Origin of the sequence: Micromonospora andamanensis (assembly GCF_016863495.1) — a bacterium.
Taxonomy (GTDB): Bacteria; Actinomycetota; Actinomycetes; order Mycobacteriales; family Micromonosporaceae; genus Micromonospora; species Micromonospora andamanensis.
On sequence record NZ_BOOZ01000007.1, the window covers coordinates 172765 to 229156 of the forward strand.

A 56392-nucleotide genomic window follows, 5' to 3' on the forward strand; every position below is an offset into this window, starting at 1 on the left:
CCGCGCCGTGGGCCGAACTGGGCCGCGGTACGGCCGGGATAGCGACCCGGCACACCGCACGCGGTTAGGCCCTGTGTCGAAGTCCTCGGTCGAGCCGAGGCGGAGTCCAGGCGGCGGTCCGGCAAGGCGGGGATTGGTCCGGATACCGGTGTTGTATCCGGACCAATCCCTAACGCGGCCGGTCGTCGCCTGGGCCCGCCGCAGGCCGGCCAGGGACTTCGACACAGGGCCTATACCGGCGTGCGGTGTGGGCGCTTCGCTCAGCTCGGTGGCGCGGTCGGCGGCGGTGGATCGGGGGGTGGCGGCATCATCGCGGTCGGGTGCGAGAGCCGGTTCTCCTCCACGATCAGGGTCCGGGCCCGCTTCCGGCGGTCCTGCCAGAACCAGAGCGTGGTGAGCAGCACGGCCAGCCCGGCCAGGATGAAGACCCAACCGACCGCCCGCAAGTCGATCCACCACACGTTGGCCCGGATGGCGAAGGTCAGGATCGCGCCGATCGCGATCAGGAAGATCCCACTACCAATGCCCATGTGCGCGGCACTCCCCCGTGCGGTTGCTCTGGGCGTACTCGGACTGGTCCGCACCGCATACCCACCCACCCCCCACTTACCCCACCCACCCCCGCACCCCCCACAGACAGGTGTTGATCATGAGGTTAGCGGCGATGTTGATCTCTTAACCGCCGCTAACCTCATGATCAACGAGGCGGGGTGGGGGGTGGGGGTGGGGGTGGGGTTTAGAAGGCCTCTTCTGGGAGGTCCATGATGTCCAGGTCGGTGCCTTCGATGATGCGGCGGTCGGCGCCGATGCGGGGCAGCACCTCGCGGGCGAAGAACCGGGCAGCGGCCACCTTTCCGGTGTAGAACGCCTTGTCCGTCGCCGTCACCTCACCGGCGAGCGCCTTCAGCGCCACGTCGGCCTGCTTCTGCAGCAGCCAGCCGACGACCAGGTCGCCGAGCGCCAGCAGGAACCGCCGGCTGCCGAGCCCGACCTTGTACAGCGCCCGGGTGTCCCCACCCTGCGCCTCACCCAACCAGCCGGTCATCACGCCGAGGATGTTCTGGATCTCGGCAAGCGCCTTGCCGAGCGCCTGACGCTCCTCCTTGAGCTGGCCGTTGCCCGCCTCGGTGGCGATGAACTCCTGGATCTCGCCGGCCACGGCCATCAGTGCCTTGCCGTTGTCGCGGACGATCTTCCGGAAGATCAGGTCGAGGCTCTGGATCGCGGTGGTGCCCTCGTACAGCGTGTCGATCTTGGCGTCCCGGACGTACTGCTCCAGCGGGTAGTCCTGGAGGAAGCCGGAGCCACCGAAGATCTGCAACGACTCGTGCCCGAGCAGCTCGTACGCCCGCTCCGAGCCGACGCCCTTCACCAGCGGCAGCAGCAGATCGTTCACCCGCTTGGCCAGCTTGATGGCCTTCTCGTCACCGGCCGCCTCGGCGATGGCGACCTTGTCCTGCCAGCTGGCGGTGTAGCAGACCAGCGCCCGCAGGCCCTCGGCGTACGACTTCTGGAGCAGCAGCGAACGCCGGACGTCCGGGTGGTGGGTGATGGTGACCCGCGGGGCGGTCTTGTCGGTCGACTGGACCAGGTCGGCGCCCTGCACCCGGTTCTTGGCGTACTCCAGCGCGTTGAGGTAGCCGGTGGACAGGGTGGCGATGGCCTTGGTACCGACAAGCATCCGGGCATACTCAATGATCATGAACATCTGGCGGATGCCGTCGTGCTTGTCGCCCATCAGCCAACCCCTGGCCGGTACGCCGTGCTCGCCGAAGGTCAGCTCGCAGGTGTTGGAGACCTTGAGGCCCATCTTGTGCTCGACGTTTGTGGCGTACACGCCGTTGCGCTCGCCCAGTTCGCCGGTGGTCTCGTCGAAGTGGTACTTCGGGACGACGAACAGCGACAGGCCCTTGGTGCCGGGGCCACCCACACCCTCCACACCGACCGGACGGGCCAGGACGTAGTGGACGATGTTGTCGCTCAGGTCGTGCTCACCGGAGGTGATGAAACGCTTGACGCCCTCGATGTGCCACGAGCCGTCCGGCTGGGGGATGGCACGGGCCCGGCCGGCGCCCACGTCCGAGCCGGCGTCCGGCTCGGTGAGCACCATTGTGGAGCCCCACTGCTTGTCGATGAAGAGCTTGGCCCACTTCTTCTGCTGCTCGGTGCCCTCGACGTGCAGCACGTGCGCGAAGGAGGGGCCGGAGGCGTACATCCAGATCGGCGCGTTCGAGCCGAGCACCAGCTCGGCGAGCGCCCACCACAGCGCCCGGGGGGCGTTGGTGCCGTCCAGGTCCGACGGCAGGTCCAGGCGCCAGAACTCGGACTCCATGAAGGCCCGGTACGACTTCTTGAACGACTCCGGCAGCGGCGCGGCGTGCGTGGTCGGGTCGAAGACCGGCGGGTTGCGGTCGCTGTCCTGGTAACTGGCGGCCAGGTCCTGCCGAGCCAGCCGGTCGACCTCGGCGAGGAAGCTCCGCGCGGTGTCGACGTCGAGGTCGGAGTACGGCTCCTGGCCGAACGCCCGGTCCGCTCCGAACACCTCGAACAGGTTGAATTCGAGGTCCCGAAGGTTGCTCTTGTAGTGGGTCATGTCGCTGGCCCCGCTTCCGGACAGGTGTTACCGATCAGTAACCCCGACTCTATTACTCGCGGGTAGGCAGCGACAACCCGGTTCCGACAGTGACAGGCATTACACACCTGCCGTTCAGGTTCCCGCCACCCCGTGACCGCCGGTCCCGACCCGCCACGCAGGGCCTTTCACCCCTCGGCCGCGCCGACCTCCCAGCTCGGCACCGCCGCCGACGCGTCGCCAGGTGAGCCCGTGTACTCCATCAGCACCAGCGCGATGTCGTCGTCGAGGCGGCCGTGCACCCACTCGACGAGGGCGGTCTCCAACGAGGCGAGGCCATCACCTACCGTGCCGTGGCCGAGCAACCGCCAGGCCCGGTCCGCGGTGGGGAAGAACTCACCGTCCCGACGCGCCTCGCCCAGCCCGTCGGTGAACAGCAGTAACCGGTCGCCCGGCTCCAGCCGTTCCACCCGTGGCCTGACCACGGGCATGAAGCCCAGCGGAGGCGCCGGTGCCGGCGGTTCAAGCGAGATCACCGCGCCACGACGCAGCAGCAGCGGCGCGGGATGCCCGCAGTTGACGATGGTCAGCGTGCCACCGCGTTCCTCGACCAGCGCGGCGGTGACGAAGTCCTCGTCGCCCACGTTGCGCGCCACCGCCCGGTCCAGATCCGTCACCACGGCCCGCAGATCGGCCCGCTCGTACGCCACGTGCCGGTACGAGCCGAGCACGATGCTCGCCAGCCGCACCGCCTCCAGGCCCTTCCCGCGTACGTCACCGATGATCATCCGGACGCCGTACGGAGTCTCGATCGCCTCGTAGAGGTCGCCGCCGATCTCTGCCGTGGCTGTCGACGATATGTACCTGCCGGCCACCGAGAGGGCGCCCAACCGAGGGCCGAGCGGACGCAGCACCGCCTGCTGAGCCACCGTGGCCAGCTTCGACAACTCGGCGATCTGCTCCGCCTGCCGCTGCCGTACCGCCGCCACCGCACCCGCGATGCCGGTGCCCAACGCGATGCCCGCCACGGCGAGGGCCGTGGACAGCGAGACCGTCCGTTCGGCCAGGGCGAAGGTCGCCCCCAGCACGGTGGCGGCAGCACCGACGCCGAGCACGATCCGCCACGAGGCGAGGGCGGCGGCCAGGAACGGTGCGGCAACCATCAGCGCGATGTAGTTCGCCGTACGCCCGTCCGCCAGCTCGACCGCCGAGACGATTGCGAGCAGGACGAAGGCCGCGCCGAGGCCGGCGCGGGATCCGGGGCTCAGCGGGCCGCGGCCCGGCTGGAGGAGTTGCGTACGTACATCCGACAGCATGCCCGATGTACGTGAGCGAAAGAATGAGCCTGGCCCCTCAAACGAGATGGTTCTGGCCGTGAGGATCCAGCGCCGGAGCCGATCGCGGCGGTCCACCGCCTCAGCCGAGCACCTCGTAGCGGACCTCGATGTGACCGAGGTCGAGCGACGCGATCTCGGCGAACGCGCCCCGCGCCAGGTCCAGGCAACGGCCCTCGATGAACGGACCACGGTCGTTGATCCGGACGGTCACCGACTTGCCGTTGGCCGGGTTGGTCACCCGCACCTTGGTGTCGAAGGGCAGGGTCTTGTGGGCGGCCGTCAACCCCTCGGGGTTGAACGTCTCGCCGTTGGCGGTCATCTGGCCCTGCCAGTAGAAGGAGGCACCGCAGGAGCCGGTGTCGACCACCGGACGGGCCGTCGTCTTCTTTGCCGTCGGCTTCGGCGTCGGGCGGGCCGTACGCTGCTTGCTCCGCGACGGCGCCTGCGCGGTGCGGCTCGGCGTCGGACTCGCCGTCGGACTCGGTGCGGCACTGGCGCTGGCGCTCGGCGACGCGCTCGGCGAGCTGGTCTCGGGGGCGCTCGTCTCGGTGGAGGGCGACAGGTCGATCGCGGCCGGTCGGACCGGCTCCGCCTCGGCAGTCAACCGGACAGCGCCGACGGTGCCGCCGACGGCCAGCGCGACAGCCAGCACGGCGCTGGCCGTGAGACCGGCCGGCGAGGTGATCCTGCGGGTACGGGAGTGCTTACCAGTCACCGGCCCGGTCCTTTCTCAGCGGGTCAAACCGGGTCGGACCATAACGAGAGAAGCACTTCCGAAGTCAACGTGATCATGTTGCTATGCCCGTAATTGCGGTGATACGTGAAGCCGATCATCCGATCCGTGGTGGGCCGGGCGGGCCGGTGCCCGGCAACCGCCTGGCGCAGGATGGTGACATGCCCGCTGAGCTGAAAGAACGCCTTGTCGAGCTGTTCGGCTGGGTCGACCCCGGACCGGGTGCCAGCCACCTGGTCAGCGACACCTCCGGGTGGTGGCGGGATCCGGCCACGCTCGCCGCACTGGGGCCCGCGCTTGTCGCGCCGTTCCGGGCGGCCCGGCCCACGGTGGTGGTGTCTCCGGCGGTCACCGGGTTCCTCCTCGGTCCCCTGGCGGCCACCGCCCTCGGCGTGGGATTCGTGGCAGCGCACAAGCCGGGTGACGGGCGGCTGCCCGCTGGCTCGCTGACCTGGGCACAGAGCCCTCCCGACTTCCGCGGCCGACGGGTCGACCTCGCGGTGCGGGACCGGCACCTGGGTCCAGGTGACCGGGTGCTGGTGGTGGACGACTGGGTGGACACCGCCGCCCAGGTACGCGCCCTCTACGAGATCTGCGCCGCCCGAGGAGCCGAACCGGTAGGCACCGCCGCCGTGATCTCCACCTGCCCGCCACCGGCGGCCACCGACCTACGCATCACAGCCCTCCTCACCAACCCCGACCTCCCCGACTCACCCCGTTGATCATGGAGTTGTTGTCGCGCACATCGGCGGGTCGCGACTACAACTTCATGGTCAACGGGGAGGAAGGGGGTTGGGGGTCAGCGGACGAAGTCTTCGACGACGGTGCAGACCTGGCCGAGTGCCTCGGCGGAGCGGGCCAGCGGGCCGGGGACCATCAGCGCGTGGTCGGCGCCGGGGATCTCCAACACGTGCGGGGTGAGCCGCCGGGCGACTCCGCCGTCCCAGGACGAGTCGGCCGTACCACCGACCAGGATGAACGGCGCGGTGGCCCCGCGCAGCGCGTCCACCACGTCGCCCCGGTGCAGCAGCGGGGTGAGCCAGACGGCAGGCAGTCCCCGGCCGGCCGCGAGCGGTGCGGCGAGGGTGCCGAGCGACTTGCCGACCAGCAGATCCGTCCGCTCGTTCAGGGTCGGGGCGACCTGGTCACACACCCACCTGCCGATGGTGTCGATGTCGAAGTGTTCCGGCACCTGCCAGGAGATCCCGTGCAGCCCGAAGCCGACCCGGCGCAGCGCCTCGCCCAGGTAGAGAAAGAGGGGGTACCGGGTGTCGTACCCGCGTCCCGGGATGAGCACCGCACGTCGGTCCGCCATGGACATCTCCTTGTCGTCGGCCATCGACCGTACCCCCATTCAGTCCCCGCCGGGACGGCTGAAGCCTCGCCTCATGCCCGCGAGCGGGCGGTAGCCTCGGCAGAATGTGGCCACGGATCGGCGGACTCCGCGCGCTAGCCCTCGGCACTCCCGGTGAGCTACGCACACGCCTGAACACCCTCGTGCTGGCCGGCGTGAAGACCGCCACCGCCGGCCTGCTCACCGAGTACGCCGAGGAGGGCGAGGAATTTGAGCACGTCGGCGAGCGGCTGGCCCTCGTCGACGACGCGGACGCGCTGGTGGGCGTCGTTGAGGTGACCGGCATCGAGGTGACCCGGTTCGCCGAGGTGCCGTGGGACTTCGCCCGTGCCGAGGGCGAGGGCGACCGCTCGATCGAGGAGTGGCGGGCCGGCCACGCCGCCTATTGGGCTCGCGTCGGCACCCCGGTCACCGACGACAGCGAGATCGCCTGCGTACGCTTCCGCCTGGTGTCCGCCGGGGTCGGCGGCGTCATCACCGGCGACCTGGGCACCTGAGCCGATCCGGCCGGCCGGCGGCCCCGACAGACCGTGGGCCGGCTGGCTGTCGCAGGGTCAGCCGCGCAACTCGGGCAGCAGACGGGTGGCAACCTCCGCCAGGACCGCCTCGTCACCGGCGTACCAGCTGCTCTCCCGCGGCCAGTGCGTGATCACGTCGGTGAATCCGAGCTTCGCCGCCCGCTCCACCTGATCGGCGAAGAACTGCGCGCTGCTCAACGAGAAGACGGGAGCCGAGTCCAGCGAAAGGTAGCGGTCCAGGCTGGCCGGGTCACGCCCCTGCGCTGCCAGCGTCGCGTCGAGCCGGGTGGTCAGCTCGGCCACCCCGGTCCACCAGTCGTTCAGCTCATCGACGGCGGGCCCGGTGGTCACCCAGCCCTGCCCGAAGCGGGCCGCGATCCCCATCGACCGGGGTCCGTTGGCGGCCACCACGAACGGCACCCGAGGTTCCTGCACGCAGCCCGGATTGTTCCGTGCGTCGACCGCCGCGAACCATTCGCCGCGCCAGGTGGTGCCGTCCTGCCGCAGGATGGCGTCGAGTAACTCGGTGAACTCGGCGAACCGGTCCACCCGCTGCCGTGGCGGCAGTGTCTCACCGCCGAGGACCGTGGCGTCGAACCCGATGCCGCCCGCGCCGAGGCCGAGCAGCGCCCGCCCGTCGGAGATGTCATCCAGCGCGGTCACCTGCCGGGCGAAGGCTGCCGGATGCCGGAAGTTGGGCGAGGCGACGAGGGTGCCGAGGCGGATCCGGGAGGTCACCGTCGCGGCGGCGGTCAACGTCGTCATCGAGTCGAACCAGGGGCCGTCCACGAGATCACGCCAGCCCAGATGGTCATACGTCCAGGCGTGGTCGAAACCCCACCCGTCGACCCGCTGCCACCGGTGCTGTGCCACCGACCAACGCTGGTCAGGCAGGACCACGATGCCAATCCTCATGATCACCAGCGTACGGGGGCCGCGGTCGACAGGGAGCCCGGCCCGAGGTGTCGTCCCTCGGACCGGGCCCGTGGTGCATCAGCGGGCGTGTCACGCCCGACGCGCTCACATGAGGGCTTCGACCGCCGCCGGTGCCCGGGTCAGCTGCACAGTGGTCGCCGGGATCTCCACCTGCACGGTCTCACCCGGGTAGTTCGGGTCGTTCGCCCAGGCGTTGCCGGTGACCTCGACCTTCCCCCGCTGGAACGGGGTGGTGCCGGTCGGGTCCGCCGTGGCGGACCACTGCGCCGTCTCACCGCTTACGCAGTCGACCCGGCCACTGAACGGGCCACGGATGATGACCTTGTTCTTGACCTGCGTCACCAGACCGCTGAGCTGCACAGTCGTGTCCGCGTTGCAGACCACCGTGCCGCTCACCGTGGCCTTGCCGTTCAACTTGCTGAAGACCCCGTCCGCAGCCGGCGTGACGGTGAACTCCAGCGGGGCCGGCGGCGGCGGATTGCCGATCACCACCCGCCCGCGCAGGGCCGGGGTGCCGCCCTCGCAGTGCTGCTCGAAGGTGGCGTCGAGGCGCTCCACGTAGCCGTGCGGGCCGAAGGCCACATCGGCGACCACGAACGATCCCGTGATCGTGTTGCAGCCCCGGCCGTTGCCGCTGATGTCGATGCCGGCACCCGCGCCGCTGAACGGCGCGCGGGTGGCGTCGGGGTAACTGCCGACGGCGAGCTGCTGCCCGGCCGGTGCCTTCAGGTCCATCGACCACCAGTCACCGTTCCTGCCGTTGATCGACAGGTAGACGCCGCGAAGCTGGTCGTCGGCGCGGATCGACAGCTGGTCGCCGGCGCCGGCGTCGTAGCTGTAGGTGGCGCCTCCGGTGATGTAATCGCCAGGATCACCGGTCATCGTGAAGGTGCCGGCGGTCACCGGCTCCGCCTGGGCTGCGGTCGCCCCCGTGAGCAGGCCGGTCGCGGTGACGACGCCCGCGAGGAGCGTCGCCGCGATGGTCCTGCTTGTCCGCATGGTCATGGATGCCTCTTTCTCCAGGGAATAGGCGTTCCTCGCTGGAGAGCCTAGAAACGGCGGGCCCGGCACATGACCCCAAGGGTCAAAGTGGACAGTTGGTTCTCTTCGCCGGTTCGGCGCCAATCCGACGCCAGACCACCGGCCGACGTGGGCCAGGAGAACGGGATGCCGGTGGGCAACATGACCGCCGATCATGAACGGCACCGGCGGCGCCTCCGAATGGGCCGCGCGGCGCTCGGGGCGGCCGAACGTCGAAGGCCCCGGTGGACATGTGTCCTGACCAGGGCCTTCGGATCCGAGCGGGTGACGGGAATCGAACCCGCACTGTCAGCTTGGGAAGCTGATGTTCTGCCATTGAACTACACCCGCAGGCGAAATCACTCTACCCGAGCCACCCACGCTGATGCATCCAGGGCTCCACCCCCGCGCGCTGCGCGTCGCGGTCGGTCCGAGACAGCAGGATCCCCGAAGTTGCTGCGTCGCGCCGGGCCGGAGGCAGCAACATCCCCGAAACTGCGCGGATCTTGGGCTCCGGGCGAGGGCGGGCGGACCGGCAAGAAGTTTCATCGCCGCAACATATGGCCATGTTCAAATCTGTCTATGGGTTGTAACGTCTGCCCCACGTTTTCCGCACGGCGCGACACAACCCCCGGTCGCGTCGCCAGAAAGAGGTGGGCTTATGGGACTGCGTCCCGTCCTGCTGAACCGGCGCATGGCCGGCATCGCATCGACGTCATTCGCCCTGGTGCTCGGCGTGGCCACGGTCGGCCTACTGCCGGCCGCCACCACGACCGCGAGCCCCGTGGCGGCCGCCGTCACCGCCGACGAGGTGTGTGCGGATCCGACGGGCACCCTGGCCCGGGCCAAGGGTGGCAGTGCCGTCGAGCACGATCCGAACCAGCTGACCCTCGCCCAGGTGCACCAGCGTGAGGCGGAGTTCGCCGACATCCTGCAGGAGCGAGCCAAGCGAGTCGGTCAGCGTACGCTGACCACCCAGGCAGCGGCGGCCTCGGTCACCATCCCGGTGGTGGTGCACGTGATCCGCCGGGACACGACCCGGGCCGGCGGGAACATCCCCGACTCGATGATCCAGTCGCAGATCAACGTGCTGAACCAGTCGTTCAGCGGCGCGACGGGTGGCGCCGCCACCGCCTTCGCGTTCCAGTTGCAGAGCATCAACCGGGTGACGAACTCGTCGTGGTACCCGATCCGGCAGGGCTCGACGGCCGAGCGGCAGATGAAGACCCAGCTGCGACAGGGCAACAAGTCGACGCTGAACATCTACCTCGGCGCGCTCAGCAACAACCTGCTCGGCTGGGCGACCTTCCCGCAGAACAGCCTGAACGTGATGGACGGCGTGGTCGTGCTCAGCGAATCGCTGCCCGGCGGCACCGCCACCAACTACAACCAGGGCGACACCGGTACCCACGAGGTCGGCCACTGGCTGAACCTGTACCACACCTTCCAGGGCGGCTGCTCGGGCAGCGGCGACCAGGTCGGGGACACCCCCGCCGAGGCCTCACCGGCCAGCGGCTGCCCGACCGGCCGGGACACCTGCTCCAGCTCGGGCCTGGACCCGATCACCAACTTCATGGACTACTCGTACGACGGCTGCATGTACCAGTTCACCGCAGGCCAGGCCACCCGCATGATCAACGCCTGGAACGCCTACCGCGCGGCATAGTGCGTTCGCGCTGACGCGTACCGCCGGTGCCGGCTCCGTGGGACGGAGCCGGCACCTGTGCGTCCGAGCTCAGGCGGCGCGGCGGTGATGCCGCCCGGCGCGGGCCGGCAGCGGGCGGGTGGCCTGAGGTGTCGCGGCGGCCGGATCGAGCCAGACCTGCACGGCCGGCCGGGACGCCAGCTCGCTCGGCCCGGCGACCGACTGCTCGCGTCGGGCCAGCATCGCGACGTCGACGGTGAACTCGAAGAGACACCAGTCGGCGTGCGGCGCGGCCCGGGCCGCCAACGCCAGCCGGGCGACTGTGGCGTCGTCCGTCACGGGGCGGGCCCGCCCGGCGACGTAGGCCTCGTCGTCAGTCTCCTCCGGCGGGAAGGAGTGCAGCGCGTAACGGCCGTCGCGTTCCAGGTCGCGCCGCTTCGGTGAGTCGATCACGAAGCAGTAGAGACCGTCGTCGGTGATCACCGGGGAGACCGGGTGCACCCGGGGCCCGCCGTCGGCGCGGACCGTGGCCAGGTAGCCGAAGCCCGGGCCGTACTGCTGCATGAGAAGGCGGATCCCGTCGGCGAGTCGAGGCTCGTCAGCGGCGAATTCGGACCAGGAAGCCATGCTGACATCCTATCGAACACACGTTCGAAGCGGGTAGCCCGACACGCCTGTCACAAACCGGCAGCTATGGTGTGGCGATGCTGCTCTCCGACCGCGACCTGGTCTCCGAGATCAAGGCGGGCACCCTGGCGCTCGATCCCTTCGAGCCCACCCTGGTGCAGCCCTCCAGCATCGACGTACGTCTGGACAAACTGTTCCGGGTCTTCAACAACCACCTTTACACCCACATCGACCCGGCCACCCGGCAGGACGACCTCACGTCGGCCGTGGAGGTGCCCGACGGCCAGGCCTTCGTGCTGCACCCGGGCGAGTTCGTGCTCGCCTCCACGCTTGAGGTCATCTCGCTGGGCGACCAACTCGCCGGCCGGCTGGAAGGCAAGTCCAGCCTGGGACGACTCGGCCTGCTCACCCACTCCACCGCCGGGTTCATCGACCCCGGCTTCTCCGGTCACGTCACCCTGGAGCTGTCCAACGTGGCCAACCTGCCGATCACCCTCTGGCCGGGCATGAAGATCGGCCAGCTCTGCATCTTCCGGCTCTCCTCGCCGGCCGAGCACCCGTACGGATCGGCCGTCTACGGCTCCCGCTACCAGGGTCAGCGCGGCCCGACGCCGAGCCGCGCCTGGCAGAGCTGGCGCACCTGGCCCACCCGCTGACATCGCGGAGGGCAACGGAGATCGGGCTCGGTGCGGTGGCCGAACAGCCACCGCACCTGACACAGCGCTAGCCGGGCCGGCCGAAGCTGTGCACCGGGCTGCTGTCGATCCGCTTCATCTTGACCGGCTGACCCGCCCGGGAGGCGTGCACCACCCAGCCGCCGCCGACGTACATGCCGACGTGGTGCAGATCCCGGTAGTAGAAGACGAGGTCACCTGGGCGCAGCGCGCTGCGGCTCACCGACGCGGTGACCCGACGCTGCCGCGCCGCGTTGTGCGGTAGCGAGACACCCGCCCGCGACCACGCGGCCAGCATCAGCCCGGAACAGTCGTACGCGTTCGGCCCCTCGGCGCCCCAGGAGTACGGCTTGCCGATCTGGGCGCAGGCAAAGGTGACAGCCTCACCGGCCGGTCCGCCGGGATAGCTGGCCGGGCAGGGGGCCGGCCGCAGCGACCCACCACCCCCGCTGCCGTACGCCCGGAGCCGGAGCCGCTGCAACCTGTCTATCTCGGCGTCGATCTGACGGCGCTTCTCCGCGAGCTCGGCCTCGGTGCGGGTGAGCTGGCCGATGGTGCGGTCCAGCCCGGCCTTGGCGGCGAAGAGTTCGTCGCGCAGGTCGCTCGCGTGCCGTACGTCCCGCTGCTGGAACCGGGCGTAACGGTCGAGCAGGCCGAGTTGCTCGACGACCTCGCTCGGCGACCGGCTGCCGAGCAGCGTGTTGACCGCCCGCACCTGCTCACCCTTGTACGCGCTGGCCGCGAGCTTGCCCACCCGGTCCAACGCCTCGTCCACCTGGCGTTGCAACGGGGTGATCCGGGCGGCCAGCGCATCCGCCTCCCGCCGCTTGCCGGCCAGATCCTGCCGAGTGGCGTTGTGCTGTTCGATGACGGGTTCGAGCCGGTTCCAGTCCTCGTCGATGCGGCGCTCGATGTCGGCGACCGTCGGGTCGGCCCAGGCCGCCGCCACGCTGCCGGTGAGCAGCACGGCGGTCGCGGTCAGGGCGGCAGGTATGCAGCGGTACCAGCGGAAGCGCGGCGCGCCCGTCGGTCGGCCGGGCATCCCCGGCCGCGGTGACGGTGGCCGCGGGGCATGGTGTGCCACCGGGCTCAGTACTCCCTCTCTCCGGACCGCCTACCGGGCTGGAGGGACGGGCAACAGGAGTGGTGTGTGCGGTGTGGCCCGCTCCACCTGCCTGTTGCCGGTCTCTCTCGGCTGACGGGTTCGGGCGGGAGGGGACGCCCTACCGCGACGACTCGCGGATTCACCCCGGGCACCTGGGCACCCGGCTCGCTCGTGAGCGACTCGGCGGTGTCGGACCGTTACCGCCCGGGTGGGCGGAGCTGTCAGCGGGCCGACGATTGCCCAGCGTAGGGACGATCGGCGTCGATACGCAACACAACCGCACCATCACTGTGGGTGCTGACATCCGACAATGGCGAAGGCCCCCGTCAACTTGACCGGGGGCCTTCGGGCGTTCCTGCGCGTCCGCTCAGCGGACGCTTGTGGTGACTCAGCCGGGTCGGCGGAAGCCGGCGACCGGCATTGTCGTGATCGGCGAGACGTTCACCGGCTTACCGGCCCGAGCCGCGTGCACCATCTGGTTGTTACCCAGGTAGATGCCGACGTGACTCACGTCGCTGCGGAAGAAGACCAGGTCACCTGGGCGGGCATCGGACCGGGAGACGGCCTTGCCCTCGTTCCACTGGGCGCCCGTGAAGTGGGTCAGGTAGATGCCGGCGGCCTTGTAGGCGTACTGGGTCAGCCCGGAGCAGTCGAACGAGTTCGGCCCGGTGGCACCCCAGACGTACGGCTTGCCGACCTGTGCGCAGGCCGTCTTGATGGCGGTGCGGGCAGCCGCGCTTACCACGTCCTTGATGGTCGGGCAGTTGGTCGTCTTCACCACGGTCACCGGCAGCGACTTCTCCAGCCGCTTGATCTCGGCGTCGATCTGCTTCTTCTTCGCCGCCAGCTGCTTTTCCTTCGCCTCCTGGTCGGCGATCAGACCGTCGAGCTTGGCCTTCTGGTCGTCGTACTTCTTGCGGATCTTCATGACGCCCTCGAGCTCGCGGCGCTCCTGCGAAGCGAGCCGGTCGAGCAGGGCCATCTGCTCACCGATCTCGTCGGGCTTCGAGTTGAGCAGCACGACGCCGATCTCCTGGGAGGGGCCGGTGATGTAGTAGCGGGAGGCGAGGTCGGCCACCCGGTTCATCGCCAGCTCGGTCTCCAGAGCCAGCGGCTGGATCTTCTTCTCCAGGCTCTTCGCCTTCTGCCGGTTGACCTTCAGCTGAGCGCGCACCTTGTTGTACTGCTCGATTGTGGGTTCCAGCTTCTGCCACTGCTTGTCGATCTGCGCCTCGATCTCCTCGACCGAGGGAGCGGCGTACGCGGGGGCGGCGAGCAGGCCGGCACCGACGGCAGCGGCAGCGACGAGGACGACCAACCCACGCGCGGCCCTGCGTAGGCCGCCCGCACGGGATCGTCCCGGTGCGTGACGATGGAGGGGCATGGTTGCCACCGGGGGCGTCTCCTTTGCAACCGACCACCGGGCGTCCCGCGAGCGGGTTAGAGGCGGGATCAGACGACCCACGGCGGTCGGTGCCTCACATTAGGGAAGGCACGGTGGGGAAATCAAGGCGACCAACGGCTCATTCACCTTTGCGCGACGGTACGCACACAAAGGGTGTCGATCAATTCGTTACAGTTATCTACGTCAATAAGGAAACAGGGCGGGGCGACACCTGTGAAGGTGCCGCCCCGCCCGGTGCGTACGCGCCGGTCAGCCGACCACGGACGGGCTCTCCTCGGCGCCACCGACCCGCTCGGGCTTGACCGACCGGAGCAGCACACTTGCCACGTCGATGACCTCGACCTGCTCTCCGGCGCCCTTACCGTTCACCCCGTCGGTGAGCATCGTCGAACAGAACGGACAGCCGACGGCGACCGTCCTGGCCCCGGTGGACATGGCCTCCTCGACCCGGTCCACATTGATCCGCTTGCCGATCCGCTCCTCCATCCACATCCGGGCGCCACCGGCACCGCAGCAGAAGGAGCGCTCGCTGTTACGCGGCATCTCGGTCAGCTCACCCTCGATCGCGCTGCCGAGCACCTCACGTGGCGGGGCGAAGACCCGGTTGTGCCGCCCGAGGTAACACGGGTCGTGGTAGGTCACGCCGCCGTCGACCGGCTGCACCGGGGTGAGCTTGCCGGTGGCGACCAGATGGGCCAGCAACTGGGTGTGGTGCACCACCTCGAACTCACCGCCAAGCTGGCCGTACTCGTTGCCCAGCGTGTTGAAGCAGTGCGGGCAGGTCGCGACGATCTTCCGCTTGGCCTTCTCCCGACCCTCGAACGCCTCGTTCAGGGTCTCGACGTTCTGCTGGGCGAGCATCTGGAAGACGAACTCGTTGCCGATCCGCCGGGCCGGGTCGCCGGAGCAGGTCTCCCCCTCGCCGAGGATGGCGAAGGAGACACCCGCCTCGTTGAGCAGGGTCGCGACGGCCCGGGTGGTCTTCTTCGCCCGGTCCTCGAACGCACCGGCGCAGCCCACCCAGAAGAGGTACTCGAAGTCCTCCACCTCACCGACCCGGGGCACCTCGAAGTCGAGGCCCTTGGTCCAATCCTCCCGGGTGTTCTGCGGCGCCCCCCACGGGTTGCCCTTGTTCTCCAGGTTGCGCAGCATCACGCCGGCCTCGGAGGGGAAGCTGGACTCGATGAGCACCTGGTAGCGGCGCATGTCGACGATGTGGTCGACGTGCTCGATGTCCACCGGGCACTGCTCCACGCAGGCGCCGCAGGTGGTGCAGGACCAGAGCACGTCGGGGTCGATGACGCCGCCGGCCTCGGCGTCGCCGATCAGCGGTTTCTCCGCCTCGGCGAGGGCCAGCACGTCGACGTGCGCGAGTTGCGCGGCGGTGGCCTTCTCCTCACCGGTGAGATCCTTGCCACCACCGGCCAGCAGGTAGGGCGCCTTGGCGTACGCGTGGTCGCGCAGGCTGAGCACCAGCAGCTTCGGCGACAGCGGCTTTCCGGTGTTCCACGCCGGGCACTGCGACTGGCAGCGACCGCACTCGGTGCAGGTGCTGAAGTCCAGCAGCCCCTTCCAGGTGAACTGCTCGACCTGGGCGACGCCGAACTGGTCCTTCTCCGGGTCGGCCTCCTCGAAGTCGAGCGGCTTACCGTCGCTCATCATCGGCCGCAGCGCGCCGAGGCCGGAGCCGGCGGCACCCGGCTGGCGCTTGAAGAAGATGTTGGGGAAGGCGAGGAAGCGGTGCCAGGCGACGCCCATCGTCACGTTCAACGAGATCACGATGACCCAGGCCATCGAAATCGAGATCTTGATGAGCGCGGCGACGCTGACGCCGGACTCCCAGCCCGGCAGCAGGGCACCGACCGCGTGACTGAGCGGGGTGGCCCAGGTGGGGTACTCGAAGTGGTCGGTGGCCACCTTGAAGCCACGGATCACGAAGCCCATGACCAGTACCGCGAGGACGACGGCCTCGACGAAGTAGCCCTGCCACATGGTGGAGCCGGTGAACCGCGACCGGCGTCCCGCCCGGTTCGGCCGGTTCGCCAGCCGGATCGCGATCAGGACGGCGATGCCGATGACGCCCAGAATTCCGATCCACTCGGTGACCAGCCCGTAGAGCGTCCAGGAACCGATGATCGGCAGCCCGCCGGTCGGCGACACCACCTCGAAGTACGCCTCAAGCACCAGCAGCGACAGCACGACGAAACCGACCATCACGAACCAGTGCGCCGCGCCCACCACGCTCCAGCGGAGCATCCGGGTGTGCCCGGCGGTCTCCGCCAGCATTGTCCTGGTGCGGCTGGCCTTGTCGCCGGAGCGGGTCGGATCGGGCTGACCCAACCGGATCACGGCCACCATCTTCGAGACCGCGCGTACCGCTAGCCACACCGCAACGGCGGTGATGGCGGCCGCGAGGATCGTGGTGACGATCTGGACGCTGCCCATCGAGTTGGCCTCCCGGTCTGCTGCCTGTCGAGCGGCTCGGCGACCGGGGCGTCGGTGCGATCGCGGACCCGACGCCGCCGCACCTCAACCTGATCGGTCGATGACCTCGCTCCGCTCGGTCATGCAGTGCAGCCTACGCGCAAGGTTACCCAGCAGTAACGTGAGTCATCTCGCACTCGGGGCCACGCTGCCCTGCGCACACCATAGGAGGCCGGCGGCTCCGCCGCGCGGGCGGGCGGGCCGCCGGGTGGAGCCGGACAGTCACCGGGCAAACGGGCTGCGGATCAGCGCCAGCGGGAGAGCACGATCAACGAGGCGACCATCGCGCCGAAACCGACAGCCAGGTTCCAGTACCCCAGCTCCATGACCGGGTACTCCTGCTCGGAGAGGTAGTAGACCACCAGCCAGCCGATCCCGAAGACGATCAGCGACACCGCCAGAACCGGCAGCCACATCGGGCTGGGCTTGTTGGTGGCCGCGGTCGTCGCCGTGGGGCGGACGTCCGTAGGCGGGGTGTACACCTTCTTCTTGCGGACCTGAGACTTGGGCACGGCGCTCTCCAGAGGGGTTACGACCTCGTCCGGCCTGACAACCGGGCGCGAGGGCGACGGTCCATGGCCAATAATGTTCGACAGCTAGCGTAGTCCGGAAGACCCGTCCGATCCACGAATGAGGCGAGACCGGTACCGGGCAGCACCGGAAAACAGATCAGGACGGCTGCCGCTCCGGCCCGCACCGGGCGGCGTCGGAGCACAACGATGAGGGGGTTGTCGGTGGAGTACACGTCCGGCGCGGCGTCGTGGCAGAAGGCGCTGCGACGACTCGTCGCCGGGCTGCTGCCCGGACGGCCACGTCAACGCCGACCGTTCTGGTCGGTCGGCGTACCGCTTATCGCCCTCGCGGCGGGTCTGCTCTTCACCACCACTGCCACCACGGCGGGCGGCACCGCCCTGCGCGAGGACCGTCGGCCCCAGCTGACCGAGCTGATCGAGGATCGCCGCGCGCAGGTGGCGGCGAACGAGGACCGGGCCGCCGCCCTCCGCGGGGAGCTGGAGAGCCGGACGGCAGTCCTCGCCAACTCCGACGGCCCGATCCGGGAACAGCAGCAACGGGCCGACGCCAGCCGGGCCGACGCCGGCTTCACCGCGCTCGCCGGTCCCGGCCTGACCGTCGAGCTCAACGACGCGCCACAGCTCAGGAATCTGCCCGAAGGGGCCACCAACGACGACCTGGTCGTCCACCAGGGCGACGTACAGGCGGTGGTCAACGCGCTCTGGGCCGGCGGCGCCGAGGCGATGTCAATCATGAACGTGCGCGTGCTGGCCACCAGCGCGGTACGCTGCGTGGGTAACACCCTGCTGCTGCATGGGCGGGTGTACTCCCCGCCTTTCAAGATCGTCGCAATTGGCGACCCCGCCGCACTCCGGCAGGCCCTCGCCGTTTCCGAGGGAGTCCGGTGGTTCAGGGACGCGGTCGACAACTACCAGCTCGGCTACTCAGAGACCCCCGGCACCGTCACGGTGCCCGCCTTCGAGGACTCCACCACCCTGCGTTCGGCGACGGTACCGGCGGTGCCACAGTGAGCCCACGGTGAGCCCGCACTCCGACGGTCGGCACCGCGACCAGACCGACGAGCCGACCGCCTTCCTGCCCAAGGTCGATAGGCCAGAATCCACGAGCGCCCGGACCGCAGGGGCCTGGCCCGACCCGGTGCTGCCCACACGGTCCGGGCCCTCCCAGGCACCGCACGATCCGCCGCAGGCCGCAGCTCCGCGCCCGACCGACCAGGCACCTGCCGGTGGTCGGGCACCGGACGGCCAGCGGCCGACCAACTCCGGCCGCTTCGACGGCGCCGCCGAGGCCAGCTCGCCCGCCGGTTCCGGCCGGTGGGACACGCCACCGGCAGCGGATCCGACTCCTCGGACCACTGCCGCGCCCGCCGCACCGAGCGGCTGGAACGCGGCCCCGGGACCGGAGCGGGCCGGCACTCCGCCGGTCGACCGCCGGGCTGCCAGCGGCCAGGAGCAGCCGATCGCACCCGCCGGGCGGTGGGACACCGCGTCGCCCACGGACCACCGGGCGAACCAGTGGGACGCTCCGGCGAGCACCGGTCGTACCGCCAACCAGTGGGACCCGGCACCCGGCACGCCGCGCGCGGCGGACCTCAGCCGCCAGGCGAACCAGTGGGATGCCGCGCCCGAGCCGGGTCGTGGCGCCGCCGGCCAGCAGCAGAGCGCGGGGAACAACGACCAGTGGCACGGCGTACCCCTGCCGTCGGGTCAGCCGGACATTCCGGTGGGGCCCACGCCGTGGCGTGGCGCATTCCAGCCTTCCCGGGGCGCGGGCGACACCGCACAGCCGGGCAACGCTCAGCCCGGCAGCGCGGACGCCGGTCACGCCGGACCCGGTGACCCGGGCGTCACAAGGGCCCCGGGTCAGCCCGGGCGGACCGCCCCGGCCGACCCCGCCGCCCGGCTGGGCACCGGCGCGGCGAACGGCACTCCGCCGCCCTGGCCCGGTGCCCAGCCGTCCGGTCCGACCGGCGCTGCGCCGGCGAGCAGCGGCACGACCTGGCCCAACGGTCAGCCCACGAAGCCACCCGCCGGGGCCGCCCAACCCGCCGCCCTGCGGCCGGCGATGCCGCCGCCCGGTCAGTCGGCGCAGCCCTCGCAACCGCCACCGCAGTTCGGGGCACCCTACGGCGAGCCCGCGCCACGTCCCGGCTCCGGGTCGGCCGGCCCCGCCGCGCCGACACCGCAGGCACCACGTACCGGGTCCGGGCAGCCTGCTACCGCGGCGCCGGCACCGCACCCGCCGCGTCCCGATTCCGGGCAGGTCGGCCCCGCAGCGGCGGGGCCGTACGCACCGCACCTCGGGCCGGCGAGCACCAGCGGCCCGGCAGCGCAGCCGGCACCTCCCGGAAGGTCGGGCCCGAACGGTCCGGCAGCCCAGCCGCCACATCTCGGCCAAGCGGGCCAGGACGGGCGGACGTTGCCCGCGAAACCCGCACCCGGCCAGGGCGACTGGGCCGGTGAGGGGCCGACCGCGTTGATTCCAAAGGTCGGTGACCTGGCCGGCCCGGCGGCCGGCAGCCGTGGGACGGAGCCGGCCAGGGCGAGCCAGGCCACGAACGGGCAGCCCGGGACCGGCCCGGCCACGGACCGTCCGGTCACCCCGGCCGGTCCCGCCCCGGGGCAGCAGGCCCGCCCGACAGCCGTCGACCAGCCGACGGCACCGGGGCAGCCGGCTGCGCCGAGCCGAGCGGCCGACCCGGGTGCCACAGCGGTCATTCCGGCGGTCACCGGGGCCCGATCGAGTGGTTCGCCGGTGCTTGACTCGACCGCCCTGATGGGTGCCGTACCTCGGCCGCCAAAGGTCGACGAGCCGTCCGACGGCGCCGACCAGCCCGCCGAGGCACCGAAGCCGCGGCGCGGCGACCGGGTGGTGCAGTTGCGCCCGCACCAGACGGGTGAGGGCTACAAGAGCGTCTACTCGGAGCTGACCCGTCCGTCGTTGTGGTCCCGGGTACGCACGGGTCTCCGGTTCAGCGGCGAGCTGCTGATCACGTTCGGTCTGGTCGTGCTGCTCTTCGCCGGCTACGAGATCTGGGGCAAGTCGGCGATCGTGGACGCGCACCAGGGCGAGCTGAGCGAGCAACTGGCCCAGGCGTGGGCACCCGAACCGGCGACGGACCCGACGGTTTCGGCGTCAGCCAGCCCGTCCGCCAAGCCGAAGCCTGCGGTACAGGGCACGCCGATCGCCGGCCTCTACATTCCGAAGTTCGACAAGGAATGGATCGTGGTCGAGGGCGTCGGCCAGAAGGACATCCGGTACGCGCCGGGCCACTACCCGGACAGCGCCGGGCCGGGCCAGGTGGGCAACTTCTCCGTGGCCGGGCACCGTAACCGGGCGACCTTCTGGCGGCTGGACGAACTCCGCGAGGGTGACCCGATCCTGGTCGAGGGCCGCAACGACTGGTACGTCTACCAGGTCACCGAGAGCCTGATCGTCAAGCCGACGCAGGTCGAGGTGGTGGCCCCGGTGCCGGGCCGGCCGGGCGAGAAACCGACGAAGCGGATGCTGACCCTGACCACCTGCAACCCGAAGTTCGACAACTACGAACGGTTGATCATTCACGCCGAGTTGACGCGTACCCAGCCGAAGGCCGAGGGACGCCCGGCGGAACTGGGGACCTGACGATGTACGCCTGGATCTGGCGCAAGCTGCCCTTCGGGCTGCCCGGCAAGCTCGCCGGCAGCCTGCTGCTGGCCACCACGATGGTGGCGCTGCTGTGGTACGTGGTCTTCCCCTGGGCGGAACCACTGCTCCCCTTCGACGACGTGCAGGTGACCCAGGAGGACTCCGGCGTGCCGGGCGCGCCGGACGGTGACCTCGGCCCCGGGGACGAGGGCGCGGTCGACGACGCCCCACCGGGCGACGAGCACGAGCTGCCGTACGACACCGACCGGAACAACACCCCGCCGCCCGACGAGGACGAGTGAGCCCGATGCGCGTCCTGGTGATCGACAACTACGACTCGTTCGTCTTCAACCTGGTGCAGTACCTCGGCCAGCTCGGCGTGGAGTGCGAGGTACGACGCAACGACGAGATCGAGGTGGCCGAGGTCGGTCGGGTCGGCGCGGCAGGCGTCCTGCTCTCGCCGGGGCCGGGCACGCCCGACCGGGCCGGCATCTGCCTCGACGTGATCCGCGAGTACGCCGGCAGACTGCCGATCTTCGGGGTCTGCCTGGGTCACCAGGCCATCGGTGAGGCGTTCGGGGCGACTGTCACCCGCGCCCCGGAGCTGCTGCACGGCAAGACCTCGGAGGTCCGCCACGACGGCACCGGCGTCCTCGCCGGGCTGCCCGACCCCTTCACGGCGACCCGCTACCACTCCCTCGCCGTGCTGCGGGAAACCCTGCCGGCCGAGCTGGAGGTGACCGGCTGGACCGCCTCCGGGATCGTGATGGCGATGCGGCACCGCACCCTGCCGATCGAGGGCGTCCAGTTCCACCCCGAGTCGGTGCTAACCGAGGGCGGTCACCTGATGCTGGCCAACTGGCTCGCCGCCTGCGGCCACCCCGAAGCGCTGGAGCGCGCCCCGGAACTGGCCGCCGAGGTCGACGCCCGCCGCCGCGCCGCCTTCGCCACCACCTGAGGTCAGGGTCTCGACGTCGGCACGTCGGTCCCCGAGCCGTCAGGAGCGTCACCGTCGCCGGCGGCACGCCGACAGCCGTGGGGCGCTGCGGCGGCCCCCGGCGAGGAGGTCACCGACCCGAGCGTCGGGCCGGACCGAAGCCCTGGGTGGTCAGCGGGCCAGCGCGTCGGAGATGGCGGGGTCGGCAGGTGAGCTGACGGCCGGTGGCCTGTCGCGGACGGCGTCCCAGGCCGCCTTGCCGCTGGCCAGGTAGTCCCGAGCGGCCTTGCGTACCAGCAGGCCGGTGCCGCAGCCCGAGCAGCGGGCGGTCACCCCGTCGGCGTCGATCCCGACGTGCCGGCAGAGCGTCACCGCCCGGGACAGGTGGTAGGACTGGGTGACGATCAGGGCACGCTCGATCCCGTACACCTGGCGGGCCCGTAGGCAGCTGTCGTACGTGTCCAGCCCGTGCGGATCGGCGACCACGCGCTGCGGCTCGACGCCGAGCTGCTCGGTCAGGTGAGCGGCCATGATCGCCGGTTCGTCGCCGGACTCGCCCGCACCGTCACCCGAGACGAGCACCACCCGGGCCCGCCCGCTGCGGACCAGCTCGGCGGCGGTCTCCAGCCGGCCGGACAGCCGGACGCCCGGCTGCCGACCGTCCTCGGTCACGGCGGTGCCCAGGACGATCACGACGTCGGCGGCCGGTGCCTCGGCTGCCGCGTGGACATGGCCGCGCGCACCAGTTGTCGTCCAGACCCAGGGCAGGCTGGCGAGCAGCAGTGCGACGAGCGCCGGCACGGCCAGCCGGAGCAGGCGTCGCCGCCGACGCCGTGCCAGGTCGATCGGCGGGGTCGGCCGCGTCACTCCTCGCCGATGCGGAACGGGCTGAAGGACGGCAGGATCCCGCCACCGTCGCCGCCCCCGCCGTCGTCGTCACCATCCGGCGGCGGGGTGGTCGGCGGCGCGCTTGTCGGCGGCGACTGGGACGGCGGGTCCGGGTCCTCCGGCTCCTCGACCGACACAATGATCTTCACCGTGCTGCCCTTGGTGCGCTCGGTGTTGGCGTTCGGACTCTGGTCGACCACCCGCCCGGCCTGGTCAGCGGGGACCTCCGGACCCAGATCGGTGTCGACCTCGAAGCCGGCGCGCTCCAACGTCCGCTTCGCCTCGGCCTGGGGAAGGCCGACCACCGATGGCACCGCCACGACGTTGCCCCGGGAGACGGTGAGGATGACCTCAGTGCCCTCCGCGACCTTCTCACCCGATGGCGGGTCGACCTTCAACACCTGACCCTTGGGGGCCGAATTGTTGGCTTCCTCGGTCTTGACGGTGAGGTTGAGTTCCTTGAGCCGTTCCTCGGCGGCTTCCCGAGTGCCGCCGATGAGATTGTTCGGAATGGTCACCTCGGGCTTGCCGCCGCAGATCCGTACGGTCACTGTGCTGTTCGGCGCCACCCGCTCGCCGGGGGCTGGGGACTGGCTGGTGACCGTCCCCTCCTTGCAGTCCGAGGTGAACTCCGGCTCACCGCGTGCCGGGACGAAGCCGTCCCGCTCGATCTGGGCGAACGCGTCGGCCTGGCTCAACCCGGTGACAGTCGGCACCGGAGCGTCCTGCGGGTCGTCCCGCTGGTTCAGCAGCAGCGCGGCGACCAGGGCGATCACCGCGAGCACGCCGAGCGCGGCGAACGTCGCGATCAGCCAGGACGACGCCTTGCGCTGGCGCGGGTCGCCCACCCGGGCGGGGATCTGCCGGGTCTGCGTCGCACCCCCCGACGGGTATCCCGGACGACCAGCCGCGGCCATCGCCACGGTCTCGTCCTCGCGCATCACCGGGGTCGCCATCACCGGCCGGCCGGCAGCCGCGCGGAGCAGGTCCGCCCGCATCTCCCCGGCGCTCTGGTAGCGGTTCAGCGGGTTCTTCGACAGTGCCTTGAGCACTATCGCGTCGACAGCCGGGTTGACGTCCGGGTTCAGGTCGCTCGGGGTCGGCGGCGCTTCCCGCACGTGCTGGTACGCGACACTCACCGGGCTGTCGCCGACGAACGGCGGATGCCCGCAGACCAGCTCGAAGAGCACACATCCGGCGGCGTAGACATCGGAGCGGGCGTCGACCGCCTCGCCACGGGCCTGTTCCGGGGAAAGGTACTGCGCGGTGCCGATGACCGCGCTCGTCTGCGTCATCGTGGTGGCACCGCTGGCCAACGCCCGGGCGATGCCGAAGTCCATCACCTTGACCTGGCCGGTCTGGGTGAGCATCACGTTGCCCGGCTTGATGTCGCGGTGGATGATGCCGTGCCGGTGGCTGAAGTCGAGAGCGGCGCAGATGTCGGCGGAGATCTCCAGCGCCCGCCGGGGTTGCAGCCGTCCCTCGGCGCCGAGCACCTCCTTCAGCGTGCGCCCGTTCACGAACTCCATCACGATGAACGGCAGCGTCTCGCCGGTCGGCGCCTGCTCCTCGCCGGTGTCGTAGACGGCGACGATGGCGGGGTGGTTGAGGGAGGCCGCGTTCTGCGCCTCCCGCCGGAAACGCATCTGGAAGGTGGCGTCCCGGGCCAGGTCGGTGCGGAGCATCTTGATCGCGACGTCCCGACCAAGCCGCAGGTCACGACCGCGATGCACCTCGGCCATGCCGCCGTACCCGAGCAGCTCGCCGACCTGGTACCTGCCACCGAGCAGGCGGGCCTGCGCTGTCATCGCGTCTGTCGTCCTTCGCTCGTCGTCGTCTCGTCGCCGCCCGGTCGGGGCTGATCCAGTCGACGGTACGCCGTACCGGCCGGATCGTCTCGCCCGTCGGGCCGCAGCGCGTCGGACGTCACCGTTCGCACGGAAACGCCACCCGGCGTACCTGCGCTGAGGTTGTTCCGCAGTTGGTAGGAAATCACGCCGGAGCAGATGAGGACCAGTGCGCCAAGCATGATGGCCAGGAAGACCATCCCGGATCGTGACCGTCGGGGCACCGGGCGTGACGGTCCGGGCTGCGGAGCGTACCCGGGTGGGACGGTTGCCGCGCCACGCGGATAGCCGGTGACGGCCGGCGCCACAGTGGTGGGACGGTGCGGGGCCATCGGCGGCCGGGCCTGCGGGTGGGCCGGCGGCGGCCGGTGCCCCACGGCCTGCGGGTGCGCGGGGGCCGGTGAGTGCGGGGCCGCGACCGGACGCGGTGGCTGCGGCGGCGGGACCTGTGCCCGGCCCGGAGCCGGCGAGGCCGGCGCGGCGGAGATCGGTGCGGCCTGACCGCCCGCCCGGGCCTGCCGGGACAGTGCCGTCTTCAACTGTCGCGCCACGCCGGCTAGCGCGGCGGCGCTCGGCCAGCGCTCCTTCGGGTCCTTCGCCAACGCCCGCTCGACGAGCGCGCGAACCTGGGGCGGGATGTCGGAGGGCAACGGCCGGGGCGTCTCCCGGACGTGCCGCATCGCGATGTCGAGGGGGTTGTCCCCCTCGAACGGTCGCCGGCCGGCGAGGCACTGGTAGGCCACCACACCCAGCGCGTAGACGTCGGAGGCGGGGGTGGCGACCTGGCCGGTGGCCTGCTCCGGCGAGATGTAGGACGCGGTGCCGAGCACCGATCCGGCCGCGGTGAGCTGCCCGACCAGGTCCGACCGGGCGATGCCGAAGTCGGTGAGCACGAGCGTGCCGTTGGGGCGGACCAGCAGGTTCCCGGGCTTCACGTCCCGGTGCACGATGCCCTTCACGTGTGCGGCGTGCAGCGCGTCAGCGGCCTGGGCGACGAGCGCCATGGTCCGCGCCGGGGTGAGCCGGCCGACCCGGCTCAGCGTGGCCGAGAGCGGGTCACCCTCGACGTACTCCATCACCAGGAAGGCGATGTGCTGGTCGTTGCCGAAGTCGTAGACGTCGACCACGCCCGGGTGGTTGATCGTCGCCATGGTGCGGGCCTCGCCACGGAACCGCTCGGCGAACCCGGGCTCGTCGAGCAACGCCGGGAGCAGACTCTTGACCGCCACCGTACGACCGAGCACCTGGTCGGTGCCGCGCCAGACATCGCCCATGCCACCGCTGGCGATCCGCTCGTCGAGCCGGTATCGGTTACCGAGCTGCACCCCCGGGCTGAGCATGTCAGCGCCCCCCGGGTTCGGCGATGGCGGCTCGCATGATCTGACCGGCGATCCGGGCGGCCTCGGCGCTGCCGCCGCTGCCGGCCTCCTCCAGGACGACGCAGACGGCGGAGACCGGCTTGCCCTCGGAGTCGAGGGCGAACCCGATGAACCAGCCGTGGTCGGGGCGGTCCGGCGCGGACTGTGCGGTGCCGGTCTTGCCGCCGACGGTGTAGCCGTTGATCCGGGCGTTGCGGCCGGTGCCGTTCTGCACCACGCTCACCATCATCTCCCGCAGGTCGGCGGCGACCTGGCCACTCACCGGCCGGCGCAGCTCACGCGGGTTGGCGGTGTCGTAGACGGTGGTGCGGTCCGGTGCGAGGAGCTGACGCACCAGGTACGGCCGCATCTGGCTGCCGCCGTTGGCCACCGCAGCGGCGATCATGGCGCCCTGCAACGGGGTCATCCGTACGTCACGCTGGCCGATCGAGGACTGGGCCAGCGCCGCCGGGTCGGGGCCACCGTCCGGGTTCTCCATGCTGCCGGTGCGGCTGGCCGCCACGCCCAGGCCACTCTCGCCGAGCCGGCCGACGGTGAGGTCCTCCTGCTCGAACCCGAACTGCCGGGCCTTCTCCTTGAGCACGTCCGGGCCGAGCTGGCCGCCGAGCTTGGCGAACCCGGTGTTGCAGGATTCGGTGACCGCGTTCATCAGGGTCACCTGTGACTCGGGGCAGATCGACGGCGCCGCGTTGCGGATCGGCTCGCCGGAGGTGGGCGGGGTGTAGCTCGACCCGGCCGGGATGTTCGTCTCCTTGGTGATGCCGTTCTCCAGCGCCGCCGCGGCCACCACGATCTTGAAGGTGGAGCCGGGCGGCAGCACCTCGCCGAGCGCCCGGTTCCGCAGCGGCCGTCCCGCGTCCTGCTCCAGCTTGTTGTACGCGCTCGTCGCCTCGTTGCTGTTGTGGCTGGCCAGCGGGTTCGGATCGAAGCTGGGGATGGAGACAAGAGCCTGCACCGCCCCGGTGGCCGGGTCGATGGCGATCGCCGCGCCCTTTGTCGCTCCGTTGTTGTTGCCGCGCAGTTCGTCGTACGCGGTGTCCTGGGCCCGCTTCGAGAGGGTCAGCAGCACGTTGCCGCCGGCTGTGGTGTCGCCGGTGACCATGTCCCGCAGCCGGTTCACGATGAGCTGGTCGCTGGTGCCGGCGAGGAAGTCGTTCTCGGCGCGCTCCAGACCGGTGGCGGAGCCGTTCACCGGCTCGTACCCGAGCACGTGGGCGTACTTCGCCCCGCCCGGGTAGGTGCGCAGGTACTTCAGCTCGCCGTCGGTCTCCTTGCTGACCGCCAGGGCGGTGCCACCGGCCTCGATGTTGCCGCGCTTGCGGTCGTACTTGGCGACCTGGACCCGACCGTTGTAGTCGCTGGTGCGGTACTCGTCGGCCTTGTACGCCTGAATCCAGTTGAGGTTCGCGAAGAGCAGGCCGAACAGGACGATCACGACGACGCCGACCCGACGCAGAGGTGCGTTCACGGCTTGATCACCTCCGTGGGGGCACCGTGCAGTTGCTCGGGTGGTCCGGAGGGCCGGGTCACCTTGCCACCGGCGCCGTCAACCGGGCGGCGGCCGGCGTCGGAGACGCGCAGCAGCACAGCGATGAGCAGCCAGTTCGCCATCAGCGAGGAGCCACCTGCGGAGAGGAACGGCGTGGTCTGACCGGTGAGCGGGATGAGCTTGCTGATCCCGCCGACGATCACGAAGACCTGGAGCGCGAGGGTGAAGGCCAGGCCACCGGCGAGCAGCTTGCCGAACGAGTCCCGGACCGCCAGGGCGGCCCGCAGGCCCCGCTCGACGATGAGCAGGTAGATCACCAGTAGCGCGGAGAGGCCGAAGAGGCCGATCTCCTCGCCGATGCCGGCGAAGATGAAGTCGTTCTGCACCTCCGGCAGCAGCAGCGGCTGACCGCCGCCCGGCCCAGCACCGAACAGCCCGCCGGAGCCGAGGGCGAGCAGCCCCTGGACCAGTTGGTAACCGTCGTCGTACGGCTCGGCGAAGGGGTCGAGCCAGATCTCCGCCCGCAGGTAGAAGTTCGCGAACGGGCCGCCCACCGCCTCGCCGAGCACGTACGCGAGGTAGGCGCCGCCGAAGAAGAGGACCAGACCGATGAGCAGCCAGCTGACCCGTTCGGTGGCGATGTAGACGGTGGCCACGAACATGCCGAAATAGAGCAGCGAGGTGCCCAGGTCCTTCTCGAAGACGAGAACCAGCAGGCTGATCACCCAGACGACGAGCACCGGGCCGAGGTCGCGCCCGCGCGGGAAGTCGATGCCGAGGAACCGGTGACTCGCCAGTGACAGCACCTCGCGCTTGCGCACCAGGTAGTAGGCGAAGAAGACGAGCAGCGCGAGCTTGGCGAACTCACCCGGCTGGATCGAGAAGCTGCCGATGCGTACCCAGAGCTTCGCACCGTTGATCTCGGAGATGCTGGCCGGCAGCACCGCCGGCAGCATGACCAGGACGATGCCCGCCAGCCCCAGGGTGTACGCGTACCGGGAGATCGACCTGTGGTCGCGCATCAGCGCCAGCAGCCCGGCGGCGAGGACCACCGAGATCAGCGTCCAGGCGAGCTGCCGACCGCCGATGCCGGCGAAGATGGCCAGGTCCGCTCGTTCCTCGGGAGCCGCGTTGGCGAGGTCGAGCCGACGCAGGAAGCCGACGCCCAGGCCGTTGAGCAGGGCCACCGCCGGCAGCAGCGCCGGGTCGGCGAAGGGTGCCAGGAACCGGATCACCAGGTGCATGCCGAGGAACACCGCGGTGAGCGTGGCGGCCGGCACCCAGAAGCCCGGGGTGACCGTGTCGAGCACGTTCGCCTCGACCATCGCCCCGTACGCGGCGACAAGCGCCATCGCCAGCAGTAGCAGCGAGAGCTCGGCGTTGCGCCGGGACCGGGCCATGCGTACGCCGGGTCGCTCGCCCGCGGTCGCGGGCGAGGATGCCGGGGTGGCCGGTGCGGTCACGATCGTCCTCGGGTCGGAGCGGGTGCCTACTCGGGCGACCGGCAGGACGCCGGATCGACAGTGGGCGTGAAGGTGTCGACGGGCGGCGCGTCGGGGGTGCTGTCCGGTGCTGCGGCGGAGCTGCCGGCGGGCGTACCGCTCGGCGTGGCCGTCGCTCCACCCCGCGGTGACGGAGAGCTGCTGCCCACCTGGCTCGGTGAACCGGACGGGAGGCTCGGCGTCGGGGACGGCGAACCCGCCACCGAGGGGGTCGGGCTCGGCGTCGGCGGACAGACAGGCTTGAGGTTCACGTTTGTCGGGCTGTCCATCGTCAGCTCCGCCAGCCGCCGTTCCGCGTCCGGCTCGCTCTTGGCCGGGATGCCCTGCTTGACCTGCTCCTGCGCGGCCAGGGTGAGGTCGTCCAGCTGCGCGTTGCTCTCCGAGTGCACGCTGGAGAGATCCATTCCGGCGATCTGACCCTGGATGCCACGGAACACCGCCACCTGGCCGTTCTCCGTAGCTCCGACGTAGTACTGGCGCTGGGTGTAGCTCCAGCCGGCGAACACACCGCCACCGGCGATCACCATCAGGGCTGTCGTCATCGCCAGCGCACGCAGCGGACGGCGACGTGCCTCGGGTTCCTCGTCGTTGTTCGCGGACTCGTCGGGGGTCGGGGGCCGGGGCGCGGAGAGCGCCGAGGCACGAGCCGCCGGGGTGGAGACGTCCGCCGAGGTGGCCATCCCCCGGTCCCGGGCCGCCGCACCGCCGACGATCGGCGCCGCCTCGACGATGTCCCGGTCGGTGGCGTCGGCGATGATCACAGTGATGTTGTCCGGACCGCCACCGCGCAGGGCTAGCTGGACGAGACGCTCGACGCACTGCTGCGGGTCGGCGTACTCCCGCATGGTCTCGCCGATGGTCTCCGCGCTGACCACACCGGAGAGCCCGTCGGAACAGATCAGGTACCTGTCACCTGGAAGCACCTGTCGGACCGAGTACTCCGGGTCGATGTCGCGGCCGTCCAGGGCCCGGGTGAGCAACGAGCGCTGCGGGTGGCTGCTCGCCTCCTCCGGGCTGATCCGGCCCTCGTCGACGAGCATCTGGACGTACGTGTCGTCCTTGGTGATCTGCGCGAACTCACCGTCGCGCAGGAGATAGGCCCGCGAGTCGCCGATGTGGACCATGCCCAGCTTGCTGCCGGAGAAGAGGGTCGCGGTAAGCGTGGTGCCCATCCCCTCCAACTGAGGGTTGGCCTCCACGGTCTCGCGGAGTTGCTGGTTGGCGGTGCCCACGGCGGAGCGGAGCGCGTCGACAAGGGCGTCACCCGGGACGTCCTCGTCCAGTGGCGCCATGGCACCGATGACGATGTTGCTGGCGACGTCACCGGCGGCCATGCCGCCCATGCCGTCGGCAACGGCGAGTAGCCGCGGCCCGGCGTAGACGGAGTCCTGATTACCGTCTCGGATCAGACCGCGGTCGCTGTGGGCCGCATAGCGCAGGGTCAGAGTCATGGCCGTAATTCGAGAGAGGTGCGGCCGATCCGGATCGGCACGCCGAGGGGGACGGGGGTCGGTCCGGTGACCTTAGCGCGATCCAGGTACGTCCCGTTAGTCGAACCGAGGTCCTCGACGAACCACTGCCCGTCACGCGGCACCAGCCGGGCGTGTCGCGCGGACGCGTAATCGTCGGTGATGACGAGGGTGGAGTCCTCGGCACGACCGATCGTTATCTGCGCCTCACCCAACGTGATCCGGGTACCGGCCAACTGACCCGCGGTCACCACCAACTGGTGCGCCGCCCGGCCCCGCTTCACCTTCGCCGGCTTCGCCGTCGCCTGACCTGTCGACGCGCCCACCGTCCGGGGCGCGGCCACCAGTCGACCCGAACGGGCCCCCGCGAAGAGGTCCCGACGGATGACACCGACCACCGTGAACACGAAGATCCACAGCAGGATGAGGAATCCGAACCGGGCAACGGTGATGACGAGTTCCGGCAAGGCGGATCAGCCGTCCACGCGGAAGGTCAGGGTGGTCGTACCGAGCTGGATCATGTCACCGGGGTTCAACGCCACGGCCGAGACCCGCTGGCCGTTGACCATGGTGCCGTTTGTCGAGCCGAGATCGGTGAGCACGACCTGCCCACCGTCGAAGTCCAGCCGGGCGTGTCGCCGGGAGATGCCGACGTCCGGCAGGCGCAGGTTGGCCTGGTCGCCACGACCGATCACGGTCGAGCCCATCTGCAACGGGTAGGTGCGACCGTCGCCGGAGACCAGCCGGATGTTGCGGCCACCGCCGTGCCCCGGCGGCGGGCCGTAGCCACCACCCTGGTCATACGACGGATAGCCGGGCGGGCCGGCGTCGTATCCGGACGGACCGGCGTCGTAGCCGGGCGCCGAAACCGGGGCGACCTCGCCACCGGTGTAGACCTCCGCGGTGACCCGGAACATACCGGTGTCCAGTCCTTCACCGCGCTCGATCTCGACGATCACGTCTCCGTAGACCGTCCAGGCCTGCTCGCCGATGAACTCCGCCTGCGACTGGGCCAGTTCCTGGGCCAGCGCGGCGGCGTACGGCGCCAGCCGACTGTGGTCGTACGGGGAGAGATCGATCACGTAGCGGTTGGGCACCAACGTGCGCCCACCAGCCAGGATGGCCTTGTGTGCCTCGGCCTCCCGCTGCATGGCGTTGAGGATCTCCACGGGGTGGACCACCCCTTTGAAGACCTTGGCGAAGGCCCCTTCGACCAGGCCTTCCAGACGCTTCTCGAAGCGTTGCAGCACGCTCACCGGCTCCTCCTCGGGTCCCGAGGACATGATGGTATCCGTCCAGAGCGCACGCAGCTCACACGCCGCTCGGCCAGCAGGCCACGGCCCGTTCGGACGGCCTCTGATTGTCGTGCTACTCTTTCGTCCGCCACGAACGGTAACCGCTGCGAGCAGCGAAAGCCATTCGCGGCAGCAGACCAAGGTCACGTAGCATGGTCGAGGCTCGCCGGTCACCGGCAGCGCCCGGTCCAGGCCACGTATTTCCGAGGTCGGGCCACGGGGAAGTGGCGGAATGGCAGACGCGCACGGTTCAGGTCCGTGTGTCCGAAAGGACGTGGGGGTTCAACTCCCCCCTTCCCCACCACAGACGAGGGCTCCGCAGATGCGGGGCCCTCGCTCCGTATCGGGGCGTGCCGGACGTCACGCTATGCTCCGATGGTTTCTGCCTCCGACGCACCAGGAGTGGCGTGTGAGTGTCGCATTCGTGACCGGGTCGGGCGGGCTGATCGGCTCCGAGGCGGTCCGGCACTTCGCCGGCCTCGGTCTCGACGTCGTCGGCATCGACAACGACATGCGGCAGGAGTTCTTCGGCGAGGAGGCGTCCACCGCCTGGAACGTCCGCCGGCTGACCGACGAGCTGGGTGCGGCGTACTCCCACCACAGCATCGACATCCGGGACCGGGCGGCGCTCGGCGCGCTGTTCGGCAGGTACGGCCGGGACGTGGCTGTGGTGATCCACACTGCCGCGCAGCCCTCGCACGACTGGGCGGTACGCGATCCGTTCACCGACTTCGACGTGAACGCCGCCGGCACGCTCAACGTGTTGCAGAACGTCCGGGAACACTGCATCGACGCCCCGGTCATCCACTGCTCCACCAACAAGGTGTACGGCGACCGGCCGAACAGCCTGCCCCTGGTGGAGCTGGAGACCCGCTGGGAGATCGAGCCGGGTCACCCGTACGAGCAGGGCATCCGCGAGGACATGTCGATCGACGCCTGCCTGCACTCGATCTTCGGGGCCTCGAAGGTCGCGGCGGACGTCATGGTGCAGGAGTACGGCCGCTACTTCGGCATGAAGACGGCGTGCTTCCGGGGCGGGACGCTGACCGGGCCGGCGCACTCGGCGACCGAGTTGCACGGCTTCCTCGGCTACGTGATGCGGGCGAACATGGAGCGCCGCACCTACAAGATCTTCGGCTACCAGGGCAAGCAGGTCCGCGACGCCATCCACAGCTCGGATGTGGTCTCCGCGTTCGAGGCGTTCTTCCGCAGTCCCCGCTCGGCCGCCGTCTACAACCTCGGTGGCGGCCGGCACTCGAACACCTCCAACCGGGAGGCGTTCATGCTGGCCGAGCGGATCACCGGCCAGGAGATGATCACCGAATACGTCGAGGCCAACCGGATCGGCGACCACAAGTGGTGGATCGGTTCCAACGAGGCGTTCCAGGCCGACTACCCGGACTGGAAGCAGGTGTACGACGTACCCATGATCATGCGAGAGATCTACGAGGCCAACGTGGACAAGTGGGTGCCGGGAGCATGACCAAGAAGAACGTGCTCGGTGTCCTGGTCGACGCGACCAACTACGCCGAGGCCACCGAGCAGGTGGTGGCCGCCGCGCAGGAACGCCGGCCGCTGGCGCTGACCGCGCTGGCCGTGCACGGCGTGATGACCGGGGTGCTGGATCCGGCGCACAACGCCCGGCTCAACTCCTTCGACGTGGTGACCCCGGACGGGCAGCCGGTGCGCTGGGCGCTGAACCTGCTGCACGGTGCCGGGCTCACCGATCGCGTCTACGGACCGACCCTGACCCTGCACGTGCTCTCCCGCTTCGCCGACGAGGGACTGCCGGTCTACCTGTACGGCTCGACCGAGGAGACGCTCGCCCGGTTGATTCCGGCGCTGGAGCGGATGTTCCCGGCGCTCAAGATCGCCGGAGTGGAGGCGTCCAAGTTCCGCGGCGTGCAGCCGGGTGAGGACGTCGACATCGCCGAGCGGATCAGGGCCAGCGGCGCCCGGCTGGTCCTGGTCGGGCTCGGCTGCCCCCGGCAGGAGATCTTCACGTACGCGATGCGTCCGCTGCTGGACATGCCGATGATGGCGGTCGGCGCGGCGTTCGACTATCACGCGGGGCTGCTGCGTCAGCCGCCGCCGTGGATGCAGCGCGCCGGGCTGGAGTGGTTCTGGCGCCTCGGCCTGGAGCCCAAGCGGCTGTGGCGGCGCTACGTGATCCTGAATCCCGCGTACCTGGGTCGGATGTTCGCCCAGAAGACCGGGCTGTGGAAGGCCCGGCCGCCCGCGCCGGCCACCGAACGCCCGACCGAGTTCGCGGTCTGACCCGACCCGACGAACGGGCCCCGGCACAGTGCCGGGGCCCGTCCGCTGTCCGGGCGTCAGAGCGTCAACGTCCAGGTGTTGATGTAGCCGGTGTCACCGCCGTAGACGTCGCGGACCTGGAGGCGCCAGGTGCCGTTCGCCGCCTCGCTTGACAGGTTCACCGTGTACGTGGTGTTCACGTTGTCCGTGCCGTCGAAGATGCTGCTGTTCTTCAGTCGGTAGGACGAGCCGTCCGGGGCGAGCAGGTCGATGACCAGGTCGCCACGGTAGGTGTGCACGATGTTCACCGCCACCGTCGAGCTCGACGAGGCGTTCCGGTTGCAGCCGGAGATCGTGATCGAGCTGGTCACCGCCGAGCCCGAGTCCGGGATCGGCACGTCGGTGCCGTTGGTCCCGGAGCAGCCGCCGCCGCTGCCGCCGGTCACCGTCAGCGAGTACGTCGCGCTTCTGGTGCCGGAGGCCGCGGTGCCGGTGACGGTCACGCTGTACGTGCCGGCCGGCGTGCTGGCCGAGGTGCTGATGGTCAGCGTGGCCGATCCACCGGAGGTGACGGTGGCCGGGCTGAACGAGGCGGTCGCCCCGGACGGCAGGCCGCTGGCGGAGAGGCCCACCGACTGGGCGGAGCCGTTCGTGGTCGCGGTGGACACGGTGGTGCTCGCCGAGCTACCCGCCGCGACCGAGCCGGAGGTCGGCGACACCGAGACCGAGAAGTCGTTCGTCGGCGGCGGGGTGCTGCCGTTGACCACGTAGAGCAACTGGTTCGGGGTTCCCGTGCCGACGTTCGAGATCACGTTCGGGGTGGAGTTGTTGACCAGGTAGTCCCGGACCTGCTGGGGCGTCCAGGACGGGTTGGCCGAGAGCACCAGCGCCGCCACCCCGGCGACGTGCGGCGAGGCCATCGAGGTGCCGCTGATGGTGTTCGTCGCGGTGTCGCTCGTGTGCCAGCCGGAGGTGATGCTCACCCCCGGGGCGAGGATGTCCACACAGGTGCCGAAGTTGGAGAAGCTCGCGGCGGCGTCGTTGCTCTGGGTGGCACCGACGGTGATCGCTGCCGCGGCCCGGGCCGGCGAGTAGTTGCAGGCGTTCTGCCGCTGGCCGAGGGCGTTGCCGTTACCGGCGGCCACCGCGTACGTGATGCCGGAGTTGATGGAGTTGATGACCGCGTTGTCGACTGAGGTGTTGGCGCCACCGCCGAGACTCATGTTGGCCACGGCCGGCTTCACCGCGTTGGCGGTGACCCAGTCGATACCGGCGATCACGCCGGCGTTGGTGCCGCTGCCGGAGCAGTTGAGCACCTTCACCGCCACCAGGCGGGTCGCCTTGGCCACGCCGTACGCCGAGCCGCCGACGGTGCCCGCCACGTGCGTGCCGTGACCGTTGCAGTCGGTGTTGTTGGAGTCGACGGTGTTCGTGCCCCAGGTGGCCCGCCCACCGAAGTCCGAGTGGGTGGTCCGGATGCCGGTGTCGATGACGTACGAGGTCACGTTCGTGGCCGTGTTGGGGTACGTGTACGAGTTGTTGAGCGGCAGGTTCCGCTGGTCGATCCGGTCCAGGCCCCAGGACGGGGGGTTCGTCTGGGTGCCGGCGATGGAGACGACGTGGTTCTGTTCGACGTACGCGACAGCGGGGTCCGCCGCGATCCGCGCCGCGGCCCGCGCGCTGACCCGCAGCTCGGCGCCGCGGACGGCCGCGCTGTAGGTCCGGGCCGTCGCACCCCCGTGCCGGCGCAGCAGCCGGTCCACGGAGGAGCCGACCGTCGTACGGCTCACCTCGCTGTCCTTGAACACGACGATGTAGCTGCCTTCGACGGCTGTCGCGCCGCCGGCGCTTCGGACGGTGCCCACCGGCTCGGCCGCCATGGCCGGGGTGGCCGCCGCCACCATGGCCAGCGCGGCCAGCCCGACGAACACGGATCTCTGTGGAAGAGCCATCTTCCTACCTCCCTCCGACCGGCATCGACCGTCGACCTGCTCGTGGCAGATTGATCGATGAATGCCGATCAAGGTGAGGGTAGTTGGCTGCGTGCGGACAGTTAAACATGTCGGATCCCTCATAACACTGGCGAGATGGTTCCCCTACGGGGGACGGGTGCGGGACGAACAGGGGGTGGGCCCGGATTCGGCGAGCCGGAAATCGGGCAAGGCTGATGGACATGCAGAGCCATCTCGCCCTCCTGCTTCCGGTCATCGCCGTCTGGTGGACCGCCGGCTATCTCGCGGACGGGCTGCCCCGCCTGAACCACGCTCGCGAGCTGCGCCGGCACACCGGCTGGCTGCTCGCGCTGACGCTGACCGGGCTCGGTCTGACGGTGGCCCTGCCGGTCGCCGGGCTGGCCACCGTCGGGCCGACCCTGGCGGATCGCGCCGCCGACGGGCTGGCGCTCGCTGCCCTCCCCGCCCTGCTGGTGGCCGCCTGCACGGTGCGCCGGTTGCGCCGGCTGTGGGCCGGAGCCGGCGCGTTGGCCGCCGCCCCCGGAACGCCGGCCCCGCACGGACTGCGGGCCGCCGCCGCGCACCCGCTGCTCGGACTGCCGTTGCAGGTGACCGGGTTGGCGCTGCTGCCGGCCGTGGTCGCGGCGAGCGGTGCCGGCCAGTTCCTCGGGCCCGCGGCGACCGGGCCGGCCATCACCGTCGCGGCACTGGCCGTCGCGGTGATCGGGGTACGCCACGCGTTGCGCCACAACCGGCTCGCCGAACGCGCAATGCCGGAACGGTTGTCGTCACCGCGCCCGGCCGGCGCCCTGCACGTATAGCAGTTCCAGGATCGCCCTGGTCGCCTCGAACCAGCGGTCGAGCCAGCCGGGTGGTGGCACGCTGCCCCTGGGTGGCAGCTCCATCAGCAGGCCGCGCAGCAGCGGATGGTCCACGAGGGAGCCCTCGTCCACGGCCGACCAGCCGGTGGCCGGGAAGGACGGCTCGGTGAGCGGATTCGGGTCGAGTGACGGCAAGGTGAGCGGCGACGGCGAGTCCGTCGCCGGCTGGGTCTCCCGGCCGGCGTGCTCGGTCTCCGCCGACACCACCTCGGTCAGCACGGTGTCCCGCCGGGCTCCGCGGTACTTGCCGCCGAACCGTTCCGGCTTTCCCGGTCCGTTCGTGAGGTTTTCCGACCCGATACTCGTCATCCGTCTCGCCTGCCTCACTCGGTTACCCGCCCTGCCGGGGGGATGTCGACCAGCGCGTACCGAGAGGTACAACGAGACGGGCACGATGTGGCGACGGCAACCGGCGGATTGCGAGCGGGTGACGACAGCAGGATCCCCGTCCGGCCAGTGGCCGGACGGGGATCCGTCGTCACCGTCCCCGGGTGTCAGGCCCGGGGGAACGCGCCGTCCCTGGTGCTGGCGACGAAAGCGTGCCAGTCACCCGGTGCGAAGACCAGGGCCGGTCCGGCCTTGTCCTTCGAGTCTCGGACGCCGACCGCCCCGGTCACGTACGCCACCTCCACACAGTTGTCACAGTTCGGTCCGCTCTTCGAACTCTTGAACCATGTCGCCTGCGTCAGGTTCACGGAGAATCCTTGCGTCGCCACTTCCACAACGGCTCCTCTGCCAGTCTCGCGATGTACTCGACGGACTCCTCCGGACGCTTGGCCGCTGCTCGAATGTGATCGAAGATGAAGCTGTACTTCTGTAGTTCGTCGCTCTTCTCCAGGAAGAGCCCACCCGTGGCGTTCTCCGCGTACACGACATCCGGATCACCGGCTTCGGGGAAGCTGAGGATCGTGAAGGTGCCATCCATGCCGGCGTGCGCTCCCACCTCGAACGGCAGGACCTGAAGCGTCACGTTCGGCAGTTGTGCCACCTCCACCAACCGTAGGAGCTGGTCACGCATGACCGCGTCCCCGCCCACCGGACGGCTCAACACCGCCTCATCGAGCACCACCCACAGATCGACCGGATCATCCTGGGTCAACAACGACTGACGGCCGAGTCGGACACGCACTCTTTGCTGTACCTGTTCCGGGCTGAAATCGGGGCGGGCCGCACGGATCATCGCGCTGGCGTAGTCCTCGGTCTCCAGCAGTCCCGGCACCACCTGCTGCTCGTACGCCCGAATCGAGCTGGCCGCCGCCTCCAGGCCCACGTACGCACCGACCAGGACCGTGCTGTAGGGATGCCACCAGCCCTTCTGCCGCGCCTCGCGGGCGATCTGGACCAGCTCGTCGCTCTCGGCGCCGACCACCCCGTAGATGCGGAGCATGTCCCGCACGTCCCGGGGAGTCGCAGTGGTGTGCCCCGTCTCGATACGCGAGATCTTGGAGGCCGAGCACTCCAACTGCTCCGCCACGGCCTCGATGGTGATGCCGGCTGCCTCGCGCTGGCGGCGCAGTTCCGCGCCGAGCCGGCGCCGCCGGATGGTCGGGCTGCGCCGCTCGCTCACCGTGTCACCTCTCCGCTTCGACGCGCCACTCTCACCGCCCGCCCACGGCGCGATCGTTCCGGCGAACGTACGCGGCGTGGGTGGTGCCGGTCCTCGGCCGGCCGCGGCGGCGAAGCCGGCTCTCAGTGTGCCGCCCGGGTGGCGGCGCGTTCAAGCGCCGTTTCGCGCGAGCCGCTCACGTATCGGCAAAAGTCGACGTGCAACTTGCATGACGCACGCTCCTGATGCACTCTGTCCGTATGACCCGGGTTACTGACCGTCTCCGATCCGTCTCCACGAGTGATCAAGCTCGTGGAGCAGTGGATCGCCGGGTAGGAGCTCCGCCACCAGCAGCTCCGTATTGACGGACCACGACACCGGCCCCGGCCCCCGAGACACGACCTCGTCGCCGGAGCCGACAAACCCCACCCTTAGCCGGCCTTCCCCGCCGGCCGACCCTTCCAGGAGCCCATGTGCTTCCCCGCTCCGGTGACGTACTGCACGTGACACGCGCGGCGAGTGTCCAGTTCCTCAGGCCCATTCTGTTCCGGGTGATCCGGGTGCTCGACCGGCCCACCTACGACGGCTGGCTCTGGCTCGAAGGCTACGAGTTGAACGCGGCGGGGGACGCGGTCAACCGTCGGTCGATCTTCGTCCAACGGGCCGGTCTACAGCAGGTCGAGGCCGCACCGCAGCCACGCCCACACACCGTACGTTCAGCCCGCCGGCCGACCGTACGAACTCCGGTTCGGGTGCGCTGAGCACTCCGAACGGCCACCTGCGTTCGAGTTGAAAAGGATTCGGGGGGCATGCCGGCGACATAGAATCGGTATGCCCACCCCGGCATGTCTCCACCCCGCGCCTCCCGGACCCCGAACCTGGGATGGCCATGGTCAATATGTCCGCGCGGGAGCCACAGCGGTCCCGCATCGCCTACGCCTTCGGACTCCTGGCGCTTCTCGGCGCCGTCACCACCGTGGTGGTGCTGGGCCGCGATCCCGCCCTGTCGTCCACCCGGCTGGCCGAGCCGGTGCCGGCTCCGGAGATCACAGTGGTGGAGAGTGAACCGGTCGAGCCGGACGCCCAGTCGGGCGGCATGTGGGACGCCTTCGGGACGGAGGGCCTGTTCGACGAACCGACGGCCGGTCCGGTGGAGTCCCCCGGCGACGCCGGGCAGTCCACGTACCCGACCGACCAGGACGTGCCCGCCCGGGCCGCGGGTGATCACGGCCGGGAGGAACTCAGCCGCTCCCTGTTCTGGTCGGGCGTGTTCGGGCTGGCGATCTCCCTCGCTGGTCTCGGACTGGTCGGTACGAGACGCCGCATGTGGTGACCCGGCGATCAGTCGGTGGGGCTCGCCGTGACGGTTGGCTCGGTGGTCGGCTCACCAGTCGTCGGTGACGGACTCGGACTGGCCTCGGCGACCACCAACCGCACCTCGTCGCCCGCCGCCACCAGTTCGCCGGCCTCCGGGTCGGTCTCGATGACGGTCCCCGGCGGCTGATCCGACGGGCGGTACTCCACCTGATAGCCGAGGTCGAGGCCGTCCAGTGCCGCCCGCGCGGCGGCCTCCGGCAGACCGACGAGCGGCGGTACCGGCACCTGGGCCGGGGCGGCACTCGTCGTCGGTGGTGGTGACGGGGACGTGGTGGTCGGCGACGGTGACGCCGTGGTGCGTGGGGCCCCGGTGGTGGGCGAGGGCGACACCGGTGCCGGCCCGTCGCCGTCGAGCCCCTGGCTGGCCAGCCAGAACCCGCCCCCGATCAGGGCGAGCAGAAGCAGCAGCAGGATGCCCCAGAGGATCGGTAGCCACCACGGTCGACCGGGCCGCTCGTCGGCGTACCAGTCGCCGCCGGCCAGCTCGCGGTCCACACCCGGCCGCACCGAGGGCACCTCCGCCCGCCCGGACCAGGCCGCCGCCCCGGCACGCTGCGGCGGCGGCAGCGGCGCTGTGGCATCGGCCGGCACCGCCGGCCCACCGGCCGCCCGATCCATCGGCGCCGTCTCATCGGGAGCGCGTCCGATCGGCGCCGTCTCATCGGGCGTACGCCCCAGCGGCGCCGTCTCGTCGGGAGCGCGCCCCAGCGGCGCGGTCTCGTCAGGTGCCCGTGCCGGGCCGTCGGGTGCACGCCCGAGCGGCGCGGTCTCGTCCGGGGTACCGCCGGACGGCGGGATCGCTCGGGTCCGGTCGTCCGGTTGCCCGTCGCTCGGCTCCTGGCGGTCGTCGCTCATGGCACGTCCTTTCCGCCGACCGGGCGGGCAACAGGCCCTTCGACGGTCAACCTAGCGGTTCTGCCGCCCACCGGCCGGTATCAGCGTGTCGGGTGCGCGTCACGGCGCTGGAGCGCTCGCGTCCGCGCTCGGTGGCGTGCCGCACCAGAGCTGGACCACGTCGTTCCACCTGCCGACCGTCCCGCCCACCGGTCGTTGCGAGCTGACCGTGCCGGACCGCCCGTTGGGGTATCGGGGCGAGAAACCGTCGTCGACGAGTTCCGCCCCCGCCTCGTTGCACGTCTCACCGGTCAGGTCCGGCACCTCGTTCGGCGGTGCGGCCCCCGCCACGCTGACCTTGACAGTGACGCCGCGCCGCACCGGCGTACCCGGGGCCGGATCGGTGCTGCTCACGCTGGAACTGTCACCGCTGCCGAAGACGAGTTGCCAGCCCAGGCCCAGGTCCCGCAGTTCCTCCCTGGCCTCCTCGAAGTCCATGCCGACCAGGTCGGGGACGGTGAGCCCGGTCGGCCGGGACGGGCTGGGGCTGGTGCTCGGGGTGGCCGGGGCGGTGGTCGTCGGCCGCTCCCGTGGCGGCGACGTCCGGACGGCGGGGGTCGGGGTGGGGGTGCCGGTCGCGCCGGATGCCACCGGGTCCGGTCCCACCTGGTCGCCGGCGAGCACCCAGCCACCGGCGGCACCGATGATCGCGAGCAGTACGGCGGCGGCACCGCCGCTGATGATCAGCCTCTTCCGATCGGGGGCGGTGTCACCGCGCCCCGACCGTCCGTCCGTGGTTCCGTCAGTCATCCCGCTCACCGCCTCATCACCCGCGACCGTAAGCGACCCGGGCCAAGCACTGTCCGTAACCTTTGCCTGCTGCTGCCGCGCACGACTCGCCGCACCGACCACAGGACGTTACGCTGCCCGGCATGGCCAGACAGGGCTGGGGAGGATCGATCGCCACCGCGGCCGGCGTGGCAGCCGGTGCCGGGGCCGCCCAACTGGGTTTCGGGTACGGCCTGGGCATTCTCAACTGGGCACCGACCGAGGCGAACGCCGGCACGGCAGCCTGGGTGGCCAGCCTGATCTGGGCCACCTGGATCGCGGCCACGTCGACCATCTTCGGTGCGGTCTGTGCGCAGCGGCTGCACGACCGACGCCGAGCCGCGCCGCCGTCCGACGCCGCAGCGGAGGTGAGCGGGGCAGCGCCGTCCGAGGCCCCGGTTCCCGCCGCCGGTGAGCCGCAGCCGGCCCCGGTTCCCGCCGGCGGTGAGCCGCGGCCGGCGCTGGTCAAGCAGGCCGGTGGCGGGCTCTGGGGTGTCGCGCTGGCCGTGGCGGCCGGCCTGGGTGCGCTGATCACGGTATTGCTTGTCGCCGTGCCGGCACGGGTCGCGGTGGTGCCGGACACGCCGTCCCCCCGGGACATGGCCGCCGGGTACGCGGTTGTCGGCGTGCTGATCGGGACGCTCGTGGCGGTCTGGGCGCTGCGGTGCCGCGCCGCCGCCACGAACGTCATCGCCACCGCCGGCTGGCTGTGGCTGCTCGCGGTCATCGCTGTTGTCGACTCGGTGCTCGCCGGGCGCGGGTTGACCACCGCGCAACTCGGTATCTGGCAACTCAGCTCTGGCAGCGACCAGTTCTGGGTCCGGGACTACTTCTACTGGCCAGGTGCGGTCCTGTCGCTCGGTTCGGCGCTGGTGATCGGCGCGCTGGCCGCGCGCAGCGGCGTACGCGCGACCGACCGGCGGGTCGGTGCCACCGCCTCAGGCGCCGCCGGACCGCTGCTGGTGGCCATCGCCTACTTCCTCGCCGTGCCGAGGCTCACCGCGATCAGCCCGGAACAGGTCTCCGCCCACCTCATCGCCCCGTACGCGGTGATCGTCGGCATCGGCGGCTCGGTTCTGGTGGCGGCACTCGCCCAACGATCGGCCCGGCTCGCGGGAAGCCGGTCGAGCAGTCCCGGCACTACCCCTGTGGTGCCCCGGCAACGGCTCGGCGACGAGGACCGACTCCCGCGCGGGTCCGAGCCGGACACCGAGCGGCCCGCGCCCGGTGCCGAGCGGTCCACGCCGACTGCCGAGCGGCTCGACGAGACGAAAACCGGCGAAGTGACGGAGGCCCGGAAGGAAGCCGCCCCGGAACCCGCCGCACCGAAGCCGGCAGCAGTCAAGCCCGCAGCGCCCAAACCCGCAGCACCGAAGCCCTCAGCACCTGAGCCGAGGGGATCGGCGGAGGCAGCCGGGAAGACCGGTACCTCGGTCTCCGAGGTACCGGCCGGCAGCGAGGAGACGCCCGAGAGCGGGGGCCGCCGCGTCCGGCCACCGCGACGGGGCCGCTAGTACGCCTGGATCTCGGTGGGGGACGGCCCTCCGAAGGGCGATCTCCTATCCGGATCTGGAGACTGCCGGACCGCTCAGTCGAGCGGCCAGGTGTGCACCGGCTCGTTCGTGTACTGCAACTCCGCGTAGCGCTGGAGCATGTGGTGCAGGGCGGCCCGACGGTCCAGACCCAGGTGCCGCTCGGCGGCCCACACCGTGGCGGTCTGCCAGACCGCACCGTTGCGGCCGGTACGACAGCGTTGCTCGATGATGCCGAGCAGCCGGTCCCGGTCGGCGGGGGCGACGCCGAAGCCGTCCAGGCCGGCCGCGGCGAGCGGCAACAGCGTGTCGAGCACCAGCGTGGTCACCTGAACATCGCCCAGCTGCGGCCAGTGCAGGACCGCGTCCATGCCCCGTCGGGCAGCCGCGTGGAAGTTCTCCTCGGCCGAGCTGAAGGTGAGCTGACTCCAGATCGGCCGGTCCGCCTCGGCCATGCCCCGCACCAGTCCGAAGTAGAAGGCGGCGTTGGCGAGCATGTCGACGACTGTCGGCCCGGCCGGCAGGACCCGGTTCTCCACCCGCAGGTGCGGGCGGCCGTTCATGATGTCGTACACGGGTCGGTTCCACCGGTAGACGGTGCCGTTGTGCAGCCGCAGCTCGGCCAGCTCGGGGACACCGCCGGAGTGCAGGACCTCCACCGGGTCCTCGCTCTCGCAGATCGGCAGCAGGGGCGGGAAGTAGCGGACGTTCTCCTCGAACAGGTCGAAGATCGACGTGATCCACCGCTCACCGAACCAGACCCGGGGCCGTACGCCCTGGGCCTTCAACTCGTCCGGCCGGGTGTCGGTGGCCTGTTCGAACAGCGCGATGCGGGTCTCCGCCCAGAGTTGGCGGTCGTACAGGAAGGGTGAGTTGGCACCCACCGCCACCTGGGCGGCGGCTATCGCCTGCGAGGCGTTCCAGTAGTCGGCGAAGCTGTCCGGCGCCACCTGGAGGTGGAACTGGAGGCTGGTGCAGGCCGCCTCCGGCGCGATCGAGTCGTTGTGCGTACGCAGTCGCTCGACACCGCGGATGTCGAGCTCGATGTCCTCGCCGCGGGCGCCGACGATCTGGTCGTTGAGCACCCGGTACCGCTCGTTCGTGGAGAGGTTGTCCGCCACCAGGTGTCGCTCGTTGAGCGTGGGCAGGATGCCGACCAGGACGATCCGGGTGTCCGACCGCGCCGCGCGCTCGTTGGCCCGGTTGAGGCTGGCGCACAGGTCGCGTTCGTAGTCTGCGAAACCGTTGCCGGAGATGAGTCGCGGGTTGGCGTTCAGTTCCAGGTTGAACTGCCCCAGCTCGGTCTGGAACAGCGGGTCGGCGATCGCGGCGAGGATCTCTTCGTTGCGCATGGCCGGTTCGGCAGCCGGGTCGACCAGGTTCAGCTCGATCTCCAGACCGGTCATCGGCCGGTCGGCGTCGAAACCGAAGTCGTCGAGCATCAGCGCGAACACGTCCAGACAGCGGCGGACCTTCTGCCGGTAGCGGACCCGATCCTCACGGGAGAAGGCGGCTCGATCGACGTCCCTGCCCATGTTTCCTCCCGGCGCGCGACGCCACGGAGCGGTGCCGCCCCGGAGCGCACTGTGAACCATACTCGGTGGAAGCGCCGAGCCCAGCCGCCCCGAAGATCGGTCCATTGGCGCAGTCCACCCCGCCGATGAGGTCGATCGCGTCGGCCTTGCCTGGTCGGTCGCTCCCGCCCGATTACCTACCCAGCCGGGCCGCCGGACCCGCAGTGACCACCGGCGAACAAGTTGTGACAATTCGCACCGGCGGGCGGGTCGGGTGGGAGCAGACCCCGGACAGCCGACAGGCCCGCGCGGTGCGGGCGCGGGCCTGTCGGGGCGTACGGATCAGGACTGCCGGATGGCTTCGCCCTCGATCTCAATCTTGACCTTCTTGCCGACCAGGACACCACCCGACTCCAGGGCGACGTTCCAGGTCAGACCGAAGTCCTCACGGTCGATCTCGGTGCTCGCCGAGAAACCGAAGATGTCCTGGCCGAAGGGGCTGCGGCCGACACCCTCGAACTCGACCTTGAGGTCGACCGGACGGGTCACGTCCTTGATGGTCAGCTCACCGGTCAGGACAAACTCGTTGCCCTCCTGCGACTTCACACCGGTGCTTCGGTACTCCAGCGTGGCGAACTTCTCCGCGTCGAGGAACTCCGGGCTGCGCAGGTGCGCGTCCCGGTCCGCCTGGGCGGTGTTGATGCTGGCGGCCTGGATGGTGGCGGAGACCGTGGACTCCAGCGGCTCCTCGGCGATGGTGATGGTGGCGCTGGCGTCGGCGAACTCGCCGCGCACCTTACTCACCATCATGTGCCGGGCGACGAAGCCGACTCGCTTGTGCGCCGCATCCAGCAGGTAGGTACCGGCCGCCGGGATGGTGAGGCCGTTCCACTCGCGGGTAACCGGCTCGGTGCTGCTGGTCATGAGAAACTGCCCTCCGGGAGAGATTGTTTAGTAGCACAACGTCTGCGTCAGCAACTATAGCCTCAGCAATATTCCTGCTGTCAAGTATTGGTACGATGGGCTGGTGAAAGCGAACGCGTTCGATGATCCTCGAATCACGGCCGTCGGCCTGCTCTTCGAGGTGCACGCCGGGCTGGCCGCCCGATTCGCCGCCCAGCTGGAGGAACACGGTCTGTCACCTGTCGAGTTCGAGGTGCTGACCAGACTCACCAGGTCACCTGACAATCAACTGCGGATGACCGATCTTGCCGCCCAGACCTCACTTTCCACCAGTGGGGTGACCCGCGTGGTGGACCGGATGGAACGTGACGGGTTCATCACCCGCCGCGCCTGCCCCTCCGACCGCCGCAGTTCGTACGCGGTCGTGACACCCGCTGGCCTGCGCCGACTCGACGAGAGCCTGCCCGGGCACCTTCAGCTCATCGAGGACTGGTTCACCGGGCAGCTCGATCCGGCCGCGCTTGGCGCGCTGCTCGACGGCTTGCGTCGGGTCCGCGACGCCGTGCATCCCTGCGCCACCGCGGGCAGCGGTCCCGCCGGTGCGGCAGGTGCCGACTGCGACACGGACGAGGTAGGGCACAGCGATGATCCGGACCGTTGATCCGACACCCCTTAACGGGCTGCGGACCGTGGGTGTGCACGGGACAGCCCAGCGTCACGCGACCGGCAGAAAGACCGGCAGAACCACAGGGTCAATGGTCGATAGCGCACCAAACCCGACAGACGGCCTCGTTGCTCCTGGCTAATCTCGCTGAGGCGGGGGCAACGGGGGGCAACGGCGCGGGCGATGAGCGAGGGGTGGCAACAGGGGGCTTCCTCGCCCGCGCCGCCCCCGTCCCCGCCACCTGTCGACCCGGATCGCCTCACTTCCCGGTCCGGGTCACCGAGAGCACGTAGAGCAGTTCCTCCTCGTGTTTGAGCAGTCGGATGCCACCCTCCCGGCAGGCCAGGTCCAGGCGATCAAGGACCGTCGGGTCGGACGTGCTCGCCGCGAGCCCCACAAGTGCCTCCACCACTGTGCGTCGGTCCCGACCGGTCTCGTCCGGCTCCGTCGCAGCCGCGAACCATTCCGCTGCCACCTCCCGGTCCCCCCGGTGCAGCGCCAGGTGGCCCTCGATCAACGCGCCCGTGCCGTCTACCGGACGCAGTTCGGCGAGCACCTCGGCGGCCTCGACCGCCCGACCGGCCTGCGCGAGCGCCAGACCCAGCGTGCCCAGCACCTGTCGCCGACCACGCGGCGTGCCCAGATCGCTGAGCGCCGTCAACACCGAGCGCGCCTCGTCGACCGCATCGGCGTACCGGCCTTCAAGACGGAACACCTCCGCGACGGCGCCCCGGGCCAGCACCCGCAGCCGCTGCTCCGCGCACTGCCCACCGAGCCGGTCCACCACAGCCAGGCGACGTCGCGCCGCCGCCAGGTCACCGAGTCTGATCTCGTGCCACGCCAGCTGATGCTGTGCCACGGCCGTCTGGCGGGTCAGGCCATGCTCGGTGGCCAGGCTGAGCACCGCCTCCGCCTGCTCCCGTGCCTGCCCCGGTCGCCCGGTCGCGGCCAGCAGGACGCCCAGCACCGTCCGCGCCTCCAACTCGCCCGGCACGTCACCGAGCCGGCGGAACTCCGCAAGCGCCGCGCGAGCCGTGGGCAGTTCCGTTGCGGACGCACCGTGCTCCCCGGCGAGCATCGCCACACCTACCGCGGCCCACGCGCGCAGGGCCGGGTCGGCATCGGCGGTACGCGGGTCGGCCAGCAGGCGCAGCAGCCACTGCCGGCCCACCACGTCCCGCCCACGTGACCGCCACCATCGGGGCAGACTCACCGCGAGGCGTAACGCGGTCAACGGGTCGTCGACCGCCGCGTAGCCGAGCGCCGAGCTGATGTCGCCGGTGACCTCGTCGAGGCGGTGCGCCGCGGCACCGGCACCGGGTCCGGTCAACCCCGCCGCGGTCCGCTCCACCAGCCGGGTCACCAGCCGGGCGTGCCGACGTCGGATCACCGTCGTCTCGCCGGCACCGGACGCCTGCTCGGCAGCGTAGTCCCGGACCGCGTCGACGAGCCGGAACCGGAACGAGCCACCACCTCGGACGCTCAGCAGCCCGAGATCGAGGAAGCGGTTCAACAGCGGAACCGGATCGACGCCGGTACCGGCGAGCATTTCCTCGGCCAACTCCACCGACCACCGGTTGCCGAAGGCGGCGAGCCGGCGCAGCGCGGCCCGCTCCTCGACGGCGAGCAGCCGGTAACTGGTGGCCACCGCGTCACGCAGTGTCTCCGCCACCGCCGTGCGGGCCTCGTCGCCCCGTGGCCGCGTCTCCCACCCGCTGTGCGTGGCGACCGAGGTGTCCAGATCCAGCACCCGGTCGCCGTACCTGTCGAGCAGTTCGGTGAGGTCGAGCAGCCGGCCACGCGCCGCCATCAGTTCGATGGCCAGCGGCAGCCCACCGAGCCGGCGCACCAGTGCGGCGAGCGCCGGCAGCTCGGCGTCGGTAGGCGGTTCCCGCCGGACCTGGGCCAGCCGCGAGGTGAACAGGGTGACCGCCGGATAGCTGGCCAGGGTGGCCGGATCGGTGTCGCCAGGTGGTGGCACCTCCAACGGCGACACGGGCCGCACCCACTCACCCGGCAGCCCGACCGGATGCCGGCCGGTGACGAGCACCCGCAGCGACGGCACCGCGCCGACGAGCCGGTGCAGGGTGCCGGCCACCGGGTCGGGCGCCCGTTCCACGGCGTCCACGAGCAGCAGTGCCCGCCGGTCACCGAGCCGCGCGGCCAACTCGGTTTCCCGGGCCACGCCGAAGACGGTCATCGTGGCGGCCAGCACGTCGGCCGCGTCCGAACCGGCACCGACCAGCACGCCCGCGACACCACCGGTGTGGGCGGGCGCGGCGGCGTGCACCGCCGCCAACGCCAACGCCGTCTTGCCGACGCCGGCCAACCCCACCAGGCTCACCACCCGGGGACCACGCGGATCGTTCAACAGGCTGGCCAGTTCGGTGACGTCGCGCTCCCGGCCGATCAGTTCCGGCGGTGGCGGCAGCCCCAGTTGGGTACCGATCTCGGGTTGTGCGGTCGACGGGCCGGCACCCCGGGCGGCGGCCAGGAACGCCGTCCGGGTGGGGCCGGTCAGTCCGAGCGCCTGGGCAAGCAGTTCCACAGTGGTGCGCTGCGGCCGGGTGGAGCGCCCGCGTTCCAGGTCACGGACCGTCCGTACGCCGATGCCGGCACGGGCCGCCAGCTCAGCCTGGGTGGTGCCGGCAGCCTGCCGATGGGCCCGCAGCAGCTCCGGCAGACCGGCGTGCGGCGGACCGGATTGACGATCATGACCGGGAGCCATGGGCACGGACAATACGGGCCAGGCCCGACATCGGACACGGGATCGTCGGCCACCCGACGGTGCCGCGCCGAAAGCCGACAACCACCGGCCGGACGGCCAGCCGTCGATGATGCCGGGGAGCAGTTCCTGGCCGGCGCCGGCTACCGACCCGGCCGGCTCACATCCCCAGGTCGCGGGCGATGATCATGCGCTGCACCTCGGAGGTGCCCTCACCGATCTCCAGGATCTTGGAGTCCCGCCAGAACCGGGCCACCGGATACTCGTTCATGAAGCCGTACCCGCCGTGGATCTGGGTCGCCTCCCGGGCGTTGTCCACCGCGATCGTGCTGGCGTGCAGCTTGGCGATCGCCGCCTGCCGCTTGAACGGCTCGCCGGCCAGCATCCGGGCGGCGGCGTCGTAGTAGGCGAGCCGCGCGGTGTACGCCTTCGCCTCCATGTCCGCGATCTTGAACTGAATCGCCTGGTAGTTGCCGATCGGCTGACCGAAGGCGTGCCGCTCCTTCGCGTACTTGACCGACTCGTCGACGCAGCCCTGGGCGAGGCCCACGGCCAGCGCGGCGATGGCGATCCGACCCTCGTCGAGGATGCGCAGGAACTGGGCGAAGCCCCGGCCGCGCTCGCCGAGCAGGTTCTCCGCCGGCACCCGGCAGTCGTCGAAGGTCAGCTCGTGCGTGTCCGAGGCGGTCCAGCCCACCTTGGAGTAGCCGGGCGCGACGGTGAAGCCGGGCGTCCCGCTGGGCACGATGATCGAGGACAACTCCTTCGTGCCGTCCGGCCGGGTGCCGGTGACGGCTGTGACGGTGACCAGCGCGGTGATGTCGGTGCCGGAGTTGGTGATGAACGCCTTCGAGCCGTTGATGACCCATTCGCCTGTCGCGTCGTCGAGCACCGCCCGGGTCTCGGTGCCACCGGCGTCCGAGCCGAAGCCCGGCTCGGTCAGCCCGAAGCCGGCCAACGCCTCACCACTGAGCAGTCGCGGCAGCCACCGCGCCTTCTGCTCGTCGGTGCCGAACCGGTAGATCGGCATCGCGCCCAGCGAGACCGCCGCCTCCAGGGTGATCGCCACGCTGGAGTCGACCCGGGCCAGTTCCTCCAGGGCCAGGCAGAGGGCGAAGTAGTCGCCGCCCATGCCGCCGTGCTCCTCGGCGAAGGGCAGGCCGAACAGGCCCATCTTGCCCATCTGGCGGATGATCTCGTACGGGAAGGTGTGCTGCTCGTAGTGCTCGGCGATGACCGGCGCGACGACCTCGCGGGCGAAGTCCCGCACGCTGTCGCGCAGCGCCTCGTGCTCCTCGGTGAGCCGGAAGTCCATCGGGTTCCTCCTGTGTGGACGGCCCGCCGGGCGCTCGTGACGCCGGAGCGGGATCGTGCTGGTGCCGGACGGACGACTCAGACCGGGGTGACGCCGTGCCGTCGTCGGGAGAAGTGCCGCTGCTTGCCCCGGGCGGCGGCGAACCGCCGCACCAGTTCGGTACGCAGCTCGTGCGGCTCGACGATCGCGTCGACCACAAGTTCGCTGGCCAGCCGCACGACGTCGATGTCCCGCTCGTACTCCTCGCGCCGGGCGGCGACGAACGCGGCCCGCTCGGCCTCGTCCTCGATCGCGGCGATCTTGTTGGCGTAGACGGCGTTCACCGCGGCCTCCGCGCCCATCACCGCGATCTTCGCGGTGGGCAGCGCGATCGTGGCGTCCGGCTCGAAGCCCGGCCCGGCCATCGCGTAGAGCCCGGCGCCGTACGCCTTCCGCACCACCACGCAGATCTTGGGTACGGTCGCCTCGGAGATCGCGGTGATCATCTTCGCGCCGTGCCGGATGATGCCCTGCTTCTCCACAGCGCTGCCGACCATGAACCCGGGCACGTCGCTCAGGAACAGCAGCGGCACGTTGAACGCGTCGCAGAGCTGCACGAAACGGGTCGCCTTGTCGGCCGAGTCGACGAAGAGCACCCCACCCTTGAACATCGAGTTGTTGCCGACCACGCCGACGACCTCGCCGTTGAGCCGGCCGAAGCCGATGGTCAGCTCCTTGGCCCAGAGTGCCTGGATCTCGAAGAAGCTCTCCTCGTCGAGCAGGCCCTTGACGTACCGCCGCATGTCGAACGCCTGGCGCTCGCTCGCCGGCACCAGCGCGGCGAGGTCGGCCTTGGCCGGCGCCTCGGCGGCCTGGGCGGTGGGAGGCTGCTGGGACCAGTTCGCCGGCAGGTACGACAGGTAGCGCTTGACCACGTCGAGCGCCTCGGCCTCGGACTTGCAGAGGAAGTGCCCGACGCCGGACTCGGCGCAGTGCACCCGTGCCCCACCCATCGCTTCGAGGGTGGTCTTCTCGCCGGTGACCATCTCGACCATCCGGTCCGACCCCAGATACATGCTGGCGTTGCCTTCGACCATGGCGACCACGTCGCAGAACGCCGGAATGTACGCCCCGCCGGCCGCGCTCGGCCCGAACAGCGCGCAGACCTGCGGGATCGAGCCGGAGGCGCGTACCTGATTCCAAAAGATCTTGCCGGCGCCGCGCCGGCCGGGGAACAGCTCGACCTGGTCGGTGATCCGGGCCCCGGCCGAGTCGACCAGGTAGACCATCGGGACACCCGTGTCGTACGCCCGCTCGATGATCCGGATGATCTTCTCTACGGTGCGGGCACCCCAGCTACCGGCCTTGACCGTGGAGTCGTTTGCCATCAGGCAGACCTGGCGACCGTCGATGGTGGCGGTACCGGTGACCACGCCGTCGGCCGGCAGTCCCTCGGCGAGGGCGTTGGCGTAGAGGCCGTCCTCGACGAAGCTGCCCTCGTCGACGAGCAGCGCGACCCGCTCCCGGGCGAACAGTTTGCCCTTCGCCGCATTCGCCGCGTGGTACTTCTCCGCGCCGCCGGCCCGGACCCGCTTGCGCAGCTGCTCCAGCGCCTCACCGTCGAGCGTCACGCCGCCCCCTCGCCGCCTTCCCGCCGCCGCCACTCCGGCACGGGGACCAACCAGCCTGAACGATCGTTAGGTTATCGCATCGCGGCCCGCACCGGCGACTCCCCGCCCGGAGCGCCTGATCTGGGCACCGTCCCGAGGAGCGGATATTGATCGATCCGCGGCAGGTGGACCGATATCCTGACCGCCGATCTCCGCGAATGAGGAACAGATGGATGAGTTCGCCTACCGCGACGGTTCACTGCACTGCGAAGGGGTGCCGCTGACCTCGGTGGCCGAGCAGTTCGGCACACCCACGTACGTGTACTCCGCGAGCACCCTGATCGATCACTACCGCCGCTTCGCGAAGGCGTTCGACGCGATCAATCCGTTGATCTGTTTCTCGGCGAAGGCGTTGAGCAACGTGCACCTGCTCCGGCTGCTCGGCCGGGAGGGAGCCGGCGTCGACGCGGTCAGCGGCGGTGAGCTGCATCGGGCGATGCTGGCCGGGATCGACCCGGAGCGCACGGTGCTGGCGGGGGTGGGCAAGTCGGAGACCGAGCTTCGGGAGGCGGTCCGCCGCGACATCCGGTGCGTGAACGTCGAGTCCGAGGCCGAGGTGGAGCTGCTCGCCCGGATCGCCCGGCAGGAGGGCAGGCGGCCCCGGCTGGCGATCCGGGTCAACCCGGACGTCGCACCGGACGAGCGCACCCCGGCACGTACCACCACCGGCACCCGGGGTGGGAAGTTCGGCGTGGACATCGACCGCGCGGCGATGCTCTTCACCCGCGCCGCCGCCGACGAGGCGCTGCGGGTCGAGGGTTTCCACGTGCACCTCGGCAGCCCGATCTTCGACCCGCAGGTGTATGCCACAGCCATCGACCGCCTGCTCGCCCTGGTGGCGTCGCTGGAGCAGGCCGGACACCGGATCACCACGCTGAACCTCGGCGGCGGCTTCCCCGCCGAGTACCTCGACCGCACCGCGCCGAGCTGGGACGACTTCGCCGAGGTCATCATCGCCCGGATGGCCGGCTTCACCAACCGTGGCGGGCAGGTGATCTTCGAGCCGGGCCGCACGATCGCCGCGAACGCCGGTGTCCTGATCAGCACCGTCCGGTACCTCAAGCAGGCCGGCGAGCGGCAGCTCGCGGTGCTCGACGCCGGCATGACTCACCTGGCCCGGGCGGCGTTGTACGACAGCTACCACTTCATCTGGCCGCTCCAGCCCCCGGCGGAGGCGACACCTGTCTCCCGGGACGTGTCGGGGCTGACCGGGCTGACCGACTACGACGTGGTGGGCCCGATCTGCGAGTCGAGCGATTACCTGGCACGAGCCCGGTCGCTGCCCGAGCTGGCGGCCGGCGCCCACCTGGCGATCTTCACCGCCGGGGCCTACGGCATGACGATGACGAGCAACTACAACAGTCAGCAGCGGCCCGCCGAGGTGCTCGTCCAGGGCGACCAGGTACGGCTGATCCGGCGGCGGGAGACCTACGACGACCTGGTGGCCCTGGAACTGCTGGACGAGGTCGACGGCCGGTAGCCGGGCCGCGCCCAGCCGACCCGGTCTCCGCGGCCAGCCGGACAGCGCCGTGTCCGGGTCAGGCGGAGAGCGCGGTGAGGCGGGATCGCGGCCCGGCGCGCAGCACCCCGGAGGGAAGGCTGCGGCCGGTCAGCTCCTCGGCCAGCTCGGCCACCTCGATCAGGGCGTCCAGGTCGATCCCGGTGTCGATGCCCATGTCGTGCAGCATGTGCACCGCCTCCTCGGTGGCCAGGTTCCCGCTGGCCCCGGGCGCGTACGGGCAGCCGCCGAGACCGCCGACACTCGCGTCGAACTCGGTCACCCCGAGTTCCAGCGCGGTCAGCAGGTTGGCCAGCGCGGTACCCCGGGTGTTGTGGAAGTGCAGCAGCACCGGCACCTCCGCGTTGCGGTCGCGTACCGCGGTGAGCAGGTCACGGACGCGTCGGGGCGTACCCATGCCAGTCGTGTCGCCGAACGCGACGCGGTCGGCGCCGTCGCGGACCACCCGGTCCACGATGGCGGCCACCCGCGCCGGATCGGTGTCGCCCTCGTACGGGCAGCCGAAGCTGGTCGCGACAATCACCTCGGCGCTGGCACCGGCGCCGTGCAACAGGTCGATCAACTCGGCGATGTCGTCGAGTGACTCGTCGGTGGAGCGGTTGACGTTGCGCCGGTTGTGCGTGTCGCTTGCCGAGACGACCACCTCGATCTCGGTGAAGCCGGCGGCCAGGGCCCGCTGCGCGCCGCGCGTGTTCGGCACCAGCGCCGAGTAACGCACCCCGTCGACCCGCTGCGCCCGTCGCCACACCTCGTCGGCGTCGGCCATCTGCGGAATCGCCCTGGGGTGCACGAACGACACCGCCTCGATCCGTCGTACCCCCGTGCGCGAGAGCGCGTCGAGCAGCCGCACCTTGGCGTCGGTGGGGATCGGTGCCTCGTTCTGCAACCCGTCGCGCGGCCCGACCTCACGAATGGACACGTACCCCGCCATCTCCACCACCCACCCAACTGTGACACGTACCTGTCGCCAACACCCCAGCATGTCACACCCCACCCCCACCCCACCTCCCCCGGCGACCATGAAGTTGTTGCCGCGACACGCCGGAGCGGACGACAACAACTTCATGATCAACGAGGAAAGAGGGGGAGGGGACGGTCAGCGGAGGCGGGAGACGATGCCTGTGTCGTAGTTGCCGGAGAGGAATTCCTGGTTCTCCAGGAGGTCGGTGAAGAAGGGGAGGTTGTTCTTGGGGCCGGACAGGTGGAAGGCGGCTACTGCGGTGCGGGCGCGGGCGATGGCCTCGGTTCGGTCTGCGCCGTGCACGATCAGCTTCGCCATCAGGCTGTCGTAGAACGGGGTGACGGTGTTCCCCTCGACGTAGCCGGAGTCGACGCGTACCCCGTCGCCGGTCGGCTCCACCCAGGTCTTGATCGTTCCGGGGCCGGGCAGGAACCGTTTCGGGTCCTCGGCGTTGACCCGCAGCTCGATGGCGTGGCCACGCGGGGTCAGCGCCTCCGGGTCGAAGGTCGGCGGCAGGCCGACGGCCACCCGCAGTTGCTCCTCCACCAGGTCGATGCCGTACACCAGTTCGGTCACCGGGTGCTCCACCTGGAGCCGGGTGTTCATCTCCAGGAAGAAGAACTCCCCGGAGGCCGGATCGAGCAGGCACTCGACAGTGCCCGCGTTGCGGTAGTCGACCGCCTCGCCCGCCCGCACGGCGGCGGCCAGCAGACGGGCGCGCAGTTCCGGCGAGACCGCCGGGGAGGGCGACTCCTCCACCAGCTTCTGGTTGCGCCGCTGCACCGAGCACTCCCGCTCGCCAAGCGCCAGCACCCGGCCGTCGGCCAGGCCGAGGATCTGCACCTCGACGTGCCGCACCCGGGGGAAGTAGCGCTCCAGCAGCACCGAGCCGTCGCCGAACATCCGCTCCGCGAAAGCCCGCACCTTGTCGTACTCGGTGCGCAGCGCGGCCTCGTCGACAGCCACGCCCATGCCCATGCCCCCGCCACCGGCGGCGGCCTTCACCATCACCGGATAGCCGATCCCGGCCGCCGCCGCGACCGCCGCCGCCAGGTCCGCCGCCGGCTCGGTGGTCCCGGCCGCCACCGGCACGCCGGCCGCCGCCATCAGGTTCCGCGCATTGATCTTGTCGCCCATCGCGCTTATCGCGTCCGCGCCGGGCCCGACCCAGATCAGGCCGCTGGCCTCGACGGTACGGGCGAAGTCGGCGTTCTCCGACAGGAAGCCGTAACCGGGGTGGATCGCCTGCGCACCTGTCGACCGGGCGGCGGCGAGGATCGCCTCGGTGTTGCGGTAGCTCTGCGCCGGGTTGGCCGGGCCGACGCAGACGGCCTCGTCGGCCTCGGCGACGAACGGCAGGTCGGCGTCGGCCTCCGAGTGCACCGCGATCGCCCGCACCCCGAGCCGCCGGGCGGTACGGATGATCCGGCGGGCGATCTCGCCCCGGTTGGCGACCAGCAGCGACTCGATCATGGTTCCTCCGAGCGTTCCATCTTGTGGGACGCGGGCTAGCCAATCACGTCGTACCGGACCCGAGAAAGACCCCCTGCCGTCGGCTCAACCTGAGCAGCGCCACCAGCCTGACGCTCGTGGCGACGGTCAGGCGGGCTGGGTGGGGGCGAGCAGCGCGGCAAGCGTGGCGGCCCGCAGCAGCTCGGCCCGCCGCCTGTGGTCGACCTCGCCGCCGAGGAACGGGGTGGAGTTCATCAGGCCGAACGCGGCGTGTGCCAGCACCCGCGCCTCACCGTCGGGCAGCCCCGGGTGCAGGGCGGTCAGCACGGTGACCCACTCCTCGACGTAGAGCCGCTGGAGTCGGCGGATGCGCCGCCGGGGCTCCTCCGGCATCCGGTCCAGCTCGTGCAGGTGCAGTGCGATGACTGCCGGGTTGGCGAGCGCGAAGTCGACGTGGAAGTCGATGAGCGACTCCAGGGCGGCGCGCGGGTCGCCGGGATGGGCGCCGGAGCGCTGCTGGCCGCCGTCGAGCAGCCCCTCGCTGACCGGCGTCAGCGCGGCGACGAGCATCGCCTCCTTGCCGGCGAAGTGGTGGTAGAGCGCCGGGCCGGTGACACCGGCAGCCGCGCCGATGTCGTCCATCGATACGCCGTGGTAGCCCCGGGAGGCGAACAGACCCACCGCGATCTCGAGAATCTCGTCCTTGCGGGATCGGCGTCGTCCCGCCCCCGTGGCCCCGCCGTTCGCGCCGCGGGCCTGCTGCTCCACCGTCACCGGGCCAGCGTAGACCCGGGTGTCGACAGCGCGGGTCCGTGGTTACCCGTCAGTCCGATTGCCGGGAACTGTGACTCACATCGGGCGCTGGTTGAGGCCGGAGAGCCGCAGCGCGATCCGGTGCCGTACCGGCGGCAGCACCGAGATCAGGCGCAACAGCACGTCCCGGGCCGGCCGGGCGGCCGGCGGCACGGTGGCCAGGCGGGTCAGCCGGTCGGCAAACCCGGCCACCTCGTGGGCGAGCGGGCGACGTCGGGCCGCGTACTCGTCCAGTCGGGTCTCGGCGGCCCCGGCGAACACGTCGGCGAGGGTGTCACCGAGGTCGACGGCGTC

52 protein-coding genes, 2 tRNA genes and 1 riboswitch (2 of these 55 running past the window's edge) are annotated in these 56392 nt (G+C 70.7%); of the genes, 18 read left to right on the plus strand and 36 right to left on the minus strand.

Translation table 11 applies throughout. The annotated features are described in order from the left end of the window. Positions 1-68: the 3' end of a SixA phosphatase family protein gene (locus Van01_RS09140; protein WP_204003751.1), read on the plus strand. 472 nt of this gene lie to the left of the window's left edge; only the last 68 of its 540 coding nucleotides appear in the window; the start codon falls outside the window, past its left edge; it ends in the stop codon at positions 66-68. A 192-nt stretch (positions 69-260) separates the two neighbouring features. Here the strand turns inward: Van01_RS09140 and Van01_RS09145 are convergent, their stop codons facing one another. From Van01_RS09145 to Van01_RS09160, 4 genes are all read right to left on the minus strand, one after another. After that, positions 261-530: a DUF6458 family protein gene (locus tag Van01_RS09145; protein WP_088996804.1), complete on the minus strand. Its 270-nt coding sequence runs from the start codon at positions 528-530 to the stop codon at positions 261-263. Positions 531-736: 206 nt separating this feature from the next. Further along, entirely contained in the window at positions 737-2593 is a 1857-nt protein-coding gene (locus Van01_RS09150; protein ID WP_204003754.1) for an acyl-CoA dehydrogenase, read from the minus strand. A gap of 167 nt (positions 2594-2760) precedes the next feature. After that, positions 2761-3888, minus strand: a complete 1128-nt coding sequence (locus Van01_RS09155) for a PP2C family protein-serine/threonine phosphatase (protein WP_204003769.1) — start codon at positions 3886-3888, stop codon at positions 2761-2763. 100 nt (positions 3889-3988) lie between these two features. Continuing rightward, complete coding sequence (locus Van01_RS09160; RefSeq protein ID WP_204003777.1) at positions 3989-4624, minus strand: septal ring lytic transglycosylase RlpA family protein; 636 nt, start codon at positions 4622-4624, stop codon at positions 3989-3991. Positions 4625-4803: 179 nt separating this feature from the next. Between Van01_RS09160 and Van01_RS09165 the strand changes: the two genes are divergently transcribed. Further along, positions 4804-5364 (plus strand): phosphoribosyltransferase family protein, encoded by a 561-nt coding sequence (locus Van01_RS09165; RefSeq protein WP_204003780.1) that lies wholly within the window; start codon positions 4804-4806, stop codon positions 5362-5364. Positions 5365-5441: 77 nt separating this feature from the next. Here Van01_RS09165 and Van01_RS09170 read toward each other — a convergent pair whose 3' ends face one another. Next, positions 5442-5957: an alpha/beta fold hydrolase gene (locus Van01_RS09170; protein WP_204003783.1), complete on the minus strand. Its 516-nt coding sequence runs from the start codon at positions 5955-5957 to the stop codon at positions 5442-5444. A gap of 104 nt (positions 5958-6061) precedes the next feature. Between Van01_RS09170 and Van01_RS09175 the strand changes: the two genes are divergently transcribed. Then, positions 6062-6493, plus strand: a complete 432-nt coding sequence (locus tag Van01_RS09175; RefSeq protein WP_204003796.1) for an ASCH domain-containing protein — start codon at positions 6062-6064, stop codon at positions 6491-6493. A gap of 57 nt (positions 6494-6550) precedes the next feature. Here Van01_RS09175 and Van01_RS09180 read toward each other — a convergent pair whose 3' ends face one another. The 3 genes from Van01_RS09180 to Van01_RS09190 all read right to left on the minus strand — a co-directional run bounded on the left by Van01_RS09180 (position 6551) and on the right by Van01_RS09190 (position 8821). Beyond that, positions 6551-7429 (minus strand): LLM class flavin-dependent oxidoreductase, encoded by an 879-nt coding sequence (locus Van01_RS09180; RefSeq protein WP_204003799.1) that lies wholly within the window; start codon positions 7427-7429, stop codon positions 6551-6553. 105 nt (positions 7430-7534) lie between these two features. Further along, positions 7535-8455, minus strand: a complete 921-nt coding sequence (locus tag Van01_RS09185) for an SH3 domain-containing protein (protein WP_204003803.1) — start codon at positions 8453-8455, stop codon at positions 7535-7537. Positions 8456-8750: 295 nt separating this feature from the next. Further along, positions 8751-8821: transfer RNA gene (locus tag Van01_RS09190), tRNA-Gly, on the minus strand. Positions 8822-9131: 310 nt separating this feature from the next. Here Van01_RS09190 and Van01_RS09195 point away from each other — a divergent pair. Next, complete coding sequence (locus Van01_RS09195; protein ID WP_204003805.1) at positions 9132-10136, plus strand: zinc metalloprotease; 1005 nt, start codon at positions 9132-9134, stop codon at positions 10134-10136. Between the two features lie 69 nt (positions 10137-10205). On the opposite strand, the gene Van01_RS09200 is transcribed toward Van01_RS09195, so the two are convergent. Next, positions 10206-10742 carry a pyridoxamine 5'-phosphate oxidase family protein gene (locus tag Van01_RS09200; protein WP_204003821.1) on the minus strand — a complete coding sequence of 179 codons (537 nt, stop codon included), beginning with the start codon at positions 10740-10742 and terminating at the stop codon, positions 10206-10208. A gap of 77 nt (positions 10743-10819) precedes the next feature. Between Van01_RS09200 and dcd the strand changes: the two genes are divergently transcribed. Continuing rightward, on the plus strand, positions 10820-11398 hold the full coding sequence (dcd, locus tag Van01_RS09205; RefSeq protein ID WP_099852533.1) for a dCTP deaminase: 579 nt from the start codon (positions 10820-10822) through the stop codon (positions 11396-11398). A 67-nt stretch (positions 11399-11465) separates the two neighbouring features. Here the strand turns inward: dcd and Van01_RS09210 are convergent, their stop codons facing one another. The 4 genes from Van01_RS09210 to Van01_RS09225 all read right to left on the minus strand — a co-directional run bounded on the left by Van01_RS09210 (position 11466) and on the right by Van01_RS09225 (position 16922). Beyond that, the gene (locus Van01_RS09210; protein ID WP_204003833.1) at positions 11466-12458 is read right to left on the minus strand and encodes an NlpC/P60 family protein; all 993 of its coding nucleotides are present in this window, start codon (positions 12456-12458) and stop codon (positions 11466-11468) included. Between the two features lie 152 nt (positions 12459-12610). Then, positions 12611-12676, minus strand: a riboswitch (cyclic di-AMP (ydaO/yuaA leader). A gap of 233 nt (positions 12677-12909) precedes the next feature. Then, positions 12910-13905: a C40 family peptidase gene (locus Van01_RS09215; protein WP_204003838.1), complete on the minus strand. Its 996-nt coding sequence runs from the start codon at positions 13903-13905 to the stop codon at positions 12910-12912. Between the two features lie 270 nt (positions 13906-14175). Beyond that, positions 14176-16371 carry a (Fe-S)-binding protein gene (locus tag Van01_RS09220; RefSeq protein ID WP_204003840.1) on the minus strand — a complete coding sequence of 732 codons (2196 nt, stop codon included), beginning with the start codon at positions 16369-16371 and terminating at the stop codon, positions 14176-14178. A 284-nt stretch (positions 16372-16655) separates the two neighbouring features. Beyond that, positions 16656-16922 (minus strand): cell division protein CrgA, encoded by a 267-nt coding sequence (locus tag Van01_RS09225; RefSeq protein ID WP_099848285.1) that lies wholly within the window; start codon positions 16920-16922, stop codon positions 16656-16658. 222 nt (positions 16923-17144) lie between these two features. Between Van01_RS09225 and Van01_RS09230 the strand changes: the two genes are divergently transcribed. The 4 genes from Van01_RS09230 (at position 17145) to Van01_RS09245 (ending at position 21529) form a co-directional block, all read left to right on the plus strand. After that, positions 17145-17954, plus strand: a complete 810-nt coding sequence (locus Van01_RS09230; RefSeq protein ID WP_204004464.1) for a DUF881 domain-containing protein — start codon at positions 17145-17147, stop codon at positions 17952-17954. Positions 17955-19008: 1054 nt separating this feature from the next. After that, complete coding sequence (locus tag Van01_RS33925) at positions 19009-20568, plus strand: class E sortase (protein ID WP_444543474.1); 1560 nt, start codon at positions 19009-19011, stop codon at positions 20566-20568. Positions 20569-20570: 2 nt separating this feature from the next. Continuing rightward, positions 20571-20873: a hypothetical protein gene (locus tag Van01_RS09240; protein ID WP_204003843.1), complete on the plus strand. Its 303-nt coding sequence runs from the start codon at positions 20571-20573 to the stop codon at positions 20871-20873. Between the two features lie 5 nt (positions 20874-20878). Beyond that, positions 20879-21529 (plus strand): aminodeoxychorismate/anthranilate synthase component II, encoded by a 651-nt coding sequence (locus Van01_RS09245; RefSeq protein WP_204003846.1) that lies wholly within the window; start codon positions 20879-20881, stop codon positions 21527-21529. A 150-nt stretch (positions 21530-21679) separates the two neighbouring features. On the opposite strand, the gene Van01_RS09250 is transcribed toward Van01_RS09245, so the two are convergent. The 8 genes from Van01_RS09250 to Van01_RS09285 are packed head-to-tail and all read right to left on the minus strand — an operon-like array spanning position 21680 to position 31365. After that, positions 21680-22375 carry a SanA/YdcF family protein gene (locus tag Van01_RS09250; RefSeq protein ID WP_239098958.1) on the minus strand — a complete coding sequence of 232 codons (696 nt, stop codon included), beginning with the start codon at positions 22373-22375 and terminating at the stop codon, positions 21680-21682. Then, positions 22372-24204 (minus strand): Stk1 family PASTA domain-containing Ser/Thr kinase, encoded by a 1833-nt coding sequence (gene pknB / locus Van01_RS09255; protein WP_204003850.1) that lies wholly within the window; start codon positions 24202-24204, stop codon positions 22372-22374. The genes Van01_RS09250 and pknB overlap by 4 nt, the downstream gene beginning before the upstream one ends. Continuing rightward, entirely contained in the window at positions 24201-25583 is a 1383-nt protein-coding gene (locus tag Van01_RS09260) for a serine/threonine-protein kinase (RefSeq protein WP_204003863.1), read from the minus strand. Before Van01_RS09260 ends, pknB begins: the two co-directional genes overlap by 4 nt. Position 25584: 1 nt before the next feature. Further along, complete coding sequence (locus Van01_RS09265; protein ID WP_204003867.1) at positions 25585-27090, minus strand: peptidoglycan D,D-transpeptidase FtsI family protein; 1506 nt, start codon at positions 27088-27090, stop codon at positions 25585-25587. After that, the gene (locus Van01_RS09270; RefSeq protein ID WP_204003870.1) at positions 27087-28574 is read right to left on the minus strand and encodes an FtsW/RodA/SpoVE family cell cycle protein; all 1488 of its coding nucleotides are present in this window, start codon (positions 28572-28574) and stop codon (positions 27087-27089) included. The genes Van01_RS09265 and Van01_RS09270 overlap by 4 nt, the downstream gene beginning before the upstream one ends. Positions 28575-28600: 26 nt before the next feature. Continuing rightward, positions 28601-30064: a PP2C family protein-serine/threonine phosphatase gene (locus tag Van01_RS09275; protein WP_204003873.1), complete on the minus strand. Its 1464-nt coding sequence runs from the start codon at positions 30062-30064 to the stop codon at positions 28601-28603. Continuing rightward, positions 30061-30549 (minus strand): FHA domain-containing protein FhaB/FipA, encoded by a 489-nt coding sequence (locus tag Van01_RS09280; RefSeq protein ID WP_099848303.1) that lies wholly within the window; start codon positions 30547-30549, stop codon positions 30061-30063. Before Van01_RS09280 ends, Van01_RS09275 begins: the two co-directional genes overlap by 4 nt. A 6-nt stretch (positions 30550-30555) precedes the next feature. Further along, positions 30556-31365, minus strand: a complete 810-nt coding sequence (locus Van01_RS09285) for an FHA domain-containing protein (protein ID WP_204003876.1) — start codon at positions 31363-31365, stop codon at positions 30556-30558. A 230-nt stretch (positions 31366-31595) separates the two neighbouring features. On the opposite strand from Van01_RS09285, the gene Van01_RS09290 reads away from it, so the two are divergent. The 3 genes from Van01_RS09290 to Van01_RS09300 all read left to right on the plus strand — a co-directional run bounded on the left by Van01_RS09290 (position 31596) and on the right by Van01_RS09300 (position 33654). After that, a tRNA-Leu gene (locus Van01_RS09290) sits at positions 31596-31681 on the plus strand. 63 nt (positions 31682-31744) lie between these two features. Further along, a complete protein-coding gene (locus Van01_RS09295) occupies positions 31745-32860 on the plus strand; it encodes an NAD-dependent epimerase/dehydratase family protein (RefSeq protein WP_204003885.1) in 1116 nt (371 codons plus the stop codon). Further along, positions 32857-33654 (plus strand): WecB/TagA/CpsF family glycosyltransferase, encoded by a 798-nt coding sequence (locus tag Van01_RS09300; RefSeq protein ID WP_204003888.1) that lies wholly within the window; start codon positions 32857-32859, stop codon positions 33652-33654. The genes Van01_RS09295 and Van01_RS09300 overlap by 4 nt, the downstream gene beginning before the upstream one ends. Before the next feature lie 56 nt (positions 33655-33710). Here the strand turns inward: Van01_RS09300 and Van01_RS09305 are convergent, their stop codons facing one another. Continuing rightward, a complete protein-coding gene (locus Van01_RS09305) occupies positions 33711-35585 on the minus strand; it encodes a S8 family peptidase (protein WP_204003898.1) in 1875 nt (624 codons plus the stop codon). Between the two features lie 221 nt (positions 35586-35806). Between Van01_RS09305 and Van01_RS09310 the strand changes: the two genes are divergently transcribed. Then, the gene (locus Van01_RS09310) at positions 35807-36406 is read left to right on the plus strand and encodes a hypothetical protein (RefSeq protein ID WP_204003901.1); all 600 of its coding nucleotides are present in this window, start codon (positions 35807-35809) and stop codon (positions 36404-36406) included. Here Van01_RS09310 and Van01_RS09315 read toward each other — a convergent pair. The 3 genes from Van01_RS09315 to Van01_RS09325 all read right to left on the minus strand — a co-directional run bounded on the left by Van01_RS09315 (position 36374) and on the right by Van01_RS09325 (position 38033). Further along, the gene (locus Van01_RS09315; protein ID WP_204003904.1) at positions 36374-36775 is read right to left on the minus strand and encodes a hypothetical protein; all 402 of its coding nucleotides are present in this window, start codon (positions 36773-36775) and stop codon (positions 36374-36376) included. The genes Van01_RS09310 and Van01_RS09315 overlap by 33 nt on opposite strands. Positions 36776-36960: 185 nt before the next feature. Continuing rightward, a complete protein-coding gene (locus Van01_RS09320) occupies positions 36961-37182 on the minus strand; it encodes a DUF397 domain-containing protein (protein ID WP_099848313.1) in 222 nt (73 codons plus the stop codon). After that, positions 37158-38033, minus strand: a complete 876-nt coding sequence (locus Van01_RS09325; RefSeq protein ID WP_099848315.1) for a helix-turn-helix domain-containing protein — start codon at positions 38031-38033, stop codon at positions 37158-37160. Before Van01_RS09325 ends, Van01_RS09320 begins: the two co-directional genes overlap by 25 nt. Before the next feature lie 452 nt (positions 38034-38485). Here Van01_RS09325 and Van01_RS09330 point away from each other — a divergent pair, with 452 nt between their 5' ends. Then, positions 38486-38773 carry a hypothetical protein gene (locus Van01_RS09330; RefSeq protein ID WP_099848317.1) on the plus strand — a complete coding sequence of 96 codons (288 nt, stop codon included), beginning with the start codon at positions 38486-38488 and terminating at the stop codon, positions 38771-38773. 122 nt (positions 38774-38895) lie between these two features. Further along, positions 38896-39345 (plus strand): hypothetical protein, encoded by a 450-nt coding sequence (locus tag Van01_RS09335; protein ID WP_373306228.1) that lies wholly within the window; start codon positions 38896-38898, stop codon positions 39343-39345. An 8-nt stretch (positions 39346-39353) separates the two neighbouring features. On the opposite strand, the gene Van01_RS09340 is transcribed toward Van01_RS09335, so the two are convergent. Further along, the gene (locus Van01_RS09340) at positions 39354-40244 is read right to left on the minus strand and encodes a PASTA domain-containing protein (protein WP_204003921.1); all 891 of its coding nucleotides are present in this window, start codon (positions 40242-40244) and stop codon (positions 39354-39356) included. A gap of 99 nt (positions 40245-40343) precedes the next feature. Continuing rightward, on the minus strand, positions 40344-41033 hold the full coding sequence (locus Van01_RS09345) for a PASTA domain-containing protein (protein ID WP_204003932.1): 690 nt from the start codon (positions 41031-41033) through the stop codon (positions 40344-40346). Positions 41034-41155: 122 nt separating this feature from the next. On the opposite strand from Van01_RS09345, the gene Van01_RS09350 reads away from it, so the two are divergent. Further along, positions 41156-42565: a hypothetical protein gene (locus Van01_RS09350; protein WP_204003935.1), complete on the plus strand. Its 1410-nt coding sequence runs from the start codon at positions 41156-41158 to the stop codon at positions 42563-42565. Between the two features lie 74 nt (positions 42566-42639). On the opposite strand, the gene Van01_RS09355 is transcribed toward Van01_RS09350, so the two are convergent. Then, positions 42640-44118, minus strand: coding sequence for a glutamate-cysteine ligase family protein (locus Van01_RS09355; RefSeq protein ID WP_204003938.1), 1479 nt, complete (start codon positions 44116-44118; stop codon positions 42640-42642). Between the two features lie 321 nt (positions 44119-44439). Then, positions 44440-45021 (minus strand): YceI family protein, encoded by a 582-nt coding sequence (locus Van01_RS09360; protein WP_099848327.1) that lies wholly within the window; start codon positions 45019-45021, stop codon positions 44440-44442. Between the two features lie 103 nt (positions 45022-45124). Here Van01_RS09360 and Van01_RS09365 point away from each other — a divergent pair, with 103 nt between their 5' ends. Continuing rightward, positions 45125-45661, plus strand: coding sequence for a MarR family winged helix-turn-helix transcriptional regulator (locus Van01_RS09365; protein ID WP_239098960.1), 537 nt, complete (start codon positions 45125-45127; stop codon positions 45659-45661). A gap of 262 nt (positions 45662-45923) precedes the next feature. Here the strand turns inward: Van01_RS09365 and Van01_RS09370 are convergent, their stop codons facing one another. The 3 genes from Van01_RS09370 to Van01_RS09380 all read right to left on the minus strand — a co-directional run bounded on the left by Van01_RS09370 (position 45924) and on the right by Van01_RS09380 (position 51314). Continuing rightward, positions 45924-48392: an ATP-binding protein gene (locus tag Van01_RS09370; RefSeq protein ID WP_204003941.1), complete on the minus strand. Its 2469-nt coding sequence runs from the start codon at positions 48390-48392 to the stop codon at positions 45924-45926. A 157-nt stretch (positions 48393-48549) separates the two neighbouring features. Then, positions 48550-49704: an acyl-CoA dehydrogenase family protein gene (locus Van01_RS09375; RefSeq protein WP_204003959.1), complete on the minus strand. Its 1155-nt coding sequence runs from the start codon at positions 49702-49704 to the stop codon at positions 48550-48552. Positions 49705-49781: 77 nt separating this feature from the next. Further along, on the minus strand, positions 49782-51314 hold the full coding sequence (locus Van01_RS09380) for an acyl-CoA carboxylase subunit beta (RefSeq protein WP_204003974.1): 1533 nt from the start codon (positions 51312-51314) through the stop codon (positions 49782-49784). 208 nt (positions 51315-51522) lie between these two features. Here Van01_RS09380 and lysA point away from each other — a divergent pair, with 208 nt between their 5' ends. After that, a complete protein-coding gene (gene lysA, locus Van01_RS09385) occupies positions 51523-52833 on the plus strand; it encodes a diaminopimelate decarboxylase (RefSeq protein WP_204003977.1) in 1311 nt (436 codons plus the stop codon). Between the two features lie 58 nt (positions 52834-52891). Here lysA and Van01_RS09390 read toward each other — a convergent pair whose 3' ends face one another. From Van01_RS09390 to Van01_RS09405, 4 genes are all read right to left on the minus strand, one after another. Further along, on the minus strand, positions 52892-53803 hold the full coding sequence (locus Van01_RS09390; RefSeq protein ID WP_204004491.1) for a hydroxymethylglutaryl-CoA lyase: 912 nt from the start codon (positions 53801-53803) through the stop codon (positions 52892-52894). Between the two features lie 165 nt (positions 53804-53968). Next, entirely contained in the window at positions 53969-55306 is a 1338-nt protein-coding gene (locus Van01_RS09395) for an acetyl-CoA carboxylase biotin carboxylase subunit (RefSeq protein ID WP_204003990.1), read from the minus strand. Positions 55307-55432: 126 nt separating this feature from the next. Next, positions 55433-56059: a TetR/AcrR family transcriptional regulator gene (locus tag Van01_RS09400; RefSeq protein WP_204003992.1), complete on the minus strand. Its 627-nt coding sequence runs from the start codon at positions 56057-56059 to the stop codon at positions 55433-55435. A gap of 75 nt (positions 56060-56134) precedes the next feature. Next, positions 56135-56392, minus strand: the end of a protein-coding gene (locus Van01_RS09405; RefSeq protein WP_204003995.1) for an FAD-dependent oxidoreductase. The gene runs 894 nt beyond the window's last position; the window shows 258 of its 1152 coding nt (coding positions 895-1152); the start codon falls outside the window, past its right edge; its stop codon occupies positions 56135-56137.

Coding starts and splice junctions, on each gene's coding strand:
- Van01_RS09215 (WP_204003838.1), bottom strand. CDS start 13,905: ATGCCCCTCCATCGTCACGCACCGGGACGATCCCGTGCGGGCGGCCTA.
- pknB (WP_204003850.1), bottom strand. CDS start 24,204: ATGACAGCGCAGGCCCGCCTGCTCGGTGGCAGGTACCAGGTCGGCGAG.
- Van01_RS09390 (WP_204004491.1), bottom strand. CDS start 53,803: ATGGCGGGGTACGTGTCCATTCGTGAGGTCGGGCCGCGCGACGGGTTG.
- Van01_RS09175 (WP_204003796.1), top strand. CDS start 6,062: ATGTGGCCACGGATCGGCGGACTCCGCGCGCTAGCCCTCGGCACTCCC.
- Van01_RS09260 (WP_204003863.1), bottom strand. CDS start 25,583: ATGCTCAGCCCGGGGGTGCAGCTCGGTAACCGATACCGGCTCGACGAG.
- Van01_RS09185 (WP_204003803.1), bottom strand. CDS start 8,455: ATGACCATGCGGACAAGCAGGACCATCGCGGCGACGCTCCTCGCGGGC.
- Van01_RS33925 (WP_444543474.1), top strand. CDS start 19,009: ATGCCGCCGCCCGGTCAGTCGGCGCAGCCCTCGCAACCGCCACCGCAG.
- Van01_RS09200 (WP_204003821.1), bottom strand. CDS start 10,742: ATGGCTTCCTGGTCCGAATTCGCCGCTGACGAGCCTCGACTCGCCGAC.
- Van01_RS09180 (WP_204003799.1), bottom strand. CDS start 7,429: ATGAGGATTGGCATCGTGGTCCTGCCTGACCAGCGTTGGTCGGTGGCA.
- Van01_RS09340 (WP_204003921.1), bottom strand. CDS start 40,244: ATGAGCGACGACCGCCAGGAGCCGAGCGACGGGCAACCGGACGACCGG.
- Van01_RS09220 (WP_204003840.1), bottom strand. CDS start 16,371: ATGGGCAGCGTCCAGATCGTCACCACGATCCTCGCGGCCGCCATCACC.
- Van01_RS09150 (WP_204003754.1), bottom strand. CDS start 2,593: ATGACCCACTACAAGAGCAACCTTCGGGACCTCGAATTCAACCTGTTC.
- Van01_RS09370 (WP_204003941.1), bottom strand. CDS start 48,392: ATGGCTCCCGGTCATGATCGTCAATCCGGTCCGCCGCACGCCGGTCTG.
- Van01_RS09350 (WP_204003935.1), top strand. CDS start 41,156: ATGGCCAGACAGGGCTGGGGAGGATCGATCGCCACCGCGGCCGGCGTG.
- Van01_RS09355 (WP_204003938.1), bottom strand. CDS start 44,118: ATGGGCAGGGACGTCGATCGAGCCGCCTTCTCCCGTGAGGATCGGGTC.
- Van01_RS09375 (WP_204003959.1), bottom strand. CDS start 49,704: ATGGACTTCCGGCTCACCGAGGAGCACGAGGCGCTGCGCGACAGCGTG.
- Van01_RS09165 (WP_204003780.1), top strand. CDS start 4,804: ATGCCCGCTGAGCTGAAAGAACGCCTTGTCGAGCTGTTCGGCTGGGTC.
- Van01_RS09305 (WP_204003898.1), bottom strand. CDS start 35,585: ATGGCTCTTCCACAGAGATCCGTGTTCGTCGGGCTGGCCGCGCTGGCC.
- Van01_RS09245 (WP_204003846.1), top strand. CDS start 20,879: ATGCGCGTCCTGGTGATCGACAACTACGACTCGTTCGTCTTCAACCTG.
- dcd (WP_099852533.1), top strand. CDS start 10,820: ATGCTGCTCTCCGACCGCGACCTGGTCTCCGAGATCAAGGCGGGCACC.
- Van01_RS09310 (WP_204003901.1), top strand. CDS start 35,807: ATGCAGAGCCATCTCGCCCTCCTGCTTCCGGTCATCGCCGTCTGGTGG.
- Van01_RS09275 (WP_204003873.1), bottom strand. CDS start 30,064: ATGACTCTGACCCTGCGCTATGCGGCCCACAGCGACCGCGGTCTGATC.
- Van01_RS09210 (WP_204003833.1), bottom strand. CDS start 12,458: ATGCCCGGCCGACCGACGGGCGCGCCGCGCTTCCGCTGGTACCGCTGC.
- Van01_RS09315 (WP_204003904.1), bottom strand. CDS start 36,775: ATGACGAGTATCGGGTCGGAAAACCTCACGAACGGACCGGGAAAGCCG.
- lysA (WP_204003977.1), top strand. CDS start 51,523: ATGGATGAGTTCGCCTACCGCGACGGTTCACTGCACTGCGAAGGGGTG.
- Van01_RS09300 (WP_204003888.1), top strand. CDS start 32,857: ATGACCAAGAAGAACGTGCTCGGTGTCCTGGTCGACGCGACCAACTAC.
- Van01_RS09395 (WP_204003990.1), bottom strand. CDS start 55,306: ATGATCGAGTCGCTGCTGGTCGCCAACCGGGGCGAGATCGCCCGCCGG.
- Van01_RS09360 (WP_099848327.1), bottom strand. CDS start 45,021: ATGACCAGCAGCACCGAGCCGGTTACCCGCGAGTGGAACGGCCTCACC.
- Van01_RS09335 (WP_373306228.1), top strand. CDS start 38,896: ATGGCCATGGTCAATATGTCCGCGCGGGAGCCACAGCGGTCCCGCATC.
- Van01_RS09345 (WP_204003932.1), bottom strand. CDS start 41,033: ATGACTGACGGAACCACGGACGGACGGTCGGGGCGCGGTGACACCGCC.
- Van01_RS09170 (WP_204003783.1), bottom strand. CDS start 5,957: ATGGCGGACCGACGTGCGGTGCTCATCCCGGGACGCGGGTACGACACC.
- Van01_RS09155 (WP_204003769.1), bottom strand. CDS start 3,888: ATGCTGTCGGATGTACGTACGCAACTCCTCCAGCCGGGCCGCGGCCCG.
- Van01_RS09195 (WP_204003805.1), top strand. CDS start 9,132: ATGGGACTGCGTCCCGTCCTGCTGAACCGGCGCATGGCCGGCATCGCA.
- Van01_RS09295 (WP_204003885.1), top strand. CDS start 31,745: ATGCTCCGATGGTTTCTGCCTCCGACGCACCAGGAGTGGCGTGTGAGT.
- Van01_RS09240 (WP_204003843.1), top strand. CDS start 20,571: ATGTACGCCTGGATCTGGCGCAAGCTGCCCTTCGGGCTGCCCGGCAAG.
- Van01_RS09145 (WP_088996804.1), bottom strand. CDS start 530: ATGGGCATTGGTAGTGGGATCTTCCTGATCGCGATCGGCGCGATCCTG.
- Van01_RS09285 (WP_204003876.1), bottom strand. CDS start 31,365: ATGTCCTCGGGACCCGAGGAGGAGCCGGTGAGCGTGCTGCAACGCTTC.